This window comes from Kitasatospora sp. NPDC048365, from assembly GCF_043200835.1.
Taxonomy (GTDB): domain Bacteria; phylum Actinomycetota; class Actinomycetes; order Streptomycetales; family Streptomycetaceae; genus Kitasatospora; species Kitasatospora terrestris.
This window is the reverse complement of the sequence record NZ_JBICYJ010000006.1, coordinates 167,214-224,884: the sequence shown is the minus strand read 5'-3', so window position 1 is coordinate 224,884 and position 57,671 is coordinate 167,214. Positions and strand designations below refer to the sequence as shown.

General features: G+C 73.5%; 50 protein-coding genes (2 of these 50 cut by a window edge). 34 read left to right on the top strand and 16 right to left on the bottom strand.

The features are described from left to right. Together ACGFX4_RS08760 and ACGFX4_RS08755 are read right to left on the bottom strand one after the other, a co-directional pair. A protein-coding gene (locus tag ACGFX4_RS08760; protein WP_393071268.1) for an amino acid adenylation domain-containing protein crosses the window boundary here: on the bottom strand, positions 1-1,063 show its 5' portion. Its footprint begins 758 nt before the window's first position; only the first 1,063 of its 1,821 coding nucleotides appear in the window; its start codon is at positions 1,061-1,063; its stop codon lies beyond the left edge, outside the window. 107 nt (positions 1,064-1,170) lie between these two features. Beyond that, on the bottom strand, positions 1,171-2,388 hold the full coding sequence (locus tag ACGFX4_RS08755; protein WP_393071267.1) for an MFS transporter: 1,218 nt from the start codon (positions 2,386-2,388) through the stop codon (positions 1,171-1,173). A gap of 205 nt (positions 2,389-2,593) precedes the next feature. On the opposite strand from ACGFX4_RS08755, the gene ACGFX4_RS08750 reads away from it, so the two are divergent. The 11 genes from ACGFX4_RS08750 (at position 2,594) to ACGFX4_RS08700 (ending at position 18,518) form a co-directional block, all read left to right on the top strand. After that, positions 2,594-3,901 carry a TrpB-like pyridoxal phosphate-dependent enzyme gene (locus tag ACGFX4_RS08750; protein WP_393071266.1) on the top strand — a complete coding sequence of 436 codons (1,308 nt, stop codon included), beginning with the start codon at positions 2,594-2,596 and terminating at the stop codon, positions 3,899-3,901. 176 nt (positions 3,902-4,077) lie between these two features. Next, positions 4,078-5,406, top strand: a complete 1,329-nt coding sequence (locus ACGFX4_RS08745; RefSeq protein ID WP_393071265.1) for an efflux RND transporter periplasmic adaptor subunit — start codon at positions 4,078-4,080, stop codon at positions 5,404-5,406. Next, positions 5,406-6,179 (top strand): ABC transporter ATP-binding protein, encoded by a 774-nt coding sequence (locus ACGFX4_RS08740; RefSeq protein WP_393071264.1) that lies wholly within the window; start codon positions 5,406-5,408, stop codon positions 6,177-6,179. The genes ACGFX4_RS08745 and ACGFX4_RS08740 overlap by 1 nt, the downstream gene beginning before the upstream one ends. After that, positions 6,176-7,381 (top strand): ABC transporter permease, encoded by a 1,206-nt coding sequence (locus ACGFX4_RS08735; protein ID WP_393071263.1) that lies wholly within the window; start codon positions 6,176-6,178, stop codon positions 7,379-7,381. Before ACGFX4_RS08740 ends, ACGFX4_RS08735 begins: the two co-directional genes overlap by 4 nt. Before the next feature lie 20 nt (positions 7,382-7,401). After that, a complete protein-coding gene (locus tag ACGFX4_RS08730; RefSeq protein WP_393071262.1) occupies positions 7,402-7,980 on the top strand; it encodes a hypothetical protein in 579 nt (192 codons plus the stop codon). 81 nt (positions 7,981-8,061) lie between these two features. After that, complete coding sequence (locus tag ACGFX4_RS08725; protein WP_345698262.1) at positions 8,062-8,808, top strand: response regulator transcription factor; 747 nt, start codon at positions 8,062-8,064, stop codon at positions 8,806-8,808. Continuing rightward, the gene (locus ACGFX4_RS08720; RefSeq protein ID WP_393071261.1) at positions 8,808-10,262 is read left to right on the top strand and encodes an ATP-binding protein; all 1,455 of its coding nucleotides are present in this window, start codon (positions 8,808-8,810) and stop codon (positions 10,260-10,262) included. Before ACGFX4_RS08725 ends, ACGFX4_RS08720 begins: the two co-directional genes overlap by 1 nt. A gap of 248 nt (positions 10,263-10,510) precedes the next feature. Continuing rightward, positions 10,511-12,052 (top strand): cytochrome ubiquinol oxidase subunit I, encoded by a 1,542-nt coding sequence (locus ACGFX4_RS08715; RefSeq protein WP_393071260.1) that lies wholly within the window; start codon positions 10,511-10,513, stop codon positions 12,050-12,052. Between the two features lie 9 nt (positions 12,053-12,061). Then, entirely contained in the window at positions 12,062-13,063 is a 1,002-nt protein-coding gene (gene cydB, locus ACGFX4_RS08710; RefSeq protein ID WP_393071259.1) for a cytochrome d ubiquinol oxidase subunit II, read from the top strand. 49 nt (positions 13,064-13,112) lie between these two features. Beyond that, positions 13,113-16,643 (top strand): thiol reductant ABC exporter subunit CydD, encoded by a 3,531-nt coding sequence (gene cydD, locus ACGFX4_RS08705; protein ID WP_393071329.1) that lies wholly within the window; start codon positions 13,113-13,115, stop codon positions 16,641-16,643. Between the two features lie 222 nt (positions 16,644-16,865). After that, positions 16,866-18,518 carry a GAF domain-containing sensor histidine kinase gene (locus ACGFX4_RS08700; RefSeq protein ID WP_393071328.1) on the top strand — a complete coding sequence of 551 codons (1,653 nt, stop codon included), beginning with the start codon at positions 16,866-16,868 and terminating at the stop codon, positions 18,516-18,518. Between the two features lie 77 nt (positions 18,519-18,595). Here ACGFX4_RS08700 and ACGFX4_RS08695 read toward each other — a convergent pair whose 3' ends face one another. Beyond that, a complete protein-coding gene (locus ACGFX4_RS08695; RefSeq protein WP_393071258.1) occupies positions 18,596-19,411 on the bottom strand; it encodes an HAD family hydrolase in 816 nt (271 codons plus the stop codon). Between the two features lie 146 nt (positions 19,412-19,557). Here ACGFX4_RS08695 and ACGFX4_RS08690 point away from each other — a divergent pair, with 146 nt between their 5' ends. From ACGFX4_RS08690 to ACGFX4_RS08675, 4 genes are all read left to right on the top strand, one after another. After that, positions 19,558-20,445: an LLM class flavin-dependent oxidoreductase gene (locus ACGFX4_RS08690; RefSeq protein ID WP_393071257.1), complete on the top strand. Its 888-nt coding sequence runs from the start codon at positions 19,558-19,560 to the stop codon at positions 20,443-20,445. 130 nt (positions 20,446-20,575) lie between these two features. Then, positions 20,576-21,634 carry a ParB-like protein gene (locus tag ACGFX4_RS08685; protein ID WP_393071256.1) on the top strand — a complete coding sequence of 353 codons (1,059 nt, stop codon included), beginning with the start codon at positions 20,576-20,578 and terminating at the stop codon, positions 21,632-21,634. A 180-nt stretch (positions 21,635-21,814) separates the two neighbouring features. Further along, on the top strand, positions 21,815-22,570 hold the full coding sequence (locus ACGFX4_RS08680; protein ID WP_393071255.1) for a DUF6585 family protein: 756 nt from the start codon (positions 21,815-21,817) through the stop codon (positions 22,568-22,570). Positions 22,571-22,605: 35 nt separating this feature from the next. Continuing rightward, a complete protein-coding gene (locus tag ACGFX4_RS08675) occupies positions 22,606-23,694 on the top strand; it encodes a hypothetical protein (protein WP_393071254.1) in 1,089 nt (362 codons plus the stop codon). A 45-nt stretch (positions 23,695-23,739) separates the two neighbouring features. Here ACGFX4_RS08675 and ACGFX4_RS08670 read toward each other — a convergent pair whose 3' ends face one another. After that, positions 23,740-24,840, bottom strand: coding sequence for a hypothetical protein (locus tag ACGFX4_RS08670; RefSeq protein WP_393071253.1), 1,101 nt, complete (start codon positions 24,838-24,840; stop codon positions 23,740-23,742). Between the two features lie 374 nt (positions 24,841-25,214). On the opposite strand from ACGFX4_RS08670, the gene ACGFX4_RS08665 reads away from it, so the two are divergent. The 10 genes from ACGFX4_RS08665 to ACGFX4_RS08620 all read left to right on the top strand — a co-directional run bounded on the left by ACGFX4_RS08665 (position 25,215) and on the right by ACGFX4_RS08620 (position 36,020). Next, positions 25,215-26,645 (top strand): APC family permease, encoded by a 1,431-nt coding sequence (locus ACGFX4_RS08665; protein WP_393071327.1) that lies wholly within the window; start codon positions 25,215-25,217, stop codon positions 26,643-26,645. Between the two features lie 37 nt (positions 26,646-26,682). Further along, positions 26,683-28,371: a flavin monoamine oxidase family protein gene (locus ACGFX4_RS08660; RefSeq protein WP_393071252.1), complete on the top strand. Its 1,689-nt coding sequence runs from the start codon at positions 26,683-26,685 to the stop codon at positions 28,369-28,371. A gap of 238 nt (positions 28,372-28,609) precedes the next feature. Continuing rightward, positions 28,610-29,542 carry a hypothetical protein gene (locus ACGFX4_RS08655; protein ID WP_393071251.1) on the top strand — a complete coding sequence of 311 codons (933 nt, stop codon included), beginning with the start codon at positions 28,610-28,612 and terminating at the stop codon, positions 29,540-29,542. 35 nt (positions 29,543-29,577) lie between these two features. Next, positions 29,578-30,474, top strand: coding sequence for a hypothetical protein (locus tag ACGFX4_RS08650; protein WP_393071250.1), 897 nt, complete (start codon positions 29,578-29,580; stop codon positions 30,472-30,474). Beyond that, positions 30,471-31,391 carry a hypothetical protein gene (locus ACGFX4_RS08645; protein ID WP_393071249.1) on the top strand — a complete coding sequence of 307 codons (921 nt, stop codon included), beginning with the start codon at positions 30,471-30,473 and terminating at the stop codon, positions 31,389-31,391. Before ACGFX4_RS08650 ends, ACGFX4_RS08645 begins: the two co-directional genes overlap by 4 nt. Next, on the top strand, positions 31,388-32,428 hold the full coding sequence (locus ACGFX4_RS08640) for a hypothetical protein (protein WP_393071248.1): 1,041 nt from the start codon (positions 31,388-31,390) through the stop codon (positions 32,426-32,428). Before ACGFX4_RS08645 ends, ACGFX4_RS08640 begins: the two co-directional genes overlap by 4 nt. 122 nt (positions 32,429-32,550) lie before the next feature. Beyond that, entirely contained in the window at positions 32,551-33,489 is a 939-nt protein-coding gene (locus tag ACGFX4_RS08635; RefSeq protein WP_393071247.1) for an ABC transporter ATP-binding protein, read from the top strand. Continuing rightward, the gene (locus tag ACGFX4_RS08630; RefSeq protein WP_393071246.1) at positions 33,473-34,363 is read left to right on the top strand and encodes an ABC transporter permease; all 891 of its coding nucleotides are present in this window, start codon (positions 33,473-33,475) and stop codon (positions 34,361-34,363) included. The genes ACGFX4_RS08635 and ACGFX4_RS08630 overlap by 17 nt, the downstream gene beginning before the upstream one ends. A gap of 9 nt (positions 34,364-34,372) precedes the next feature. Further along, positions 34,373-35,290, top strand: coding sequence for an ABC transporter ATP-binding protein (locus ACGFX4_RS08625; protein ID WP_345698281.1), 918 nt, complete (start codon positions 34,373-34,375; stop codon positions 35,288-35,290). A gap of 13 nt (positions 35,291-35,303) precedes the next feature. Beyond that, complete coding sequence (locus ACGFX4_RS08620) at positions 35,304-36,020, top strand: ABC transporter permease (RefSeq protein ID WP_393071245.1); 717 nt, start codon at positions 35,304-35,306, stop codon at positions 36,018-36,020. A 108-nt stretch (positions 36,021-36,128) separates the two neighbouring features. On the opposite strand, the gene ACGFX4_RS08615 is transcribed toward ACGFX4_RS08620, so the two are convergent. Together ACGFX4_RS08615 and ACGFX4_RS08610 are read right to left on the bottom strand one after the other, a co-directional pair. Then, positions 36,129-37,313 carry a CynX/NimT family MFS transporter gene (locus tag ACGFX4_RS08615; RefSeq protein ID WP_393071244.1) on the bottom strand — a complete coding sequence of 395 codons (1,185 nt, stop codon included), beginning with the start codon at positions 37,311-37,313 and terminating at the stop codon, positions 36,129-36,131. 121 nt (positions 37,314-37,434) lie between these two features. Further along, positions 37,435-38,157, bottom strand: a complete 723-nt coding sequence (locus ACGFX4_RS08610; RefSeq protein WP_393071243.1) for a FadR/GntR family transcriptional regulator — start codon at positions 38,155-38,157, stop codon at positions 37,435-37,437. Positions 38,158-38,323: 166 nt separating this feature from the next. Here ACGFX4_RS08610 and ACGFX4_RS08605 point away from each other — a divergent pair, with 166 nt between their 5' ends. Then, a complete protein-coding gene (locus ACGFX4_RS08605; RefSeq protein ID WP_393071242.1) occupies positions 38,324-39,208 on the top strand; it encodes a sporulation protein in 885 nt (294 codons plus the stop codon). 171 nt (positions 39,209-39,379) lie between these two features. Continuing rightward, on the top strand, positions 39,380-41,191 hold the full coding sequence (locus ACGFX4_RS08600) for an LCP family protein (RefSeq protein WP_393071241.1): 1,812 nt from the start codon (positions 39,380-39,382) through the stop codon (positions 41,189-41,191). 84 nt (positions 41,192-41,275) lie between these two features. On the opposite strand, the gene ACGFX4_RS08595 is transcribed toward ACGFX4_RS08600, so the two are convergent. From ACGFX4_RS08595 to ACGFX4_RS08555, 9 genes are all read right to left on the bottom strand, one after another. Continuing rightward, complete coding sequence (locus ACGFX4_RS08595; protein ID WP_393071240.1) at positions 41,276-42,115, bottom strand: HAD family hydrolase; 840 nt, start codon at positions 42,113-42,115, stop codon at positions 41,276-41,278. 44 nt (positions 42,116-42,159) lie between these two features. Beyond that, the gene (gene serS, locus ACGFX4_RS08590; RefSeq protein WP_393071239.1) at positions 42,160-43,437 is read right to left on the bottom strand and encodes a serine--tRNA ligase; all 1,278 of its coding nucleotides are present in this window, start codon (positions 43,435-43,437) and stop codon (positions 42,160-42,162) included. 643 nt (positions 43,438-44,080) lie between these two features. Continuing rightward, positions 44,081-45,016: a prephenate dehydratase gene (gene pheA / locus ACGFX4_RS08585; protein ID WP_393071238.1), complete on the bottom strand. Its 936-nt coding sequence runs from the start codon at positions 45,014-45,016 to the stop codon at positions 44,081-44,083. Positions 45,017-45,109: 93 nt separating this feature from the next. Continuing rightward, entirely contained in the window at positions 45,110-46,330 is a 1,221-nt protein-coding gene (gene efeB / locus ACGFX4_RS08580) for an iron uptake transporter deferrochelatase/peroxidase subunit (RefSeq protein WP_393071237.1), read from the bottom strand. Between the two features lie 18 nt (positions 46,331-46,348). After that, a complete protein-coding gene (locus ACGFX4_RS08575) occupies positions 46,349-48,376 on the bottom strand; it encodes a copper resistance protein CopC (RefSeq protein ID WP_393071236.1) in 2,028 nt (675 codons plus the stop codon). 29 nt (positions 48,377-48,405) lie between these two features. Beyond that, the gene (locus ACGFX4_RS08570; protein WP_393071235.1) at positions 48,406-48,885 is read right to left on the bottom strand and encodes a copper chaperone PCu(A)C; all 480 of its coding nucleotides are present in this window, start codon (positions 48,883-48,885) and stop codon (positions 48,406-48,408) included. After that, a complete protein-coding gene (locus ACGFX4_RS08565; protein ID WP_393071234.1) occupies positions 48,882-49,553 on the bottom strand; it encodes an SCO family protein in 672 nt (223 codons plus the stop codon). Before ACGFX4_RS08565 ends, ACGFX4_RS08570 begins: the two co-directional genes overlap by 4 nt. A gap of 77 nt (positions 49,554-49,630) precedes the next feature. Beyond that, positions 49,631-50,353 (bottom strand): YcnI family protein, encoded by a 723-nt coding sequence (locus ACGFX4_RS08560; RefSeq protein WP_393071233.1) that lies wholly within the window; start codon positions 50,351-50,353, stop codon positions 49,631-49,633. Positions 50,354-50,489: 136 nt separating this feature from the next. Continuing rightward, positions 50,490-51,308, bottom strand: a complete 819-nt coding sequence (locus ACGFX4_RS08555) for a hypothetical protein (protein WP_393071232.1) — start codon at positions 51,306-51,308, stop codon at positions 50,490-50,492. A gap of 287 nt (positions 51,309-51,595) precedes the next feature. Between ACGFX4_RS08555 and ACGFX4_RS08550 the strand changes: the two genes are divergently transcribed. From ACGFX4_RS08550 to ACGFX4_RS08540, 3 genes are all read left to right on the top strand, one after another. Next, positions 51,596-52,249, top strand: coding sequence for an ATP-binding protein (locus ACGFX4_RS08550; protein WP_393071231.1), 654 nt, complete (start codon positions 51,596-51,598; stop codon positions 52,247-52,249). A gap of 129 nt (positions 52,250-52,378) precedes the next feature. Beyond that, a complete protein-coding gene (locus tag ACGFX4_RS08545) occupies positions 52,379-52,783 on the top strand; it encodes a YciI family protein (RefSeq protein WP_393071230.1) in 405 nt (134 codons plus the stop codon). Then, entirely contained in the window at positions 52,780-54,021 is a 1,242-nt protein-coding gene (locus tag ACGFX4_RS08540) for an RNA polymerase sigma factor (protein WP_393071229.1), read from the top strand. The genes ACGFX4_RS08545 and ACGFX4_RS08540 overlap by 4 nt, the downstream gene beginning before the upstream one ends. Here ACGFX4_RS08540 and ACGFX4_RS08535 read toward each other — a convergent pair whose 3' ends face one another. Continuing rightward, entirely contained in the window at positions 54,022-54,447 is a 426-nt protein-coding gene (locus tag ACGFX4_RS08535) for a hypothetical protein (protein ID WP_393071228.1), read from the bottom strand. A gap of 169 nt (positions 54,448-54,616) precedes the next feature. On the opposite strand from ACGFX4_RS08535, the gene ACGFX4_RS08530 reads away from it, so the two are divergent. From ACGFX4_RS08530 to ACGFX4_RS08515, 4 genes are all read left to right on the top strand, one after another. Continuing rightward, positions 54,617-55,522 (top strand): LysR family transcriptional regulator, encoded by a 906-nt coding sequence (locus ACGFX4_RS08530; protein ID WP_393071227.1) that lies wholly within the window; start codon positions 54,617-54,619, stop codon positions 55,520-55,522. A gap of 92 nt (positions 55,523-55,614) precedes the next feature. After that, positions 55,615-56,670, top strand: coding sequence for an allantoicase (gene alc, locus ACGFX4_RS08525; protein WP_393071226.1), 1,056 nt, complete (start codon positions 55,615-55,617; stop codon positions 56,668-56,670). Positions 56,671-56,815: 145 nt separating this feature from the next. Beyond that, the gene (locus ACGFX4_RS08520; protein WP_393071225.1) at positions 56,816-57,046 is read left to right on the top strand and encodes a hypothetical protein; all 231 of its coding nucleotides are present in this window, start codon (positions 56,816-56,818) and stop codon (positions 57,044-57,046) included. A 25-nt stretch (positions 57,047-57,071) separates the two neighbouring features. Beyond that, positions 57,072-57,671, top strand: partial view of an amidase gene (locus ACGFX4_RS08515; RefSeq protein WP_393071224.1) — the 5' end (the start) only. Its footprint extends 693 nt past the window's final position; only the first 600 of its 1,293 coding nucleotides appear in the window; its start codon is at positions 57,072-57,074; its stop codon lies beyond the right edge, outside the window.

Below are 57,671 nucleotides of genomic sequence, written 5' to 3'. Positions count from 1 at the left end.
CCGGCTCGCCGGGTGCCACCGGCCGGCGCAGGTCGTCGAGGAGGTAGGCCCGGGTGTTGGCGATCGGGCGGCCGATCGCCGTCACCGCGCCGTCCGCGAGGTCCGCGGGGACCCGCCACAGGGTGGAGAGCACCGTCGTCTCGGTCGGGCCGTAGCCGTTGACCAGGTCGGCGAGGCGCGGCCGGAGCCGCTGGGCGAGGGCGGGCGTGAGGGCCTCGCCGCCGGTCATCGCCCGCGTCGACGGGCCGTCGAAGCCGGCGTCCAGCAGGGCCGTCCACTGCGCGGGCACCGCCTGCATCCGGTCGACGCCCTCGGCGGCGAGCAGGCGGACCAGGGCCGCGGCGTCCCGGAGTTCCTCCTCGGTGGGGACGACCAGCCGGGCGCCGGTGGCGAGCGGGACCCAGAGCTCGCCGAGGGAGATGTCGAACGTCCAGGGGGCCAGGGTGGCCCAGCGGCTCTCCGGGGTCGTCCGCAGGGCGTCGGCGAGTTCGAGCACGACGTTGAGCAGGGCGCGGTGGCTGCCCCGGACGCCCTTGGGCTGCCCGGTCGAGCCGGAGGTGTAGAGGAGGTAGGCCGGGCTCCGGTCCGTCACCGGGCCCCGGGGGGCGAGCGGTTCGGCCGTATCGGCCGCCTCCTCGGGGAGCCCGTCGGTGACGGGGACCACCGGCGGGCCGAAGGATCCGAAGCGCGGCGCCGAGGCCCCGTCGGCCAGTACGGCCCCGGCCCCCGCGTCGTCCAGCAGGAAGGCGATCCGGTCGTCCGGGTGCCGTGGGTCGACGGGCAGGACGACGGCGTCGAGCTTCCACACCGCGACCATGGCGACGACGGAGGCCGCGGAGCGGGTGGTGGCGACCGCGACCGTCGTGCCCCGGCCGACCCCCGCGGCGGCGAGCCGGCGGGCGGCGGCGTCGGCGGCCCGGTCGAGCCGGCCGTAGGTGTGCCGCTCCCCCCGGCAGACCAGGGCGATCGCGTCGGGGGCCGCCTGCGCGCGGGCCTCGAAGAGGTCGAGTACCCCGCCGTCCGGCAGGGCGCGCTCGGCTCCCGCCAGGGCGGGAGCGGGCAAGGCCGTGGTGGTGGGTGCCGTTGACACTGGATCCCCCTTGTGCCGGAGTCACGGAACGCGGGAAGCGTAGCGGCGGCGGCCCTTCGCCAGCAATGCATTTCTGCAAGTTACTGCAAAACTTTGCTGGCCAGTGGGGGTGCGGCGACCTGCGGGCGGGCCGGGACGAGGCGCAGCGAGAGCGCCAGGGCCAGCAGGGCGGCGAGCGCGGGCACCCGGTAGCCGCTGCCGGGGGCCAGGTGGTCGACCAGCCAGCCGCCGGCCGCCACCCCCGCCGAGATCCCGACCAGCAGGCCGGTCGTCGTCCAGGTGAAGCCCTCGGTGAGCTTCCCCTCCGGCACCAGTTCGCCGACCATGCCCATCGCGGTGGACATCGTCGGGGCCGTGGTGAAGCCCGCGAGGAACAGCACCGCGGCGACCTGCGGCAGCGTCCGCACGAACACCAGCGGCGTCAGCGACAGGGCCATCGCGGCCAGCGCCCAGCGCAGCCGGGTCAGGGCACGGCCGCGCGGCCGCCACAGGCCGAAGGCGATGCCGGACAGGCACGAGCCGAGCGCGTAGCAGGACAGCACCAGGCTCGCCGCCGTCTTCTGGCCGTGGGCCTGGGCGAAGCCGACGGTGGTGATCTCCATCGTCCCGAAGACGCCGCCGGTCGCGACCAGCACCAGCACCAGGGCCGCGACCCCACCGCTGCGCAGCGCGGACGCCTTGTCGGCGGCGGCCGCCGGGGGCGCGGGCGGCGGCTCGGTGCGGCGCTGGGTGGCGAGGGCGAGGCTGCCGAGCAGCGCGATCGCGTTCGCCGCCGCGTAGGCGGTCAGCGGGGAGAACGCGGTGACCAGGCCCATGACGGCGACCGGCCCCAGGATGAAGCAGATCTCGTCGGCGACGCCCTCGTAGGCGTAGGCGGTGTGCAGGGTGTGCTCGTCGCCCTTGTGCAGGTGGGCCCAGCGGGCGCGGGCCAGCGACCCGGTGTTGGGGCCGACCCCGCTGAGCGCGCAGCCGAGCAGGTACGCCCAGGTCGGCGCGTGCGTGGTGAGGGCGGCCAGGACGGCGCAGCTGCCGAGGGCGGCCAGCACCGCGGCGGGCACGGAGACCCGGGTCTGCCCGTAGCGGTCCACCAGCCGGGCCTGGCGCGGGCCGGTGGCCGCGATGGTGACCAGGACGACCGCGCCGCCGAGTCCGGCGAGGCTGTACGAGCCGTGCAGGGAGGTGACCAGCATGGTCGCCGCGAGGGAGAACATGCCGGCGGGGAAGCGGGCGAACAGGGCGATCAGCGTCAGGGGCAGCGCGCCCGGAGGGGCGAAGAGGGCTCGGTAGCCGCGGAACACGGTTCTCCTGGAACGGAAGGGGTGGGAGGGGGAGGCCCCGGGATGCCGGACGGGCCGCGACGTCGAGTATCGAACCGCTTGTTCGACGCGGTCCAACACCAGTTCTGGCCCCATTGACACGTTTCCGTTGTCAAAGTTCGACCCCGGCGGTCGGGGGAAGGACTCCCGGCGGCCCAGTCGCCCCCTGCCGTGGGAGGAAGCGGAGTTGACCGACACCCTGAAGTACCTGCTGCCCGAGGACCGGATCCCGACCACCTGGTACAACGTGCTGCCGGACCTGCCGCAGCCGGTGCCGCCGATGCTCCACCCGGGGACGAAGGAGCCGGTGACGGCGGAGGACCTGGCGCCGCTGTTCCCGGCCGAGGTGATCGCCCAGGAGTTCGCCACCGAGCGGGAGGTGGACATCCCCGGTGCGGTGATCGACATCTACCGGCAGTGGCGGCCCAGCCCGCTGGTCCGGGCCCGCCGCCTGGAGCGGACGCTGGACACCCCGGCGCGGATCTACTTCAAGTACGAGGGCGTCAACCCGACCGGCTCGCACAAGCTCAACACCGCCGTCCCGCAGGCCTACTACAACCACCGGGCCGGGGTGCGGCGGCTGGTCACCGAGACCGGCGCCGGGCAGTGGGGGAGCGCGCTGGCGCTGGCCTGCGCCTACCTGGAGATGGACTGCGACGTCTTCATGGTCCGGGTCAGCTACGACCAGAAGCCCTACCGGCGGGCGCTGATGCAGACCTTCGGCGCCTCGGTGACGGCCAGCCCGAGCGAGCTGACCGCGGTCGGCCGGGCGGTGCTGGAGCGGGACCCGCAGGCCCCCGGCAGCCTGGGGCTGGCCATCTCGGAGGCGGTCGAGGCGGTCGCGGCCAGCGGCGGCGCCGCCAAGTACGCGCTCGGCTCGGTCCTCAACCACGTGCTGCTGCACCAGACGGTGATCGGCCAGGAGGCCCTGCTCCAGTTCGAACTGGCCGACGACTACCCGGACATCGTGATCGGCGCGGCCGGCGGCGGCTCCAACTTCGGCGGCCTGGCGCTGCCCTTCCTGCGCCGCGGGCTGGCCGGCGGGCGGCAGGTGCGGGCGATCGCGGTGGAGCCCACCGCCTGCCCCACGCTCACCGAGGGCGTCTACGCCTACGACTTCGGCGACAGCTCCGGGATGACCCCGCTGGTGAAGATGCACACCCTCGGGCACGAGTTCGTGCCGCCGGCCATCCACGCCGGCGGGCTGCGCTACCACGGCATGTCGCCGATCGTCAGCCACCTCAAGGAGCTGGGCCTGGTCGAGGCCCGCGCGGTGCCGCAGACCGCCTGCTTCGACGCCGGGGTGACCTTCGCCCGCAGCGAGGGGATCGTCCCGGCGCCGGAGTCCACGCACGCGGTGCGGGCGGCCGTGGACGAGGCGCTCGCGTGCCGGGAGAGCGGCGAGGCGAAGAGCATCGTGTTCTCGCTCTCCGGGCACGGGCACTTCGACATGCAGGCATACCTGGACCACCTCGGCGGACGGCTGACCGACTGAGATCTCGGCGGCAGAACCTGGGAGGTTCCTGACCGTTGGGCCAAGGCGGGGTAGGGATCCGCACCGGATCCCTACCCCGGCAGGCCGAAATGGGCCGTCTGTCCGGATCGCCGGACCCAGCTTTCTCCCAGGTTCCGCCCAGGGGCACGCAAGAGCCCCCGGCGAAGCTGTCCGCCATGAAGGTGCTCCCGCGACGGCGTGGTGCCGTCCTCGTCAACTCCGCGCTCGGTGTCGCCCTGCTGGGCGGCGCCGCGATCGCGTACACCACCCTGGACAGCGGTACGAGTACGGCCGCGAGTGCTACCAGGACGCGGACCGCGACGGTGGCCAAGGGCACGGTCCTGGCCACCGTGTCCGGATCCGGCACGCTCGCCTCGCCGTCCGACACCGCCCAGGACTTCACCACCGGCGGCAAGGTCACCTCGGTCAAGGTGGCGGTCGGTGACGCGGTGAAGAAGGGTCAGGTGCTCGCCACCGTCGACACCACCACCGCCCAGCAGCAGGTCAACGCCGCCCAGTCGGCGCTCAACACCGCCGAGGCCAACCTGGACAAGGCCGAGGCCGGCGAGACCGTCACCACCCAGGTGAGCGGCGGCCAGTCGAGCAGCGGCACCGGCGGCCGCACCGGCGCCACCGCCGCGGCCACCCCGCAGCCCTCCACCACGACCACCACCAAGGTGGACTCCGCCCAGGTCGCCCAGGCCCAGCAGCAGGTGGACACCGCCGAGACCAACCTCGCCAACGCCAAGACCGCGCTGGCCGGCACCACGCTGACCGCCACCGCGGACGGCACGGTCGCCTCGGTCTCCGGCAAGGTCGGCGACACCGTCGGCAGTACCGGCGGATCCAGCACCGGATCGACCACCAAGTCGTCGACCACCAGCTCCTCCTCCTCGGCGCCGTCCGGCTTCATCGTGCTGACCAACCCGAGCGGCATGCAGGTCACCGCCAACTTCTCCGAGCTCGACTCGCTGAAGCTGAAGAAGGGCCAGACGGCCACCGTCACGCTCAACGCGCAGTCCGACACCAAGCTCAACGCCACCGTGCTGTCGGTCAGCTCGCTCCCCTCCAGCAGCAGCAACGGCGCGGTGCAGTACGGCGCGACGCTGCAGATCACCGGTGACACCGCGACGCTGCGCACCGGCCTGTCGGCGACCGTCTCGGTGGTCACCGGCGAGGCGGACAACGCGCTGTCGCTGCCGTCCGCCGCGCTGTCCGGCACCGGCACGACCCGCACCGCGACCGTGGTGCACGAGGACGGCTCCACCGAGCGGATCCAGGTCACCGTCGGTGTCGAGGGCGACTCCACCGTCCAGGTCACCGAGGGCCTCAAGGAGGGTGACAAGGTCGAGCTGACCACCACCACGGCCGGCACCGGCAACGGCTTCCCGTCCGGCAACTTCCCCGGACTGGGCGGCGGTGTCGGCGGCGCGGTCGGCGGCGCCGGCGGTGCGGGCGGCGGGGCGCGCACCGGCGGTGGCACGGGCGCCGGAGGCACCCGCTGATGGCGACCGGCAAGCCCCCGGTGATCCAGCTGCGCCGGGTCACCAAGTCCTACGGCCACGGCGATGCCACGGTCCACGCGCTGCGCGGCCCGTCCGCCGCCGACGGCAGCCCGCTCGGTGTCGCCCTGGACATCGAGGAGGGCGACTACGTGGCGGTGATGGGCAGTTCGGGCTCCGGCAAGTCCACCCTGATGAACATCCTGGGCTGCCTGGACGTCCCCACCGCGGGCCGCTACCTGCTGGACGGCATCGACGTCGGTCACCTGGACGAGGGCCAGCTCTCGCTGGTCCGCAACCGCAAGATCGGCTTCGTCTTCCAGTCCTTCAACCTGGTGCCGCGCACCACCGCGCTCGCCCAGGTCGAACTGCCGCTCGCCTACGCCGGCGTGCGGGCCGCCGAGCGGCGCCGCCGGGCACTGGCCGCGCTCTCCCTGGTGGGCCTCGCCGACCGGGCCGGACACAAGCCCAACGAGCTCTCCGGCGGCCAGCAGCAGCGCGTCGCGGTGGCCCGGGCCCTGGTCACCGCACCGGCGATGCTGCTCGCCGACGAACCCACCGGCAACCTGGACAGCCGCTCCACCGAGGAGGTGCTCGCCATCATCGACGGGCTCAACGCGGCCGGCCGCACCGTCGTGGTGATCACCCACGAGGACGAGGTCGCCGCCCACGCCAAGCGGGTGGTCCGGCTGGTCGACGGCGCGATCACCAGCGACGTCCGGCAGGCGAAGGTCGACGGGCCGCCGCCCGCGCTCTCCGTGGAGGTGGTCGCGTGATCGCCTGGCAGATGCTCCGCTTCGCCTTCGGCGGCCTGGTCGCCAACAAGGTCCGCTCCGCCCTCACCATGCTCGGCGTGCTGATCGGCGTCGCCTCGGTGATCCTGCTGCTCGCGGTCGGCAACGGCTCGTCCGTCGCCGTGAAGGACTCGATCACCTCGCTCGGCACCAACTCGCTGACGGTCTCCTCCACCGCCGCCCGCGGCGCGGCGGCGACCGCGGCGAAGAAGCTCACCGTCGACGACGCCCGCGCGCTGGCGAGCGCCACCGACACACCCGCGATCAAGTCGGTCGCCCCGGTGGTCACCAGCAGCGGCACCGCGCTGTACGGCGACATCTCGTACCAGGTGGGCTCGATCGTCGGCACCTACCCGGCGTACTTCGAGACCGCCAACCAGAAGGTCGCGCACGGCGACTATTTCACCGCCGACGACGTGCTGAACTCGCGCAAGGTCGCGGTGATCGGCTCCACCACCGCCAAGCAGCTCTTCGACACCGAGGACCCGGTCGGCAAGAAGATCACCATCGGCGGCACCCCGTTCACCGTGACCGGCGTGCTGCAGGCCAAGGGCTCCACCGGATTCAACGACCCGGACGACGTGGTGATCGCCCCGCTGCCGACCGTGCAGAACGCCTTCACCGGCTTCGGCTCGGTCAACCAGATCCTGGTGCAGGCCTCCTCCGCGGAGACCACCACCGAGGCGCAGTCCGACATCACCCGGATCCTGATGGGCACCCACGCCCTCAAGGACGCGAGCAAGCTCGACTTCCGGATCTCCAACCAGGCCTCGCTGCTCACCGCCCGCGAGTCCACCACCAAGACCTTCACCGTGCTGCTGGGCGCGGTGGCGGCGATCTCGCTGCTGGTCGGCGGCATCGGCATCACCAACATCATGCTGGTGACCGTCACCGAGCGGACCAAGGAGATCGGCATCCGCAAGGCGCTCGGCGCCCCGCGGGCCGTGATCCTCGGCCAGTTCCTCGCCGAGTCCACCCTGCTGTCGGTGGTCGGCGCCGGACTCGGCGTCCTCGCCGGGCTGGTCGGCTCGCACTTCAAGATCGTCGGGATCCAGCCGGTGGTCATCCCCGAGTCGGTGCTCGGCGCCTTCGCCATCGCCGTGGCCATCGGCCTGTTCTTCGGCAGCTACCCCGCCAACCGGGCCGCCGCGCTGCGCCCGATCGACGCTCTGCGACACGAGTAGACACGAGTAGGAGAAGACCCATGTCAGAAGAGCAGGAGCTGCTCGCCACCGCGCCGGACGCCCGCGACGTCACCGCCGAGCTGGCCTCCCCACCGCGCCGCAAGCTGCCCTGGGTGACCCTCGCCCTGGCCGGCTGCGTGATCGCCACGCTCTCCTTCGCCGGAGGCGTCTGGTACCAGAAGGACAACGGCACCACCACCGCGGCCGGCGGGCAGGGCCAGCGACCGAACTTCGGCCAGGGCGGTTTCCCCGGCGGGTACGGCGGCAACGGCCAGGGCACCCGCGGCGGCCAGAACGGCACCGTCCCGGGCCAGGGCGCCGGCGGCGCGAACGGCGCGGGCTTCACCCGCGGCACGGTGAAGGCCGTGGACGGCACCACCGTCTACCTCACCGACGCCACCGGCAACACCATCAAGATCACCACCGGTGACTCCACCAAGGTCACGCTGAACAAGCAGGGCGCGGTCGCCGACCTCCAGCCCGGCCAGACCGTCACCGTGGTCGGCACCAAGGGCGCCGACGGCGGCTACACCGCCACCCAGCTCACCGAGGGCGCGGCCGGGGGCTTCGGCGGAGCACGTTCCGGCAACGGTGGGTGATTAATACAACCTTCATCGACCTCACGTAGCCTCGCCGAGCTATCGTCCTGGGGGGACAGTCGACCAGGAGGCGGATCACAGGTGTCAGGGACAGCACAGGCGACCAGCGCGTCCGGCGAGGCGTTCCTGCTGGTGGTGGACGACGAGCCGAACATCCGCGAGCTGCTCTCCGCCAGCCTGCGCTTCTCCGGCTTCCGGGTGGCCTCCGCCGCCACCGGCGAGGAGGCGCTCGCGGCCGTCGCCGCCGAGCGCCCCGACCTGGTCGTGCTCGACGTGATGCTGCCCGACCTGGACGGCTTCACCGTCGTCGAGCGGCTGCGCGACCCCGCCCAGTGGCCGCACAGCCCCGAGCACGTCCCGGTGCTCTTCCTCACCGCGAAGGACGGCACCGGCGACAAGGTCCAGGGCCTCGCCGCCGGCGCCGACGACTACGTGACCAAGCCGTTCAGCCTGGAGGAGCTGATCGCCCGGATCCGGGCGATCCTCCGCCGCTCCGGCGGCCCCGCCGAGGACGGCCGGCTCACCGTCGCCGACCTCGTCCTCGACCCGCTCGCCCACGAGGTCACCCGGGCCGGCGTCCCGGTCGCGCTCTCCCCCACCGAGTTCAAGCTGCTGCACTACCTGATGGCCAACGTCGGCCGGGTGGTCTCCAAGGCGCAGATCCTCGACCACGTCTGGGCGTACGACTTCGGCGGCGACCTCTCCATCGTCGAGTCGTACATCTCCTACCTGCGCCGCAAGCTCGACTCCGGCCCGGCCCACGGCCCCAAACTGATCCACACCGTGCGCGGCATCGGCTACGCCCTGCGCCGACCGCCGCAGGGCTGATGGCCGCCCGGCTCTCGCTGCGCGCCCGGCTGCTGGTCCTGGCGCTGCTGCTGGTCACCACCGGGCTCGTGGTCAGCGACACCCTGGTGCTCGGCACGGTCCGCGGCCAGCTGGTCGAGCGGGCCGACCAGCAGCTGCGGCGCACCGCCGACCAGCTCGCCCGGCGGGTGCCCGCCAGGGCCCTGCAGCAGCCCAACCCGCTCAGCCAGCAGCAGCCGGGCCGCCGGGTCGCCCTGCCCAGCCAGTTCGTGGTCCAGTACCTCGGCGCCGACGGCAGCCCGCAGTCCACGATCCGCCAGCCGATGGCCGACACCGATCCGTCCCCGCAGCTGCCCGGGATGAACGCGGCCGCCCTCGCCGAGCGCAAGGGCCACCCCTTCACCGCCCCCGCCGGGCGCGACGGCCACTGGCGGACCCTGGTCATGCCGGTGCAGCGGGCCAACCAGACCGACTTCTCCACCCCCGCCTACGTCCTGGTCGCCATCCCGATGGACGACGTGGACGAGACCATCGGCCGACTCCGCACCACCTTCCTCACCATCGGCGGCGGCGTGCTGGCCGGCATCGCCCTGCTCGGCGCCGTCGCCGTCCGGGCCGGACTGCGCCCGCTGCGCCAGCTGGAGAAGGGCGCCGAGCGGATCGCCTCCGGCGAGCTCTCCCATCGGATGCCGGAGCTCGGCCGCCGCACCGAGGTCGGCCGGCTCTCCGCCGCGCTCAACACCATGCTCAGCCAGATCGAGTCCGCGTTCGCCGCCCGGGCCGCCTCCGAGGCCCGGATGCGGCGCTTCGTCGCCGATGCCTCGCACGAGCTGCGCACCCCGCTGGCCGGCATCCGCGGCTTCGCCGAACTGCACCGGATGGGCGCCCTGGAGGACGTCGACCGGGCGATGGACCGGATCGAGTCCGAGGCGGTCCGGCTGGGCGGCCTGGTCGAGGACCTGCTGATGCTGGCCCGGCTGGACGAGGAGCGCCCGCTCGACCTGGCCCCGATGGACCTGCGCACCCTGGCCGCCGACGCCCTGCACGACCTCACCGCGCTCGACCCCGGCCGTCCGGTCTCGCTCACCGGGCCGGACGGCACCGGCGCACCGCAGCCCGCTCCGGTCCTCGGCGACGAGGCCCGGCTGCGCCAGGTGGTCACCAACCTGGTCGGCAACGCGGTCAAGCACACCCCGGCCGGCACCGCGGTCCGGATCGGGGTCGGCTCCGACTCCGGCGGCTGCCTGCTGGAGGTGGCCGACCAGGGCCCGGGGCTGAACGAGGATCAGGCCGGGCTGGTCTTCGAGCGCTTCTACCGGGTCGACTCCTCGCGCAGCCGCACCGGCGGCGGGGGAGCGGGCCTGGGCCTGGCCATCGCGTCGGCGCTGGTCCGGGCGCACGGCGGGACCATCTCGCTGGACACCGCTCCCGGCCGGGGCGCCGCCTTCCGGGTCGAGCTGCCCCGCCAGCGCTGAGCTGTCAAGCGCCGATCGGTACAGCCGACCTGCCCTGATGTTCCTTGTGACCGGCCGATCCCGCGTCGGATCATCGCCCTGTCCGAAAGTCGTACCCCGCCCGCAGGGCCCGTGTAAGCATCGTGGATACTCTCCTTGTGAAAGTGTTCACTTTCACAAGCGGGCAAGCTTGGCGTAGTTCGGCGCGGTTGAGTGCTAGAAATTCGTTTTGTCCGTTATATGGCAATTTACGGCCGAGAGAGGGCGCAGTGGAGCTAGCAGTCGCTCACGAGACCATCGCGCGATGGCAGTTCGGCATCACCACCGTCTACCACTTCCTCTTCGTCCCGCTGACGATCAGCCTGGCCTCGATCGTGGCCGGTCTGGAGACCGCCTGGGTCCGGACGGGCAAGGAGAAGTACTTCCACGCCACCAGGTTCTGGGGCAAGCTCTTCCTGATCAACATCGCCATGGGCGTGGTCACCGGCATCGTCCAGGAGTTCCAGTTCGGCATGAACTGGTCCGACTACTCGCGCTTCGTCGGTGACGTGTTCGGCGCCCCGCTGGCGATGGAGGCGCTGATCGCCTTCTTCTTCGAGTCGACCTTCATCGGCCTGTGGATCTTCGGCTGGGACCGGCTCCCGAAGAAGCTGCACTGCGCCTGCATCTGGCTGGTCGCCATCGGCACGGTCCTCTCCGGCTACTTCATCCTGGCCGCCAACTCCTGGATGCAGCACCCGGTCGGCTACCGGATCAACGAGGCCACCGGCAAGGCGCAGCTCACCGACATCGGCCGGGTGCTGTTCCAGAACACCACGCTGGTCCAGGTCTTCCACACCCTGACCGCCGCCTTCCTCACCGGCGCCGCCTTCGTGGTCGGCATCGCCTCGTACCACCTGTGGCGGGCCAAGCGCGGCAAGGAGGACGACCGCAAGAAGGTCGCCGCGATGGTCACCTCGCTGCGGGTGGGCCTGGCCATCGCCGCGATCGCCGGCCTCGGCACCGCGCTCAGCGGCGACACCCTGGCCAAGGTGATGTTCGAGCAGCAGCCGATGAAGATGGCCGCCGCCGAGGCGCTCTGGGAGACCCAGGACCCCGCCCCGTTCTCGATCTTCGCGGTCGGCAACGTCAACGAGGGCCACAACTCGGTCGAGCTGGAGATCCCCGGGATACTGTCCTTCCTCGCCAACGGGAACTTCTCCTCCGCGGTGCCCGGCATCAACGACACCGCCGCCGCCGAGGCCGCCGCGTACGGCGGGCAGCCCAGCGACTACATCCCGAGCATCTTCGTCACCTACTGGGGCTTCCGCCTCATGATCGGCTTCGGGATGACCTCCTTCGTGGCCGCCGTGATCGGCCTGTGGACCACCCGGCGGAAGTTCTGGCTCGCCCCCGAGCACCGCACCGGCGAGGACGTCCCGCCCAAGCTGATGCTCACCAAGCACCGCGAGATGAACACCTTCTTCACCAGGTGGAGCTGGCGGATCGGCATCCTCACCATGGGCTTCCCGCTGATCGCCAACAGCTTCGGCTGGATCTTCACCGAGATGGGCCGTCAGCCCTGGGTCGTCTTCGGCCTGATGCGCACCGCCGACGCCGTCTCCCCCAACGTGGGCGTCGGCCTGCAGATCGGCGCGCTGACCACCTTCACCCTGCTGTACGCGATCCTCGCGGTCATCGAGGTCCGCCTGCTGGTCAAGTACGCCAAGCCGGGCCCGGTCACCTCCGAGCAGCCGCCCGCGAAGGACCCGACGCTGCGCGGGCCGTCCTCCGACGAGGACGCCGACAAGCCCCTCGCCTTCGCCTACTGAGGACGGACGATGCACCTCCACGACCTCTGGTTCATCCTGATCGCCGTCCTGTGGATCGGCTACTTCTTCCTCGAGGGCTTCGACTTCGGCATCGGCATCCTGACCCGGACACTGGCCCGGAACACCACCGAGCGGCGCGTCCTGATCAACACCATCGGCCCGGTCTGGGACGGCAACGAGGTGTGGCTGCTGACCGCCGGCGGCGCCACCTTCGCGGCCTTCCCCGACTGGTACGCGACCCTGTTCAGCGGCTTCTACATCCCGCTGCTGGCCATCCTGGTCTGCCTGATCGTGCGCGGCGTGGCCTTCGAGTACCGGGCCAAGCGCGACGACGAGCGCTGGCAGCGCAACTGGGAGACGGCGATCTTCTGGACCTCCCTGCTGCCCGCCTTCCTGTGGGGCGTCGCCTTCGCCAACATCGTCCACGGCGTCGACATCGACCAGGACAAGAACTACGTCGGCACCTTCTGGGACCTGCTCAACCCGTACGCCATCCTCGGCGGCCTCACCACCCTGGTGCTGTTCACCTTCCACGGCGCCCTGTTCGCCGCGCTGAAGACCGTCGGCGACATCCGGGAACGGGCCCGCGCCCAGGCGCTGGTGCTCGGCGCCGTCACCGCCGTCCTGGCCCTGGTCTTCCTGATCTGGACCCAGGCCCACAGCGGCAACGGCTGGTCGCTCGCCGCCACGGTGGTCGCGGTGCTGGCCCTGCTCGGCGCGCTGGCGGCCAACCAGCTGGCCCGGGAGGGCTGGGCGTTCGTGCTCTCCGGCCTGACGGTCGTGGCGGCGGTCGCGATGCTCTTCCTCGCGCTCTTCCCGGACGTCATGCCCTCCACGCTGAACCCGGACTGGTCGCTGACCGTCACCAACGCCGCCTCGTCCGCCTACACCCTCAAGGTGATGTCGATCGTCGCGGCGGTCTTCACCCCGATCGTGCTGCTCTACCAGGGCTGGACGTACTGGGTGTTCCGCAAGCGGATCGGTGTCCAGCACATCCCCTCGGCCCACTGAATCCCACGGGAACTGGAGCGGTGCAGTGATGGAACGCCGGCAGCAGCGGATGCGCCCCGTCGACCCGCGGCTGCTGGCGTACGCCCGCACCACCCGGGCCTTCCTCGCCGGATCGGTCCTGCTCGGCGGGGCCGGCGCGATCCTGGTCGTGCTCCAGGCCGGACTGATCGCCGAACTGGTCGTCCGGTCCTTCCAGCAGGGCGCGCGGGACGTCGGCGGGCTGCTGCTCGCCCTGCTCGCCGTCGCGGCCGGCCGGGCGGCCGTCGCCTGGCTGACCGAACTGACCGCCCACCGCTCGGTGGCGCGGGTGAAGTCCACGCTCCGGCGCCGGCTGCTGGAGCACGCCACCGCCCTCGGGCCGGCCTACCTGCAAGGGCGCCGGACCGGGGAGCTGACCGCCCTCGCCACCCGCGGCGTCGACGCCCTGGACGACTACTTCGCGCGGTACCTGCCGCAGTTGGCCCTCGCCGTCGTCGTCCCCGCGGTGGTGCTCGCCCGGATCCTCGGCGCGGACTGGGAGTCGGCCGCGGTCATCGCCGTCACGCTGCCGCTGATCCCGCTGTTCATGGTGCTCATCGGCCTCGCCACCCAGGCCCGGATGGACCGTCAGTGGACCGGCCTCGCCCGGCTCTCCCACCACTTCCTCGACGTGGTCGAGGGACTGCCCACGCTCAAGGTGTTCGGACGGGCGAAGGCCCAGGCCCGGACCATCGCCCGGATCACCGACGAGTACCGCCGCTCCACCCTGCGGACCCTGCGGATCGCCTTCGTCTCCTCCTTCGCCCTGGAACTGCTGTCCACCCTGTCGGTGGCCCTGGTCGCGGTGTCGATCGGCTTCCGGCTGGTCAACGGCACCCTCGACCTGGAGACCGGCCTGCTGGTCCTGGTCCTCGCCCCCGAGGTGTACCTGCCGATCCGTCAGGTCGGCGCGCTCTACCACTCCAGCGTCGAAGGACTGACCGCGGCGGGCGAGGTGTTCGAGGTCCTGGAGACGCCGGTCCCGGCCGGCGGCACCCGGACCGTACCGCCGCTCGGCACCGCGACGATCGCCCTGGACGGCGTGAGCGTCACCCACCCCGGGCGGGAGCTGCCCGCGCTGCGCGAGGTCTCCTTCGCCCTGCCGGTCGGCGCGACCACGGTCGTCACCGGTCCGAGCGGCGCGGGCAAGTCCACCCTGCTGGCCGTGCTGCTCGGCTTCGTCCGGCCCGAGCGCGGCCGGGTCCTGGTCGACGGACACGACCTCGCCGAGTACGACCCGGACGGCTGGCGGAGCCAGATCGCCTGGGTGCCGCAGCACCCGCACCTGTTCGCCGGGACGGTCGCGGACAACGTCCGGCTCGCCCGGCCCTCGGCCGACGACCACGAGGTGCGGGAGGCCCTGGCCGCCGCCCACGCCCTGGAGTTCGCCGAGCCGCAGACCGTCCTCGGCGAGGACGGCGCCGGGCTGTCCGCCGGACAGCGGCAGCGGATCGCCCTGGCCCGCGCGATCCTCGCCGACCGGCCCGTCCTGCTCCTCGACGAGCCCACCGCCAACCTCGACGGCGCGAGCGAAGCCGCCCTGGTCGCCACCGTCCGCGAGCTCGCCGTCGGCCGGACCGTCCTGCTGATCGCCCACCGCCCGGCCCTCCTCGCCCTCCCGCACCACCGGGTGCACCTGGACGGGCCGCCCGCCGACCGGCCTGCCGGCCCGGGGGCCGCGGTCCCGCCGGTCGGCGCGGTCTCGGCCGCGGGCGGCGCGGCTGCGGCTTCGGGCGGTGCGGCTCCCGGGCCGACGCCCGCAGAACCGGTCGCGGCCACGCGCGTGCGGCTCGCCCCGGCCGTCGCGCTCGGCGCGCTGGCCCTCGGGTGCGCGGTGGCCCTGATGGCGACGTCCGGCTGGCTGATCTCGTACGCCTCGCAGATGCCGCCCGTGCTGTACCTGATGATGGCGGTGACCTCCGTCCGGGCCTTCGGCATCGGCCGCAGCGTCTTCCGCTACGCCGAGCGGCTGGTCTCCCACGACGCCGTGCTCAAGGCGCTCGCCGGAGTCAGGACCGCCGTCTACACCCGGCTCGAACAGCTCGCCCCCGCCGGCCTCCCCGCGTTCCGTCGCGGCGACCTGCTGGCCCGGCTGGTCTCCGACGTCGACGCCGTGCAGGACCACTACCTGCGCTGGCGCCTGCCCGCCGCCGTCGCGGCGCTCGTCTCCCTCGCCGCCTCCGCCGCCACGGCCGCGTTCCTCCCGGCCGCCGGGGTGGTCCTGGCGGCGGGCCTGCTGCTCGCCGGAGCCGTCGTCCCCGCCCTCGCGGTGCGCCTCTCCGGCCGGGCCGAGCGCCGCCGGGCCTCGGCCCGGGGCGAGCTGGCGGTGTCCGTGGTCGACACCTTCACCGGCACCGCCGAGCTGACCGTGGCCGGCGCCCTCCCGGCCCGGCTCGCCGCCGTCCGGGCCGCCGACGCCCGGCTGACCGGGCTGGCCGCCCGCTCGGCGGCCACCGCCGGCCTGGGAGCCGGCCTGACCGCGCTGGTCACCGGCGCGACCGTCACCCTCTCCGCCGCGGTCGGGGTGCAGGCGGTGGCGGCGGGCTCGCTGCCCGGTACCTGCCTGGCCGTGGTCGTCCTCACCCCGCTGGCCGCATTCGAGGCGGTCGCCGGGATGCCGACGGCGGTGCAGTTCCGCGAGCGGGCGCGGGCCGCCCGGGCCCGGCTGGACGAGGTGCTGGCCCGCCCCGTCCCGGTCGCCGAACCCGCCGACCCGGCGCCCGTCCCCGCCGACCCGCTGCCGATCGCCCTGCGCGGGGTGACCGCCCGCTGGCCGGGCGCCGACCGCGACGCGCTGACCGGCGTCGACCTGGACCTCACCGCGGGCCGCCGGATCGCCGTGGTCGGCCCGTCCGGCTCCGGGAAGACCACCCTCGCCCAGGTGCTGCTGCGCTTCCTCGACCAGGCGTCCGGCACGGTGACCCTCGCCGCCGGCCGTCCACAGGCTGTGGACACCCGTTCGGCCGCGGCCGACGAGGTCCGCCGCACCGTCGGCCTGTGCGCCCAGGACGCGCACGTCTTCGACAGCTCCCTGCGCGAGAACCTGCGCCTCGCCCGCCCCGACGCCACCGACGCCGACCTGCGCGGCGCACTCGCCGCCGCCCGGCTGCTCGACTGGGTGGACACCCTGCCCGCCGGGCTGGACACCATGGTCGGCGAGCACGGCGCCCGGATCTCCGGCGGCCAGCGGCAGCGCCTCGCCCTGGCCCGGGCCCTGCTCGCGGACTTCCCGGTGCTGATCCTCGACGAGCCGGCCGAGCACCTCGACCTGCCGACCGCCGACGCGCTCACCGCCGACCTGCTCGCCGCCACCGCGGGCCGCACCACCCTGCTGATCACCCACCGGCTGGCCGGGCTGGACGACACCACCGTCGACGAGGTGCTGGTGCTGGACGCCGGCCGGGTGGCCGAGCGCGGCCCCTGGTCCGTGCTGGCGGGCGACGACCGGAGCCGGCTGGCCGCGATGCTGCGCCGCGAGCGGGAGGCCGACACGGCCGACGCCGCGACGGGCGGGCAGGAGGGCGCGGCGACGGGCGCGGACACGCTGACCGTCGCGGTCTGACTTTCGGACAAAGGGAGGCAAACTAGCCCCATGGAGACCCCGCCCCCGGCCACCTCCCCCGCCGTGCCCTCCGACCCCGCCGCATCCGTTGCATCCGCTGCATCCGCCGCGGACCAGGAACCGGCCGCGCCGCGCGTCCCCGAGATCTCCTCGCTCGGCCTGGACACCCTGGTCACCGAGGTCTCCGAACGCCTGCAGTCGGCCGCCGCCGTCACCGACCGGATGCAGCGGCTGCTGGAGGCGGTCGTCTCGGTCGGCGCCGGACTCGACCTGCACGCCACCCTGCAGCGGATCGCCAGCGGCGCCGCCGAACTGGTCGACGCCCAGTACGCGGCGCTCGGCGTGATCTCCCCCCACGGCACCGGCCTGTCCGACTTCATCCACATCGGCATCGACGACGCGACCGCCGCCGCGATCGGCGAGCTGCCGGCCGGCCGCGGCATCCTCGGCGCGCTGATCGACAACCCCGAGCCGCTGCGCCTGGCCGACCTCTCCGAGGACCCGCGCTCCACCGGGTTCCCCGCCCACCACCCGCCGATGCGGTCCTTCCTGGGCGTGCCGATCCGGGTCCGCGGCGAGGTGTTCGGCAACCTCTACCTGACCGAGAAGCAGGGCGCCGGCGGGTTCACGCCCGAGGACAAGCAGGTGGTGCTCGCGCTGGCGGCCGCCGCCGGCGTGGCGATCGAGAACTCCCGGCTGTACGAGGAGGGCCGGCGCCGCGAGCGGTGGATCGCCGGCGCGGCCGCGGTCACCACCGCGCTGCTCTCCACCGACGAGGCGCAGGTCGCGCTGACGGTGGCCGCCGAACAGGTCCGCGAACTCGCGGACGGCGCGGTCGGCATGATCCTGCTGCCGGCCGGCGAGAGCCAGATGCGGGTCGCGCACGCCTCCGGCGAGGCCGCCGAGTACCTCAACGGCGAACTGCTGCCCGAGGACAGCTTCACCGCCCGGCTGCTGGCCGGCGAACCGATCTACCTGGAGGACATGTCCACCGACCCGACCGTGGTGATCCGGATCGCCCGCGAGTTCGGGCCGTCGATGGCGGTGCCGATGGTGTCCGCCGGACGCGTCCTCGGCGGCCTGTGCGTGTGGCGGCCGCGCGGCACCGCCCCGTTCACCGCCGCGGAGAAGCAGCTCGCCCAGACCTTCGCCTCCCAGGCCGCCCTCGCCCTGCGGCTCGCCGAGTACCAGCGCGACAAGCAGCGCCTGGCCGTCTTCCAGGACCGCGACCGGATCGCCCGCGACCTGCACGACCTGGTCATCCAGCGGCTCTTCGCCACCGGGATGATGCTGGAGAGCGCCGCCCGCCGCTCCGTCGTCCCCGAGGTGCAGACCGGCATCGGCAAGGCGGTGGACGAGCTGGACGCCACCATCCAGGAGGTCCGCACCACCATCTACGCCCTCCAGCACGGCGACACCGACGACGAACCGGACACCCTCCGGACCCGCGTCCTGCGCGAGGGCAGCCAGGCTGCCGCCGCGCTCGGCTTCAAGCCCGCGATCACCTTCACCGGCCCGGTGGAGAGCCTGGTCGGCGAGCAGACCTCCCGCCAACTCCTCGCCGCACTGCGGGAGATGCTCTCCAACACGGCCAGGCACGCGCGGGCCTCCCGGGTCGCCGTCGACGTCGACGCCACCGTCCACCTCGGCGACCGCGGGCGGCCGCTCTCCGGCGACCCCGAGGCGCCGGTCCGGTCCGGCAGGCCCGGCGTCCTGCTCACCGTCACCGACGACGGCGTGGGCATCCCGGACGGCGGCCGGCGCAGCGGACTGCGCAACCTCACCCGCCGCGCCGAGGCGCTCGGCGGCGACGCCTGGCACGAGACCGGCCCGAACGGCAAGGGCACCCGGGTCCGCTGGACCGCCCGGCTCTGACCGCCCGGCTCCGACTGCCCGGCTCCGACTGCCCGGCTCCGACCGCCCGGCTCCGACCCGCCCCGCGCCGCAGGGGCCTACGCCAGCAGGGTCTCGATCACCGCGGCCACGCCGTCGTGCTCGTTGCTCACCGTGTGCCGGGCCACCGCCGCCAGCACCTGCGGGTGCGCGTTGGCGACCGCGTACGAGTCGCCCGCCCAGGCCAGCATCTCCAGGTCGTTCGGCATGTCCCCGAACGCCACCACCTCGGACCGGTCGATGCCCTGCTCGCGGCACCACCGGGCCAGCGTGCTCGCCTTGGTCACCCCCGGCGCGCTGATCTCCAGCAGCGCCACCGGGCTGGACCGGGTGATCTCGGCGTGCTGCCCGGCCACCGCCCGCGCCCGGGCCAGGAACTCGTCCGGCTCCAGCTCCGGGTGCTTCGCCAGCAGCTTGAACATGCCCTCCACGGTGCCGTCCGCCAGCAGCCGCTCGGCCGGCGCCACCGGGTGCTCCTTGTCGGACTCCCACATCACCAGGGTGTACTCCGGCTCCCGGGCGAACCCGGCCGGGTACTCGAACGCGAACGCGGTGCCCGGCAGTTCGGCCTTCAGCGCGGCCACCACCGCCAGCGCGTCCGCGGTCCGCAGCGGGAAGCTCTCCAGCAGCTCCCCGCGCCGCACGTCCACCACCGCGCCGCCGTTCGAGCAGATCGCCACCCCGTGGCCGCCGATGTGCCCGGTCACCTGCTTCATCCAGCGCGGCGGCCGGCCCGTCACGAACACCACCTGGACACCCGCCGCCTCCGCCGCCGCCAGCGCGGCGGCGGTCCGCTCGGAGACGGTCCCGCCCGAGCAGAGCAGGGTGCCGTCGAGGTCGGTGGCGATCAGGCGGGGGCGCGGGGAGGTGGTCACCCGACCATCTTCGCGCACCCCGCCCGAACGGCGTAGCTCCCCGGCGCCACCGGCCCACGGCCGGCCTCGGCGCCGCCGGCAGCAGTACAACGGCCCGCACCGAGCTTCGGGGCCGCCCCCGGCCGCGGCGGCGTAGGGTCGGGGCCATGCGTCTGAGTACGGTGATCCTCCCCATCCACCGGTGGAGCGAGGGGCAGAAGATCTGGCGGCGGGCCGAGGACCTCGGGTTCCATGCCGCGTACACCTATGACCACCTGTCGTGGCGGAGCTTCCGGGACGAGCCGTGGTTCGGCTCGGTCCCGACGCTGACGGCGGCGGCGACGGCGACCGAGCGGCTGCGCCTGGGCACGCTGGTCACCTCGCCGAACTTCCGGCACCCGGTGACGCTGGCGAAGGAGCTGATCACGCTGGACGACGTGTCCGGCGGGCGGCTGACGCTGGGGATCGGGGCCGGCGGGGTCGGGTTCGACGCGACGGCGATGGGGCAGGAGGCCTGGTCGCCGAAGGAGCGGGCGGACCGCTTCGCGGAGTTCCTGCCGCTGCTGGACGAGCTGCTGACCACCGACGCGACGACGCGCGAGGGCACGTACTACTCGGCGGTGGAGGCGCGGAACATCCCGGGCTGCGTGCAGACGCCCCGGGTGCCGTTCTACGTGGCGGCGACCGGTCCGCGCGGGCTGCGGCTGGCGGCGGAGCACGGGCAGGGCTGGGTGACGTACGGCGACCCGCGCGGCCCGGGCGACGTCCCGGTGGAGCAGGCGCCCGCCGTGATCGCGAAGCAGCTGGCGAAGCTGACGGAGGCCTGCGAGGCGCGCGGCCGGGACGTCGGCGAGCTGGCGAAGGTGCTGCTGCAGGGGTCGACGGCGGAGCGGCCGCTGCAGTCGCTGGACGCCTTCGTGGACTGGGCCGGGCAGTACCGGGAGATCGGCATCACCGAGCTGGTGATCCACTGGCCGGTGCCGGACTCGATCTTCGAGAACGACCTCGCGGTCTTCGAACGGATCGCCACCGAGGGCCTGGCCCAGCTGGGTTGAGTGGAACCCTACAAAAAGCGAGCGGAAGCGATTTCGCGCGTTCGCCGGGGATTCACGCGCGGGACGGCGGGTGTTGGCCGGTCGCTGGGAGTGTCGCGGGCACAATTCCGCACTTCCCGCGAGGAGCGTTATGCGTTTCAGACTTCCGTCCGCCCGGATCGCGGCGGTCGGAGCCGCGCTGGCCGTCGCTGCCGGATCGGCGCCGGCCGCGTTCGCGGCGCCGGGTGCGCCGGGCACCCGGCCGTCGTTCTGCGGTCACGACAACCGGCACACGCCGTTCGCGCAGTACCTGTGCGCGCAGGAGGGCGACCTGCTGGACGTCCGGATCGGGGACGTGCACCCGACCCAGCCGGCGCTGGGCTACGACGAGGTGTACTACAAGCTCGGCCGGTACACCCTCGGCAAGGACGCGATCAACAAGAAGTTCAGTGACTGGTGCGAGGCGGACGGCCGGATCGAGGCCGTGGCGGCGGCACCCGGCGCGCGCCTGGACGACCCGTCCTCGTTCACCTGCGCGCTGCCGGTGGGCGGGGAGACCGCGGCGAGCATCGAGCCGATGAAGACGGTCGTGATCGGCCCCGGCGGGGAGCCGTTCCTGACGGACGGCCACCACACCCTGACCTCGTTCTTCGAGACCCCGGACGGCGGCGCCGACCTGCACGTCCGGCTGCGGGTGCAGGCCAACTTCAGCAACCTGACCCGGCAGGCGTTCTGGGACCAGATGCAGGCCCACAAGTGGGTGTACCTGAGCGACCCCGAGGGCAACCCGGTCAGGATCAACAAGCTGCCGACCGGCGTCGGCCTGGCCAACTTCGAGAACGACAAGTACCGCGGCCTGCTCTACTTCGGCCGCGACATCGGCTACGCGCAGAACGGCCTGCCGTTCCAGGAGTTCTACTGGGGCAGCTGGGTGCGCGACACCGCGCCGGTGGCCGACTGGGACACCACCGACCAGGCCGGCTACCTGGCGGCGGTGCGGACCGTGACCGAGGCGATGACCGCGCTGCCCAAGGACACCGTGGTGGACAGCGGGTTCACCGCCGGCCAGCTCGGCGCGCTGAGCCAGTGGAACGCGGGCAAGGCCGCCAACAAGGGCGAGTTCGACAAGCTGAGCAAGCCGTACTCCGACGCGAAGCCGGGCAAGCTGGCGTACGCGCTGGAGTACAAGCGGGTGCACGGCCTGGGCTGACCGCACAGGGGGAAGCAGGGGAAGCAGGGGGAGCAGGGGGACGGAGGGGACCGGCGCGGGGCGCCGGTCCCCTCCGGCGTACCCGGCCCCTCGGCAGGCCGGTGCTACTGCCGTATGATCCGCTCGCCCCCGATCGATCCCGCCGGGCGAACGCGGGATCCCGCACCACGAGGAAGAGCCATGGCCGCACCCACCGTCCCGGTCACCCAGGAACCACTGCCGGAGGCCGTACAGGCGCTGGCCGCCGCCGAGCGGCTCGGCGCGCTGCGCGAGACCTTCCTGCCCAAGCGCCACGGCGCCGGCCGGGTCACCGCGATGCTGTTCTTCACCCTGCTCGGCCTCGCCTGCTTCGTCCTGCCCGGACTCTTCTTCATCTGGGTGCTGTGGCAGACACCGAACTTCAACCCCAAGCAGGCGGCCCGACGCCTCCACCTCTTCGACCACGGCCTCGTCGTGGTCGACCACACCGGCCCGGTCGGGGCGCTGCGCTGGGACTCGATGGCCGCGCTCCAGCAGATCACCGAGCGCTACGCCAACGGCATCCACGTCGGCACCAACTACGTCTACACGCTGTACACGCAGAACGGCGCCACCATCAAGGTCACCGACCTGTTCGCCAACCCCGAGCGCTGGGGCCTGATCATCCAGCACGCCATCACCAACGCCCAGCTGCCGGGCGTGCTGGAGATGCTGGGACGCGGCGAGACGGTCCGCTTCGGCGACATCGCGGTGACCACCGGCGGCGTCGCCACGCCCAAGCGCGGTGCGGTCGGGTGGGCCGAGATCCAGCGCTTCGAGGTGAAGGACGGCATGGTGTTCCTCTCCCGGGCGGGCAAGCTCCTGCCCTGGTCGAGCACCCCGGTCGGGAAGATCCCGAACTTCTTCCTCTTCCTCGCGACCGTCGAGCGGCTGCGCCGGCAGCAGTCCGCGGTCTGACACCGAACACACGGAAACACCAGGGGGGACGCACCATGAGCGAGCACCAGTACCAGTACTTCCATCCCGGGCCGCCGCCCGCCCCGCAGCCGGGCGTGGTCCCGCTGCGGCCGCTCGGCTTCGGCGACGTGCTCACCGGCGTGATGAACACCGTCCGCCGCTACTTCGCGCAGCTCTACGTGCCGGTGCTCGCCGCGACGGCGGGCGTGCTGCTGGTGCTCGCGGTCTACGCGGTGGTGGCGTACGGGCTGCTGATCGACCTGTACCGGCAGGTGGTCGCCGACAAGTGGTACGAGCCGACCGACGGCCAGCTGGTCACCCTGGTCACGGTCGCCGTCTCCGGCTGGCTGCTGCTGGTGCTCTGCCTCGGCGCGCTGAGCGTGGTGGCCGCCGCGACCGGCACGGTGGTCACCCGGCACGCGGTCATCGGCAAGCCGGTGAGCACCCGCGCGGTGTGGGCCGAGTCGCGCCGCCACCTGGGACGGATCACCGCCGAGTACCTGCTGCTGGGCGGCGGCGCCCTCCTCGGGACGGCCGTGCTGATGGTGCTGTGGGTGGCCGTGTCGGCCGTGCTGGGCAGCGCGGTGGTCGGCGTCCTCTTCGGGCTGCTCGCGGTGGCCTGCTGGGTGGGGCTGTTCTACGCGCAGGTGCGGCTGACCCTGCTGGTGCCGGTCCTGGTGATGGAGGAGAGCCGCCCGCTGGCCGCCTTCCCGCGGGCCTGGCGGCTCAACGAGGGCGCCTGGCTGCGCAGCTTCGGTATCCCGTACGTGGTGAACCTGATCGCCTCGATGGGCGGACAGCTGGTGGCCACGCCGTTCGTGCTGGTGGGCGTGCTGATCGCGCTGCCGTTCGGCGCGGACCCGCAGCCGCCGTCGCCCGGGGTGCTGGTCGCGGCCGTGCTGCTGTTCCTGGTCGGCGTGCTGCTGAGCACCGCGGTGACGCTGCCGCTGCTGCCGGTCTGCCACGCGCTGCTGTACGTGGACCGGCGGATCCGCCGGGAGCGGCTGGACATCGCGCTCGGCGAGGCGGCGGGCCTGTGGACCACGCAGCAGCCGCCGGCGCAGCCCGCGGAGCAGCCGGCGGAGCCCGCCGCGGAGGGCGGGGGCGTCGACCCGGCGGAGTAGCGGGCCCCGGGTCGGGCGGGGCCGCAGGTCCGTGCCGGGCCCGGGTCAGCCCTGGCGCAGCGCCGGCATCGGGACGGGGATCGCGTACGCGGTGGCCCCGGCCCCGACGCCGCCCGCGCAGCCGTTCGGCGGCTGGGTGGTGACGCCGCGCGTGGAGGGCCGTTCGGCGGCCCAGAACATGTAGCCGAGCAGGCCGCTGGTGGTGCCCGCGCCGTTGGGCGCGGCGCTCTGCAGCCAGCCGCCGGTGGCCTTCTGCACGGAGTTGGCGAAGTCGTTGCACTCCGGGCGGACCTTGGAGCCCTCGGCGATGTACAGGCCGCCGGTGAACTTCGCCGGGGCGAGCGGCAGGACCGGCGGGCTGTACGTCGGCTTGCCGTCCAGGTGCTCCTGCCAGTTGTCGGTGGCGCCCGTGGCCGACGGCTGCCGGGCCGGCACCATCGCGTTGGCGTAGTCGAGCACCGGGGTGTCGGTGCGCAGCCAGTTGGCGGTGGCGTACCGGTTGATGTCGATCAGCCAGCGGTCGCCGGCCGCGGTGTCGATGGTCAGCCGGGCCGCCGGGTCGGCGCCGGTGGCGTCGTACGGGTGGACGGCGCGGTAGGCGTCGACGAAGGCCTGCAGTCCGGCCAGGTTCGGGTTGGTGTTCTGCTCGTAGTCGATCTCGATGCCCACACCCAGCCGGGTGGCCAGCGCGGCGGCCCGCTGCCCGAACAGGGTCGGGTTCTGGGCGAGCGCCTGGTCCCAGGCGTCGGTGTAGGTGATGCCGCCGATGGAGAGCATCACCCGCACGCCGTGGCTCTTGAACCAGTCGACGACGGCCTGGTTGATGCCGCGCGGGACGCCGTCCACGGTGGTGGCGTCGTTGGTGCCGTTGAGCAGCTTCAGCGGGTGGACGAAGCTGAGGATCGCCAGGTTGACGGACGGGCGGCCGTCGCCGCGGTCGATCAGCCAGTGGTTCTTGGCGTCGAACTCGGCCATGTCGCGGACGGTGCCCCAGATGCAGGCGTCGTCACCGCAGTGCCAGGCGCCGTAGATCTGGATCGGGGAGCCGGCGGCGGCCGCGGCCGGCGGGACGGTGGGTGCCAGTGCCGCACCCAGCAGGGCGGCGGTGGCCGCGATCGGGCGGAGCCGGTGGAACGGAACGCGCATCAGCGAACGCCTCCAGTCGGACGGACGGGCCCCCGGGCGGATCACAGCATGAGGTTTGGACCAGCCGGGGTCAACGGATCGGACACAGCCCGTACTGCATTGCGGCCGATCGGCATTGACATGCCGTCAATCCGGAAACAGCCCCCGCTACACCTTGCACATCCCCGGCGGGGAGTGACGCCCACCACACTGGGCCCTCCCGGCGTGCCCCAACGTCGCCGGAGCCCTTTCCGCCCCCCGAGTGCCCCCGGTACCGCCGGTTTCACCCCGAGGAGTCGCCCGTGCCCGCCGTCGAGCAGTCCCCAGCGGTCCAGGACCCGCCGCCCGTCCAGCGCCTCAAGGCCGGTTCCGTCGGACTGGTCGGGGTGATCTTCATGGCGCTGGCCACCGCCGCGCCGATCACCGCGATGACCGGCAACCTGCCGGTGATCGTCGGCGCCGGCAACGGCGTCCACGCACCGGCCGGCTTCCTGTTCGTGACCCTGGTCCTGACCGTCTTCACCGTCGGCTACGTCGCGATGGCCCGGCACATCACCACCGCCGGCGCCTTCTACGGCTTCGTCTCGCACGGCCTCGGCCGGATCGCCGGCATGGCCTCCGGCCTGCTCGCCGTCCTCGCCTACGTGGTCTTCGAGGCCTCGATCGTCGGCATCTTCGCCTACTTCGGGCAGCAGGCCGTGGAGTCGCAGTTCGGCGTGGACCTGCCCTGGCAGGTCTTCGCCCTGGCGATGCTGGCGATCACCGCGGTGCTCTCCTACTTCGACCTGGAGGTCGCCTCCAAGGTGCTCGGCGTCTTCCTGGTCGGCGAAGTGCTGATGCTGATCCTGCTCGGCGGCTCGATCCTGCTGCACGGCGGCGGCCCCGGCGGCCTGCAGCTGTCCTCGCTCAACCCGACCGGCGCGTTCGCCGGGGTGAACGCCGGCGTCGGCCTGTTCTTCTGCTTCTGGTCCTGGATCGGCTTCGAGTCCACCGCGATGTACGGCGAGGAGTCCCGCAACCCCAAGCGGATCATCCCCCGCGCCACCCTGCTCGCCGTGGTCGGCCTCGGCGTGCTCTACACCTTCGTCTCCTGGATGGTGCTGGCCGGCAACGGCGGCGCCAAGTCGGTGGAGATCGTGGGCGGTTCCAGCCCGCTCGACCTGTTCCTGGCCCCCGCCCAGCAGTACCTCGGGCACTGGGCGGTGACCGCCTTCCAGTGGCTGATGGTCACCAGCGCCTTCGCCTGCGGCATGGCCTTCCACCAGTGCGCCGCCCGCTACCTGTACGCGATCGGCCGCGAGGGCATCCTGCTCCCCGCACTCGGCCGCACCCACGCCAAGCACGGCTCCCCGTACGTCGCCTCCTTCACGCAGACCGGCATCGCGCTCGCGATCATCGTCGGCTTCTGGGTGACCGGCCAGGACCCGTACGTCAGCCTCTACACGCTGACCGCGATCCTCGGCACGCTCGCCCTGCTGGTGGTGCAGACGCTCTGCTCCTTCGCGGTGGTCGCCTACTTCCGCAAGAACCACCCCGAGTCCCGGCACTGGTTCCGCACCCTGACCGCGCCGCTGCTCGGCGGCCTGGGCATGCTCGCCGCGATCGTCCTGCTGGTGGTCAACCTCGACACCGCGGCCGGCGCCGCCTCGAAGATCCTCTTCTTCAAGCTGATCCCGTGGATCGTCGCGGCGGTCTTCCTCGGCGGCATCGCGCTGGCCCTGTACATGCGCGCCCGGCACCCGCAGAAGTACGAGGTGATGGGCCGCCTGGTGGTCGAGAACACCCAGGAGCGCTCGGACGAGGAGCCGGTTCCCGCCCAGGTCTGACCCTTTCTCCCCCCACACCCAGAGAGGTTGACCCCCCATGGCACGCACCCCCCACGCCGGCCGGATCGAGCACCTGCTGGCCGACCAGGCCGCCGCCGAACGCCTGCGGATGCCCGTCGACGAGTACCGGGGCCTGCGCGACGAGGCCCGCGCCGAGCCGGACGGCGTCTCCCGCCGCGCGCTGCTCGGCCGGGCCGCCGCCCTCGGCCTCGCCGTGACCGCCGGCACCGCCTCGGTCGCCCCGCGGGCCCGCGCCGCGACCACCGACCGGCCGATCACCGGCGGTGCCCGGATCGCGATCATCGGCGCCGGTATCTCCGGCCTGAACGCCGCTCTCACCCTCGCCGACAAGGGCGTCGCCGCCACCGTCTACGAGGCCAACCCCACCCGGATCGGCGGCCGGATGTACTCCGGCGGCGGCGTCAGCAGCCCCGGCCTGTGGAACCAGGGCCAGGTCTCCGAGTGGGGCGGCGAGCTGGTCGACACCGGCCACCACGAGATCAAGCAGCTCTGCCAGCGCTTCGGCCTCGGCCTGGTGGACGTCACCTCCACCCTGCCGGCCGGCGCCGAGGGCATCTTCCACGTCAACGGGCACTACTACCCGAAGACCCAGGTCGACATCGACTTCAAGCAGGTCTGGCAGTCGGTCAAGAGCGACATCCAGGCCGGTGGTTCCGGCCCCACCTGGAACAACCACAACGCCGCGTCGGTCGCGCTCGACACGATGACCATCCGGGACTGGATCAACTCCCGCGTCCCCGGCGGCTACGACAGCGACCTCGGCCGCCTCCTCGACGTCGCGTACGCCGTGGAGTACGGCGCCGACACCACCGAGCAGTCCTCGTACGCGATGCTGCTGATGGTGTCCTGGCAGTCCAGCCCCGGCAACTTCTCCATCTGGGGCGGCTCCGACGAGCGGTACCACATCGTCGGCGGCAACGACCAGGTCCCGCGAGCCGTCGCCGCCGCCCTGCCGGCCGGCACCGTCCAGCTCGGCCACACCCTCCAGGCGGTGGTCCGCAACGCCGACGGCAGCCAGACCCTCACCTTCGCGCTGGACGGCGGCGGCACGAAGACCGTGGTGGCCGACCACACGATCCTCACCGTGCCGCTGCCCATCCTCCAGCAGCGGATCGACCTGACCCGGGCCGGCCTGGACCCGATGATGCGCGGCGTGCTCGCCAACATGCGGATGGGCGCCTGCACCAAGCTCAACATGCAGTTCAACAGCCGCCCCTGGTACGGCACCAGCCCGTGGACCGGCCAGTCCAACGGCGAGTGCTTCGCCGACCTGCCCTTCCAGCAGGCCTGGGACGTCACCCGCGGCCAGGCCGGCAGCAACGGCATCGCCGTGCAGTACGGCGGCGGCAGCCTCGCCCGCGGCCTCACCCCGCCGTCGGCCTTCACCACCGCCTCGACCCCGTACACCCGCAACCTGGTGGACGACTACCTCAGCCAGATCGACAGCGTCTGGCCCGGCACCAAAGCCGCCTGGAACGGCCGGGCCACCCTCTCCGCCTGGCACCTCAACCCGTACTCGTACGGCGCCTACTCGTACTGGCCGACCGGATACCTGACCACGTACGCGGGCTACGAGGGAACCGCCCAGGGAAACCTGCACTTCGCGGGCGAACACACCTCGTACGACTTCCAGGGGTACATGAACGGCGGCGCCGTCGAGGGCGCCCGCGCGGCCGGGGAGGTGCTCGCCGCGCTCGGGGCCTGACGGCCCGCAGGACGCCGGGGCGGTCCGCATGGCGGGCCGCCCCGTTGCGGTTCGGTCACGATGCGTCGGATTGGCGCGAATTGCGCTGATTGGCGGCCGAAATCGTGTTGTTGGGCATGCGGACGAACTCTCATAATGCGCAGACCGCACGGTGATCGAGACCCGTCGCGCTGCCGGGGGGAACGGCGGTCGGGCACTCGCGCGCGGCCCGTCGATCGTCACTCTGGGGGGAAGACCCTTGTCCGTACCCGACCCCGCAACACCGGCCGTGCCCGAGCCGGAGACCGCGGCCGTCGAGCCCGCTGCCGCCCCGGCCGCCGAGCCCCTTGCCGAGCCCGTGGCCGCGCTGCCCGTGGAGTCAGCCACCGCCGAGTCCGCCGGTGAGCCGGTCGTCGCGTTCGGCGCCGAGCCGGTGGCCGCGACGCAGCGCAAGCTGTCCCGGACCGCCACCGTGGCGCTCGGCGTGGCCGGCCTGCTCGCGGTGACCGCCGCCAGCGCCACCGTCACCGTGGCCGTCGGCAAGCCGGACCGCGCCCCCCGGACCACCGCCGCCGCGCCCGCCGCGAGCGCCTCCGCGTCCGCCTCCGCCTCGGCGAGCGCCAGCCCCTCGCCCTCGCCGACGCCCACCCCCTCGCCGACCGTCGCGCCCCGCCCGGCCAGCACCCTCAAGGGCACCGTCTCCGGCGGCAAGCACAGCGGCGACCTGCGGTACTTCCTCCTCCCGGTGCCCGACCAGGCCGACCCGTACGGCTCGCCGGACGGCACCGACATGACGATGGACGACATCGCGAAGCACTACTCCAAGGACACCGACATCAAGGGGATCCTGGACTCCTGGGGCTTCGACTCGGCTGCCACCCGCACCTACCGCACCCGCGACGGCAAGGTCGAGGTCACCGTCGAGCTGAAGAAGTTCGGCCGCGCCGACCGGGCCCGCGGCTTCGCCGAGAACTCCTCCTTCAAGGGCGACTCCTTCGACGTGGACGGCGTCTCCGGCGCCAAGGGCTACGTCTTCAAGCCCGAGCAGCAGGCCTACACCGGCGAGCTGGTCGGCATCGGCTACCAGGGCGACATCTGCTTCGAGGTCACCGTCGAGGTGAAGGGCGACCCGGACAAGGCGCTGCTCAACGACGTCATGCGCCGCCAGTACGAACGCCTCGCCAACGGCTGACGCCCTCCCACGACCACCCTTCCCAGGAGCCTTCCTTGAGCACCGAGACCGTGGGACCGGACGTCCCCGAGCCGGTCGTTCCGCCCCAGCCGGACACCGCCCCCGCCGTACCGGCGCAGGCCCCCGAGCCCGCCGCCGAAACCCTGCCCGCCGCCGAACCCGCCACCGGTGACGAGATCCTCGCCGTCGAGGGCACCGCTGTCGAGGGTGCCCCCGCCGAGGACGAGCCGAAGCCCGCCCGCCGGCTGAGCACCGGCCGGCTGCTGCTGGCCGCCGCGCTGCTCGGCCCCGTGGTCGGCGCCGGTGTCGGCTACGCCGTCCAGGCGTCCCGCCCCGCCACCCCGCTGCCCGAGCTGGCCGCTGTCAAGCTCGCCTACCCCGCCGACCGGGTCGACCCCAAGGCGCTCGCCGCCGCCGCGCCCCAGCCGCTGAACATCGACGGCGACCTGCGCGACCTGCTGCTCAAGCGCCCGGACGGCACCGAGGAGTGGGGCTCGGCGGGTGCACGCGGCGGCTGGCTGGACGCCGCCGATTACGCCGAGTCCTTCGGCGACAGCCGTGCCACGTTCACCCGCCTGCTGGACAACGGCTTCCGCCGCGCGGCGACGGTCGGTTGGAAGTCGGGCGGTACCGAGTACCGGATCCGGCTGATCCAGTACCGCTCGGACAGCGCCTCCTCCGCGACCAGTTGGAACGACTACGGCTCCACGACGGACGCCGAGGTCGGCAAGATCCCCGGCAACCCGCAGAGCCGGCTGGTCATCGGCAACAAGCCGAACCACTACGCGCAGAGCACCGAGGAGTACTACCGCGGCGAGGCCACTGCCCGGAAGGGCGACCTGATCATGGAGATCACGGTCTTCGCACCGAGCCGGGTCGACCGCGCCCAGCTCGAGGACATCGCCAAGCGCCAGTGGGAGCGGATCGCATGAGCACCGTCGAACCGACCGACCTGACCCCCGCCGCCGAGCCTTCCGACGAGCTGTCCCTCACCAAGCAGCCGGCCGCCGAGCAGCCCGTCGCCGAGCAGCCGGCCACCGAGCAGTCGGCCGCCGAGCAGCCCGCGGCGGACCTGCCGACGGCGGACGCGCCGCCCGCCGAGGGCGTCGCCCCCGCCGCGCGGCCGAAGCGACTGCTGCTGCGTGCCTCCGGCGCCGTGCTCGCCGCCGTCCTGCTCGGCGTCGGCATCGGCGAGGTGATCCTCAACGTCGCCTACGACGACCGGCCGGTCCAGGCCGCCGCGCCTGCGGCACCGTCCGCCTCGCCGTCGGCGGCGTTCGGCGCCAAGTCGAACGGCAACCACTTCGGCAGCCTGCGCGACCTGCTGCTGCCGATCCCGTCCGGCTTCGACCCGGGCCCGGACAACGGCGCCTTCGGCAACGACAACGAGTACGGGCCGGAGCAGCTGGACAAGCGCTTCCGGGCGTACCTGGACGAGGTGCCGGACAAGTACAAGGACCGGGCGAAGGCCGCCTGGGAGTCGCTGCACTTCAAGGCCAGCGGCGTGCGCACCTTCCAGTCGCACAAGAACGACCTGGAGATCGACCTGACGCTCGACCAGTTCAACCAGCAGGCGATCTCGCAGGAGACCGAGCTGTACGGCGCGATGGTCGACGACACCGGCCTGTTCCGGCAGGGGCCGGGCGTGGCCGGTCACCCGGCGGCGCGCTGCGTGCTGCCGCCGCTGGACGCGGGCGACCAGCTCGACTTCATGCACTGCGTCTCCGCCGAGGGCGACCTGATGGTGACGCTGGACGCGTCCGGTGTCGCCCCCTTGGACCAGAACAAGGTCGTCGACCTGTTCCGTCAGCAGCTGGACCGTCTGGCCCGCCCGGGAGCCTCCGTATGAGTAACAACGACCTCACCCCCGCCCAGCCGGAGCCCGCCGAGAACCCGGCCGAGAACCCGGCCGAGAGCTCGGCCGAGACCCCGGCCCCGCAGGCGCCGCAGCCGGACGCCTGGGCCCCGCCGTCCGCCCCAACGGCCGACCTGCCCGCCGGTGACCCCGGCAACGTCTGGGCGGTGCCCGGCGTGCCGCAGGACCGGCCGCGCCGGGACCGGTCCGCGGTGCTGCGCCTGGTCGCGGCCGCCGCCGTCCTGGTGGTGACCGCGACGGCGACCGCCGTGGCCGTCACCCTCCCGGACCGCACCGACGTGCCGGGCCTGGCCACCCCCAACGACGGCCGGTACACCTTCCCGCAGCTCGCGCTGCCGCCGCTGCCCACCGACGGCAAGCTGCCGATCGACGTGAAGGGCCGTCACCAGGCCGATCTGCGCGGCCTGCTGCTGCCCGCGCCGAAGGAGGCGCTGCCGCAGCCCGCCGCGTCCGCGAGCGCCCCGGCCTCCGCCTCCCCGAGCGCATCGGTTTCCGCATCGGCCTCCGCGTCGGCGAGCGCCTCGGCGTCCGGGTCCCCGAGCCCGGCGGCGAGCCTGCCGCCGGTGGTCGGCCACTGGGTGCCGTGCGACGCGGAGGGAGTGCTCGGCCGCAACGCCGCCGAGGTCAACGCCCGGCTGACCGAGAACGCCTGCCGGGCGGTCGCCGCCCAGGGCTGGACCACCAAGGACGGCACCCGCACCGAGATCCGCCTGCTGCGCTTCGGCTCGCCGGCGGAGGCGACCGACCTGTACGGCCTGCTCTCCGGCATGTCCGGGACGAAGCACATCGAGTCCTCCCGGATGGACGTGGCCACCGACTTCCCGGTCGGCTCGGGCTCGGCCTTCGCCCGCGACTCGGACGCCAAGGCCCCCGGCGACGTTCCCACCGGCCGGGTCGCCTACCTGCAGAGCGGCGACGTCGTCGCCGTCCTGGAACTGACCAACCCGAAGGGCGTCCCCTCGCAGGCGTTCCGCCAGCTGATCGCCCTGCAGAGCAGCATGCTCGGCTGAGAACGGCCCAGGGCCGGGCCCGACCCCTAGGGGACGGGCCCGGCACGTCATCCTGAGGACTGATCAACGGATCGGCATCCCAGCGCATACCGCGCCGCAGGGCACGACGCTACGTTGGGCACGTGTCCACAGTCATCAAGACGGACGGCCTCACCAAGAGGTTCCCCAGGGTCACCGCGCTCGACCGGCTCACCGTGGAGGTGCAGCCCGGCGTGGTCGGTCTGGTGGGGGCGAACGGCGCGGGCAAGTCCACACTCATCAAGATCCTCCTGGGCCTCTCCCCGGCCACCGAGGGCACCGGTCAGGTGCTCGGCCTCGACATCGCCACCGAGGGCCCAGCCATCCGCGAGCGGGTCGGGTACATGCCCGAGCACGACTGCCTGCCGCCCGACGTGTCCGCCACCGAGTTCGTCGTCCACATGGCCCGGATGTCCGGCCTGCCGGCCGCTGCGGCCCGCGAGCGGACCGCCGACACGCTGCGCCACGTCGGCCTCTACGAGGAGCGCTACCGCCCGATGGGCGGCTACTCCACCGGCATGAAGCAGCGCGTCAAGCTCGCCCAGGCGCTGGTCCACGACCCGCAGTTGGTGCTGCTCGACGAGCCCACCAACGGCCTCGACCCGGTCGGCCGCGACGAGATGCTGGCGCTGATCCGCCGCGTCCACAGCGACTTCGGGATCTCCGTCCTGGTCACCACCCACCTGCTGGGCGAACTCGAGCGGACCTGCGACCACCTCGTCGTCATCGACGGCGGCCGGCTGCTGCGCTCCTCCTCCACCGCCTCCTTCACCGAGGCCACCCAGCTGCTCGCCGTCGAGGTCACCGACGCGGCGGACACCGTCCTCACCTCGCTGACCGACCTCGGCGTGAGCGTCCGCGCCGACGGCCCGCGGCTGCTGCTGGTCGAGATCGCCGGCGACGACACCTACGACACCGTCCGCGACACCGTCGCCGACCTCGGACTCGGCCTGGTCCGTCTGGAACAGCGCCGTCACAAGGTCGCCGAGATCTTCGCCGACGCCGCCCAGAACGGAGGTGGCCCGGATGGCGACGCCGCCTGAGCCCCAGACCGGTGTCATCCACGACATCGGCTACCGCTCCTACGCCGGCCCCCGGCTCGGCCGCTCCTACGCCACCCGCTCGCTCTTCACCCAGAGCCTGCGCGCCGCGTACGGCCTCGGCCGCTCCGGCAAGTCCAAGGTGCTGCCGATGCTGCTGCTGGGCGCCATGGTGCTGCCCGCCGCGGTGATGATCGCCGTCGCCGTGATGACCGGCCTCACCAAGTACCCGGTGGACTACCCCGTCTACCTGACCAGCTTCGGGCTGTTCCCGCAGATCTTCATCGCCTCGCAGGCCCCCGTCCTGATGTCCCGCGACCTGCGCCACCACATCGTGCCGCTGTACTTCTCCCGGCCGATCACCCGCGGCGACTACGTCCGCGCCAAGACCACCGCGATGGTCTGCGCCGTGCTGCTGATGATGGTGCTGCCGCTGCTGGTGATGTGGCTCGGCGCCCTGCTGACCGACCTGCCGATCGGCGAGAACACCACGCACCTGCTCTACGGCCTGACCGCCGCCGTGCTCTACTCCGTGCTCTACTCGGCGCTCGCCCTGCTGATCGCCGCCGCCACCCCGCGCCGCGGCTTCGGCGTCGCCGCCATCATGGGCATGCTGGTCATCTCCAACGTGATCGCCAACATCGTCCTCGGCCTGAACGGCGCCTACCGCCCCGAGCCCGTCGAGTCCGCGATGTGGGGCGCCGTGCTCTCCCCGGTGACCCTGGTCTCCGGCCTGGTCAACCAGCTCTTCAGCCTCACCGGCGACGGGATGATCCACGCCCCCGGCGGCCTCGGCGTCGCGGTCTTCGCCGCCGAGATCGTCGCCCTCGCGGCCGGCTCGTACGCGCTGCTGCTGCGCCGCTACCGGAACGTCTGAGAGGCAGCCATGGCCGTCATCACCATCGACAAGGTCTCCCGCTGGTTCGGCAACGTGGTCGCCGTCAACGACGTCTCCATGCGGATCGGCCCCGGCATCACCGGCCTGCTCGGCCCCAACGGCGCGGGCAAGTCCACCCTCATCCACATGATGAGCGGCTTCCTCGCGCCCTCGGCCGGCGCCGTCACCCTCGACGGCGCCCCGATCTGGCGCAACCAGGAGGTCTACCGGCAGATCGGACTCGTCCCCGAGCGCGAGTCCATGTACGACTACCTCACCGGCTGGGAGTTCGTCCTCGCCAACGCCGAACTCCACGGCCTCACCGACCCCGCCGCCGCCGCGAAGCGCGCCATCGGCCTGGTCGAGATGGAGTACGCCCAGGACCGGCAGACCGGCACCTACTCCAAGGGCATGAAGCAGCGCGTCAAGATGGCCTCCGCGCTGGTCCACGACCCCGCCGTGCTCCTCCTCGACGAGCCCTTCAACGGCATGGACCCCCGCCAGCGGCTCCAACTCATGGAACTGCTCCGCCGCTTCGGCGCCGACGGCCGCACCGTGCTGTTCTCCTCCCACATCCTCGAAGAGGTCGAACAGCTCGCCCGGCACATCGAGGTCGTCGTCGCCGGCCGGCACGCCGCCTCCGGCGACTTCCGCGAGATCCGCCGCCTGATGACCGACCGGCCGCACCGCTACCTGGTCCGCTCCAGCGACGACCGCCGGCTGGCCGCCGCGCTGATCGCCGACCCGTCCACCGCCGGGATCGAACTCGACTGGCACGAGCGGGCCCTGCGGATCCAGGCGATCAACTTCAACGGCTTCACCACGCTGCTGCCCAAGGTCGCCCGCGACGCCGGCATCCGCCTCTACACCGTCTCCCCGGCGGACGAGTCCCTGGAGAGCGTCTTCTCCTACCTCGTCTCGTCCTGAAGGGCTGGAAACCGTGAACACCACCGTCGCCCGGCTCACCGTCCGGGGCCTGTTCGGACGCCGCCGCGCGCTGCTCCTGCTGCTCGTCCCCGCCCTGCTCCTGGTCATCGCCGTCGTCGCCCGCAACTCCGACAGCGACAAGCACGACCTGATCCAGAGCGTCGTCGGCCAGCTCGGCCTCGGCACCCTGGTGCCCATCCTCGGCCTGATCGTCGGCACCGGCGTGATCGCCAACGAGATCGACGACGGCTCCATCGTCTACCTGCTCGCCAAGCCGCTGCCCCGCTGGAAGATCGTCACCAGCAAGCTCGCCGTGGCGATCGGCACCACCTGGCTCTTCGCCGCGGTCCCGGTCCTCGTCGCCGGCCTGATCATCTACGGCAACCAGGACAACCTGGCCGTCGGCTACACCCTCGGCGCGCTCGCCTCCGGTGCCGCCTACAGCGCCTTCTTCCTGCTGCTCGGCGTCGTCACCCGGCACGCCGTGGTGGCCGGTCTCGCCTACGCGCTGGTCTGGGAGAGCCTCGTCGGCACCTACGTGAAGGGCGCCAAGACCCTCTCCATCCAGCAGTGGGGCCTGTCGATCGCCGAGGCCACCGCCACCGAGGGCGCGCTCACCGCCCCGGTCGCCCTCGGCGTCGCCCTCGCCCTGCTGACCGCCGTCACCTCGATCGCCACCATCCTGGCGGCGACCAGGCTGGCCGGCCTCACCCTGGCGAGCGAGGAGTAACCCCCCTAGCCCCGAGCTCCGAGCCCCGAGCCCCGACCGGGGCTCGGGGCTCCGTCGGTCGGCGGCCCCGCCGCAGGGCGGGACCGGCCCCCGCGGACCCGCAGCCGCTCAGCGCGCGTCGAGCACCATGTCCCGTCCCGCGCCCCAGCCCGCCGCCGCCGCGATCCCGGTCAGCCCGAGCATCACCACCAGCACCAGCCCCCACCCGCCGGAGGCCTGGTGCAGCGCACCGGCCCCGACCGGCCCGGCCGCCGCCACCAGGTAGCCCACCGCCTGGCTCATCCCGCCCAGCTGCGCGGCCCCCGCCGCACTGCCGGTGCGCAGCACGATGAACGCCAGCGCCAGCCCCAGCGACCCGCCCTGGGCCAGCCCCAGCACCCCGGCCGCGACCCAGGCGCCGCCCACCGGTGCGAGCAGCAGCACCGCGATCCCCGCCGCGTTCAGCAGCGCCATCGCGACCGCGAGCCCCCGCTGCCGGGTCATCCGCCCGGCCGCCAGCGGCACCAGGAACGCGCCCGCCACCTGCACCAGGTTGCTGAACGCGAACACCAGCCCGGCCCGGCCCCGGTCCATCCCGTGGTCCGCGAGGATCGTCGGCATCCACGCCACCAACGTGTACACCAGCAGCGAGGAGATGCCCATGAACAGGCTGATCCGCCAGGCCAGGCCGTTGCGCCAGATCCCCTCGACCGCCCGGCCGGCCGGCGCCGCCGACACCGTCGTCGTCGCCCGCTCCTGACGGGACCTCAGCACCTGCGGCAGCCACGCCACCGCGGCGACCACCGCCAGCACCGACCACGAGCCCAGCGAGGCCTGCCAGCCGCCGCCCAGCACGTGCTCCAGCGGCACCGACAGGCCCGCCGCCAGCGTCGCCCCGACCAGCATCGTGGTCGAGTACACCCCGGTCATCGCCGCCGCCCGGCCCGGGAACTCGCGCTTCACCAGACCCGGCATCGACACGTTCAGCACCGCGATGGCCACCCCGATCACCACGCACCCGGCGTACAGCGCCGCCACCGAGGGCAGCACCCGCAGCAGCACGCCCGCGCCGAGCACCAGCACCGCACCCAGCACCACCCGCTCGGTCCCGAACCGCCGGGCGAGGCGGGGCGTCAGCGGCGCGCCGACGCCCTGGAACAGCACCGGCACGGTGGTGATCAGCCCGCTGGCCGTCGCCGACAGGCCGAAGGTCCGCTGGATCTCGCCGACCATCGGCGACACCGCGGCCAGGCAGGCCCGCATGTTCAGGGCGACCAGCACGATGCCGGCCAGCAGCAGGGCCGGATGGGCCAATCTCGTTCGGGCACTGACCTTCAGCTCGTGGACAGGCTGAACAGCACGGACGACCGACATGACGCGAAGAACTCTCTCTACCCGAGAACGAAAAGGGGGAAGGACGGGGCGGTGCCCGCCGTCACTTCCGCGCCGCGATCGCGGCCAGCAGCTGCTCCACCGCCGCCGTCGGCTCCGCCAGCAGCTCCCGGCAGGCAGCCTCGGCCCGCTCCGGATCGCCGCTCTCCACCGCGTCCACCAGTGCGGTGTGCGTCCGGAGGTCGACCTCGGGCATCTCGTGGTCGCCGAACGCGGCCCGCATCGACTCCCGCACCGAGGCCCCGAAGTACCGGTACACCTCGGTCAGCGCCGGATTGTGCGCCGCCTCGACCAGCGCCGTGTGGAACTCCAGGTCGTGCTCGACCGTCGCCTCGCGACCCGCCCGCTCCGGGCTGGCCGCCATCACCTCGACCTCGCGGGCCAGTGCACCCCGCATCCGGGCGATGTCCTCGGCGGTGTGCCGGACCGCGGCCAGCCGCGCGGCCTCCGCCTCCAGCGCCGCCCGGACCTCCAGCACGTCCCGGACGTCCGAGCGCTGCACGCCGCGCAGCACCGCCGCCGGATCACTGGTCGACCGGACGAACGTCCCCTCGCCCTGGCGCGAGACCAGCATCCCCGCGTGCACCAGCACCCGGATCGCCTCCCGCACCGTGTTGCGCCCCACCTGCAGCCGCTCGGCCAGCTCGTGCTCGGTCGGGATCCGCGATCCCACCGGCCACGCCCCGGCCACCAGCTGCTCCCGCAGCTGCTCGATCGCCACGTCCACCAGCGAGCGCCGCCCCGCGGCCTGCAGCCCTTCACCCACGGCGGACACCCCTCTCAACCCCGAACGACGATCGACAGCAGTCATCCTACAACCGCTTGCCCGGTCATCCTACAACTGGCGCGCCCGGAACCGGCCCGCCACCACCCGCGTTCTTCTCCTCAGCTCGACCACTCACCACATCCCACCTCCCCCGGAGCCAGACCCCATGGTGTTCAAGAAGCTGCTCGGTGCGCTCGGTGTCGGCGGACCGTCCGTCGACACGGTCCTCGCGAACCCCGTCGCCCAGCCGGGCGGCACCCTCCAGGGCCAGGTCAACCTGGTCGGCGGGACGCAGGACGTCCAGATCACCGGCATCACGCTGACCCTGGTCGCCCGGGTCGAGCACGAGCACTCCGAGGGCGAGTCGGTCAGCAACACCGCCTTCGCCAAGTTCGGGGTGAGCGCGCCGCTGAAGCTCACCGCGGGGGAGAACCGGTCGATCCCGTTCGCCGTGCAGCTGCCGTACGAGACGCCGGTCACCACGGTCGGCGGCTGGCAGCTGCCCGGCATGGCGATCGGCGTGCGGACCGAGGTGGAGATCGCCGGCGCCCTGGACAAGGGCGACGCCGACCCGCTCGGCATCGCGCCGCTGCCGGTGCAGCAGCGGGTGATCGACGCCTTCGGCGCGCTGGGCTTCCGGCTGCGCTCGGCGGACCTGGAGTCCGGGCGGATCCACGGCAGCGTGCAGAGCCTGCCGTTCTACCAGGAGATCGAGTTCGCCGCGGCGCCGCAGTACGCGCACCTGTGCCAGGCCGTCGAACTGACCTTCGTCACCACCCCGCAGCAGGTCGAGGTGGTCCTGGAGTTCGACCGCCGCCGCGGCAGCGACGTGATCAACCGCTACCACCTGGACCACTCCGCCGCCGAGCAGGACCTCACCGGCACCGTCGACGGCTGGCTCCAGCAGGCCGCCGCCGGCGGCCACCACGGCCACGGCGGGCACGGCGGCGGGCACGGCGCCGGCTGGGGCGCGGTCGCCGCCGGCGCGGCCGTCGGCGTGGTCGGCGGCTTCGTCCTCGACGAGGTCGTCGAAGAGTTCTTCGAGGACTGACGGGCGGGGCGGCAGAAAGGCCCCCGGCAGCACCGGGGGAAGGTACGATCGCCAACCCGCCCGGTGACGCCGAAGTGATGCCTTTATATGCTCCGCTGAAGTTGAAGCGTCCGCGCCGCACACGGTGCGCTGTCGAGGCTGTGTGGTGCGGCCGCAGTGAAGGGTGTTCGTATGGCAGGCCAGAGGGCGGGGGCGTCCGACTCGGACGCGGGCTGGTGGCGGGACGACTCCTCTCAGCAGGGGGACGGGGGCGGCGGCTACCTCGACGACGCCCCGCGCCGTGACGACGCCTACCGCAGCACCGAGCCCGCCGTCCCCCGCCGACGTTCCCAGCAGCACGACGACCTGCCGCGCACCGGCGGCCGCGCCGAGGCCCGCCGCGCCCAGCAGGGCCGCGGCGGGAACGGCGGCCCCGGCGGTCCGGGCGGCCGCGGAGCCCGCGCCGCCGACCAGCCGGCCGGCCGCGCCGCCAACCGGGCTGCCGGCCGCCGCAACCGCAAGCGCAGCCGCAAGAAGATCGTCACCTGGGTCGCCGTCACCTCGGTCGGCCTGGTGGTCGCCGCCGGCGGCGCCATCTACCTCAAGCTCAACGGCAACATCGACTCCTTCGGCGACGAGGGCGTCTCCAAGGACCGCCCCGCCGCCGCGTCCGCCGACGCCCAGGGCCGAGTCCCCGTCAACATCCTGCTGATCGGCTCCGACAGCCGCGCCGGTGCCAACAAGGACCTCGGCGGCGGCGAGGACGGCGGCGCCCGCTCCGACACCACGATCCTGCTGCACGTCTACGCCGACCACAAACACGCCGTCGGCGTCTCCTTCCCCCGCGACGCCCTGGTCGACGTCCCGCCCTGCCTGCTGCCCACCGGCAAGTGGACCAAGGCCCAGACCGGCGTCATGTTCAACAGCGCCTTCTCCGTCGGCAACACCGACAAGGGCAACCCCGCCTGCACCCAGAACACCGTCGAGAAGCTCACCGGCATCCGCGTCGACCACACCATGGTGGTCAACTTCGAGGGATTCGCCTCGATGACCAGCGCCGTCGGCGGCGTCCCGGTCTGCCTGCCGAACGACATCCACGAGGGCGACCTCAACCCCAACCTCGGCAAGAAGGGCAAGCTGCTCTACCCCAAGGGCCTGCAGAAGGTCCAGGGCCAGGCCGCGCTCGACTACGTCCGCCTGCGCCACGGCATCGGCGACGGCTCCGACGTCGGCCGGATGCGCCGTCAGCAGGCTTTCATGTCCTCCCTCATCAAGGAGGTCAAGGGCAAGGGCATGGACCCCACCACCCTGCTCCCGCTCGCCGATGCCGCCACCAAGTCACTGACCGTCGACTCCGGGCTCAACTCCGCCGACAAGCTGATCGGCTTCGCGATGAGCCTGAAGAACCTCGACCTGCACGACGTCAAGTTCCTCACCCCGCCGTGGCGTTTCGAGAAGGAGCGCATCGCGCTCGTCCACCCCGACGTCGACCAGCTGTGGGCCGCTCTCAAGGCCGACCGCACCCTCGACGGCCAGGACGCCAGCGGCGGCTCCGCCAGCCCCTCCCCGGCCGCCCCGGAGAGCCCCGCCGCCCCCACCACCCCGGCAGCGCCCGCCACCACCGTGAAGGCCGCCAACGTCCGGGTCGGCGTCTACAACGGCACCACCACACCCGGGCTGACCACCAAGGCGGCGGCCACCCTCAAGGGCGCCGGCTTCACCGTCACCACCACCGCCAACGCCAGCTCGCAGACCCACGCCACCACCGTCGTCCAGTACGGCCCCGGCGAGAAGGCGAATGCGCAGGCCGTCGCCGCGATGTTCCCCGGCGCGACCCTGGAGAGCACCACCAAGGCGGGCGTCGCCCTGGTCCTCGGCAAGGACTACGCGGCCGGCAACGGCGCAGCGGCACCCTCCACCCCGGCGGGCCCGCTGCCCAGCTCCGTCGCCAAGGAGACCCGCTCCGCGGACGACGACCCCTGCTCCAACGTCTCCTTCGGCTGACCGGCACCACGCGAACGGCTGAGCCCCTCTGACGGACGGACCGTCAGAGGGGCTCAGCCGTAACACGTCGGAGCACGCCGGGGGTCAGCCGTACAGGCGCTCCAGCACGACGGCCACGCCGTCCTCGTCGTTGCCCAGCGCCAGCTCGTCGGCGACGGCCTTGAGTTCCTCGTGCGCGTTGCCCATCGCCACGCCGTACCCGGCCCAGCCGAACATCGGCACGTCGTTCGGCATGTCCCCGAACGCGATCGTCCCCGCCGCCGTCGCACCGAGCCGCCGCGCGGCCAGCGACAGGCCGGTCGCCTTGGTCAGCCCGAGCGGCAGTACCTCCACCACGCCCGCGCCCGCCACGGTGATCCCCACCAGCTGCCCGGCGACCGCCCGCGCGGCCTCGGCCAGCTCGTCGTCCGAGTACCGGGGGTGCTGGAGGAACAGCTTCGCGATCGGCGCGGCGAGCAGCTCGGAGCTCTCCACCGGCACGACCGGCAGGTCGGTGCCGATCTGCAGCGCGTACCCGGGCCCGGCGAGCACCTCGCCCTCCAGCCCGTCCTGGCTGGCGGCGACGGCCAGCGGGCCGACCTCCGCCTCGATCTTGGCCAGGGCCACCGCGGCGAGCTGCCGGTCCAGGGTCACGGAGGTGAGCAGCCGGTGCGCCCCGGCGTCGTACACCTGGGCGCCCTGGCCGCAGACGGCGATGCCGGTGTAGCCGATCTCGTCGAGGACCGGCCGGGTCCACCGGGCGGAGCGGCCGGTGACGATGATGTGCTGCGCGCCGCGCCCGGCCACCAGGGCGAGCGCGGCGCGGGTGCGCTCGGAGACGGTCTCCGCCGGGTTCAGCAGCGTGCCGTCGAGGTCGGTGGCGACCAGCCGGAAGGGCAGGTCGCCACCGGGGGGGACGTCGGTCGGGTGGGCGTTGGTGCTCATGGGCCGTGCGTCTCCCGGGTGTTGCTGGGGTGGTGCGTGGTGCCTTACTTGGCGGCCGGTTCGAGGACCGTGCGCCCGCCGAGGTACGGCCGCAGGGCCTCGGGCACGACCACCGAGCCGTCGGCCTGCTGGTGGTTCTCCAGCAGGGCGACGATCACGCGCGGCACGGCGACCAGGGTGCCGTTCAGGGTGGCGAGCGGGCGGACCTTGCCGTCCTCGCGCATCCGGATGGAGAGCCGGCGAGACTGGTACTCGGTGGTGTTCGAGGTGGAGGTGACCTCGCGGTACTTGCCCTGGGTCGGGATCCACGCCTCGATGTCGAACTTCCGCGCGGCCGAGGCGCCGAGGTCGCCGGAGGCGACGTCGATCACCCGGTACGGCAGCTCCAGGGCGTTCAGGAAGTCCTTCTCCCACTGGAGCAGGCGGCGGTGCTCGGCCTCGGCCTCCTCCGGCGTGGTGAAGACGAACATCTCCACCTTCTCGAACTGGTGGACCCGGATGATGCCGCGGGTGTCCTTGCCGTAGGTGCCGGCCTCGCGGCGGAAGCAGGACGAGTAGCCGGCGTAGCGCAGCGGCAGCTTGTCCGCGTCGAGGATCTCGTCCATGTGGTACGCGGCCAGCGGTACCTCGCTGGTGCCGACCAGGTACCGGTCGTCGTTCTCGAGGAAGTAGACGTTCTCCGCGGCCTGGCCGAGGAAGCCGGTGCCGTCCATGGCGGCCGGGCGGACCAGCGCCGGGGTGATCATCGGGATGAAGCCGGCGGCGGTGGCCTGCGAGATCGCCATGTTGACCAGGGCGAGCTCCAGCAGCGCGCCGGGACCGGTCAGGTAGTACGAGCGGGCGCCGGCCACCTTCGCGCCGCGCTCGGTGTCGATCGCGCCGAGGATCTGGCCGAGCTCGACGTGGTCGCGGGGCTCGAAGCCCTCGGCGGCGAAGTCGCGCGGGGTGCCGATCTCCTCGAGGGTGACGAAGTCCTCCTCGCCGCCGACCGGGGCGGCCGGGTCGATCAGGTTGGCCAGCGAGCGGAGCAGGCGCTCCGCCTCGTCCTTGGCCTCGCCCTGCTCGGCGTCGGCGGCCTTGACGGCGGCGGCCAGCTCCTTGGTGCGCTCCAGCAGGGCGGACTTCTCCTCGCCCTTGGCCTGGGCGACCTGCTTCCCGAGCACCCTCTGCTCGTTGCGCAGTTCGTCGAAGCGACTGCCCGAGGACCGGCGGCGCTCGTCGGCGGAGAGGAGGGCGTCGACCAGGTCGACGTCCTCACCACGGGCACGCTGCGAGGCGCGCACTCGGTCGGGGTCCTCACGAAGCAGGCGAAGGTCAATCACGGGCCCAAGCCTACCGGGGGAGGGGCCCGCCGAAGGAACCCGTTTGTCGCGGCGGTGGCGCGGTCCTTTCGCCACGGTCTGTCCGAAATATGCCATGCTGCGCCCCGGCGGCCGGTCGACACCTCCCAGGCCCTGGGGATAACCGCCCTCATCCTGTGGATAACCCTGGTGGACAACCCGGTGCGGACGGTGTTTTCCACAGGTTCGGGGCCCGCCCTGTGGATCGTGGGAAACGGGCGGCCCCGGTGGTGATCCACCGAGGAATTGAGGTTTCAAACCTCGATAAGCCTTCCCGAGTGAGGTAATTAGCTCACTCGGCCGGGTGATTTGTCGGCCCAGGGGTGACTCTGGTCCGATTAGTCACTCCTGTGCCGCTAGCCGATGATCCGACCGGACTCGCCAGTGGCTATACCGTTTTGTCGACTCTTCCCCAGCCCTGTGGATAACTCGCCGCCCGAGCCGCCTGTGGACGGAGTGGACCGCTTGTGGATGACGCGACCGGAGCCCCTCCGGCCGTGCCCACGGGCCTTCCGCCGGGAAGGTGATCTTCCGGCGTGTCGAATATGAACAGGAAATGATCGGCCCATTGCCATTCCGGAAGGAATCGCTCAGCCTCGGGTCGGGGCCCGGCCGAAGTGCCAGGTCAGAGCTCGCCGCGGCCGTCCAGGCAGCGGGACAGCCAGTCCGACGCCCGGGCGAAGGCCTCGTCCGAGGTCCCCGGCCGCACCGGGGTCGAGGCGCCCTTGTCCGCCCGGGGATAGGAACCGAGGAAACGCACCTGCGGGCAGATCCGCTTCAGCCCCATCAGCGCCTCGCTCACCCGGCGCTCGCTCAGGTGGCCCTCGCAGTCGATCAGGAAGCAGTAGCTGCCCATGCCCTCGCCGGTCGGCCGGGACTCGATCCGCATCAGGTTGATCCCGCGCACCGCGAACTCCTGCAGCAGCTCCAGCAGCGCGCCCGGGTGGTCGTCCGGCAGCCAGACCACCATCGAGGTCTTGTCCGAGCCGGTCGCCGAGGAGACCCGTCCGGGCCGGCCGACCAGGATGAAGCGGGTGGTCGGGGCGGCGGCGTCGCGGATGTCGTCCGCCAGCACCTCCAGCCCGTACAGCGGGGCGGCGAACGCGCCCGCCAGCGCCGCGTCGTAGCGGCCGTCCTGGACCAGCCGGGCGCCCTCCGCGTTGGACGAGGCCGCCTCCCACTGCGCGTCCGGCAGGTTGGCGGCCAGCCAGCGGCGCAGCTGGGCCTGGGCGACCGGGTGGCCGGTGACCGTCTTGATGTCGGCGAGCCCGGTGCCCGGGCGGACCAGCAGCGCGAAGGTGATCGGCAGCAGCACCTCGCGGTAGATCATCAGCGGTGTGCCGTTGACCAGTTCGTCACTGGTCGCGGTGACCGCGCCCTCCACGGAGTTCTCCACCGCGACGAACGCGCCGGCGGCCTCCCCGTTGCGGACCGCGTCCAGCGCCACCGGCACCGACGCCACCGGCACCAGCTCCCGCGTCCCCGCCTCCGGCAGGGTGCGCAGCGCCACCTCGGTGAAGGTGCCCGCGGGCCCGAGATAGGTGTACCGGGTCGCCGACATGACCGCCTCCGTAACGCTGGTGGTACCGAAACCGCCACTCTAGTCTCGCGCGTCCGCCCGGGTTCCCCCGTTCCACCCACTGGGCCCGGGCCTTCAGCCCTCCAGCAGCTGCTGTCCGACGTACCCGCCCTCGGGGGCGCCCGGGGGCACCGCGTACAGGCCGCTCGCCTCGTGCCGGAGGAACCGGGACAGGCCGTCGCCGCGGGCCAGCCGCCGCTGCACGGGGACGAATCCGCGTGCCGGGTCCGCCTGGAACGCGACGAACAGCAGGCCCGCGTCGGGGGAGCCGTCGGCGAGCAGCCCGTCCTGGTAGGAGAAGCCGCGGCGCAGCATCGCGGCGCCGCCGTTGGAGGCGGGCGCGGCGACCCGGACGTGCGCGTCGGGGGCGATCGCGAGGGTGCCGTCCGGTCCGGTCGCCGTCAGGTCGACCGGGGTGGTCTCGCCGGCGCCGGGGCCGCCGGACAGCGGTGCGCCGTCCGTCTTGCGTCGTCCGATCACCCGTTCCTGACGGTCGGTCGGCTGGTTCTCCCAGTCGTCGAGCAGCATCCGGATCCGCCGCACCACCGCGTAGCTGCCGCCGGCCAGCCACGCCGGGCCGGTGGCGAACACCTTCGCGGCGAAGTCCGGGTCGTCCGGCTTCGGGTTGTTGGTGCCGTCGACCTGCCCCATCAGGTTGCGGCCGGTCGTCGGCCGGGCGGTGGCGCCCGGGGTCCGGCCGAAGCCGGCCATCTGCCAGCGCGGCACCGCCAGGCCGGCGGCCTGCCGCTGCAGCACCCGCAGCGCGTGGAAGGCCACCAGCGCGTCGTCCGCGCCGATCTGCAGCCACAGGTCGCCGTCGCCGCGGGCCGGGTCCAGTGCGTCGCCGGGGAAGGCGGGCAGCGGCACCAGCGCCTCGGGCCGCCGGTCGGCGAGGCCCGCCTTGTCGAACAGCGCGGCGCCGAAGCCGAAGGTGACGGTCAGCGAGCAGGGGCCGGCGTCCAGCGCGATCTGGTTCTCGTGCCCGTCGGCCGGCTCGCCGCGGGTCAGCCGGGCGGCGGTCGCGGACCAGATCCGCAGCAGCGTCCGCAACTGCTCCCGTCCGGCGGCCGGTGCCAGGTCGAAGGCGGCGAGGTGCACCCGTGCCTGGGCCGGCTCGACGATCCCGGCCTGCCGCGGCCCGTGGAACGGCACCGCGGCGGCGCCCGTGCCCGGTGCGGCGGCCGGGCCCGGCGAGGCCGCCGCCCGTCCGCCGACCGCGCCGCCGATCGCGCCGACCGCCAGCCCGGCCCCGGCGCCGCCCAGCAGCGCCCGGCGCGAGAACCCCTGCGCACCCATCTGCGTCACCTCTCCGCCTCAGCCGCCGAGCTTGAGCTGCTGAACGGCCGTCACCTGGTCGATGTCGGAGGACCGGACGGTCACCGACACCACCCAGTTGCCCGCCAGCGGCAGCTGCGCGGTGCCCGACCAGCGGCCGATGCCCTCGGACTTGAGGGCGACGGGCAGCGGGCCGAGGTCCCGGTCGGGCAGGGTGAACGCCAGCTCGATCTCCGGCACCTCGGTGGGCTGCCCGGTGGAGTCGTCCAGCTTCAGCCCGACCGCGTTCGGCCCGACCGCGGCCGGGTTGATCGACACGGTCGCGGTGCCCTTGGCGTTGGGGGTCCGTCCGCCGGTGTCGTACGGGATCTTCAGCTCGACGGTCCTCCCCGGCACGGTGGACACCCCGGGGGCGGGCGTCTGCGCGGTGGCGGCGGACGCGGCCTGCGCGACCCGCCCGGGCGGGGAGTTGGTGAGCATCGTGGTGACCACCAGGACGGCGACGGCGACCGCGGCCTCGACCATGACGGTCCGCCGCAGGCCGGCCCGGGCGCCGTCCGGTCGGGTGCCGGCGCTCGCGCGGGCCGCCTGCTGGCGGGCGAGCTGCGCGGCGCGGTCCGGGTCGACGGCCGCCGCGGGGCCGGCCGGCTTCGCGGGCGCGGCCGGCTCGGCGGCGGGCGCCGCGGCGTCGACGGTCTCCGGCGCCGCCGCGCGGAGCTTCGCGGTCCAGGAGCGGGAGATCCACGCCACGCCGACCATCGCCGCGACGCAGCCGACCTTCACGAGCAGCAGGCGTCCGTACTCGGTGTCGACCAGCGCGCTCCACGAGCCGAGGCCGCGCCAGGACTGGTAGACGCCGGTCACCGTGAGCGCGGTGACCGCGCCCAGTGCGAGCCGGGAGAACCGCTCGACCCCGCTCGCCGGCAGGCCGTTGCGCAGCCCGACCAGGACCGCCACCAGCCCGCCGAGCCAGAGCGCCATCGCGAGCAGGTGGACGGCGGCCATCGGCAGGGCGAGCGGGACCTGGATGCCGACGGAGGAGTGGTCCGCGCCGACCCAGGTCGCGCTCAGCGCCACGGCGAGGGCGAGTCCGGTGATGCCGAGGCCGAGCCGGGCGTCCCACTGCGGCCGGTCGGCGGCGCGCCGCTCCAGCCGCCGCAGCTCCGCCTCCTCGGCGGTGTCCTCGTCCACCGGGCCGCCGACCGCCGCGTCCTCGGTCTCCGGGCCGTCGGCCGCCGTGGCCCCGGTCTCCGGGCCGTCGGCCGCCGCGGCCTTCCGGGTGTCGGCCAACTGCCCGACCAGCAGCGACAGGAAGACGCCGGCCGCGGCGAGCAGCAGCAGCCGGGCGGCGAGCGCGGTGCCGATCCGCTCGTCGAGCGTGGTGCGCACCAGCGACAGGTCGAGGGCCTGCGCGAGGCCGCTGCCCCGCTCGTACGGTCCGCGCAGCAGCAGGACGCCGACGGTGGAGACGAGCAGGGCGATCCAGCCGCCCATGAGCAGCCGCTGCACCGCCGGGACGGCGATCCCGCGCGGCCACACGATCAGCACGAACGCGGCGACGCCGACCAGCAGCGCGAAGGCGGCGTAGGCGACGGTCCGGCCGAGGCCGTAGGCGAAGGAGACCGCGGTGTCGGCCTTGCCGCCCTGGACAGCGGTGGCGGAGACGGAGGTGTCCGAGGGGGCGCCGATGGAGAAGGTGAAGGCGCCGCCGATGGGGTGGGAGTCCTCGGAGACGGCCCGCCAGGCGACCGTGTAGGTGCCGCCCGCGAGGCCGCTCCTGAGGGTGACCCGGGCGGTGTCGGCCTTGCCGTCGGCGTGCTTGGGGTCGCCGTTGTCGACGGGCTTCCCGGCCGGGTCGAGGACCCGGACGGAGTCGGCGGCGAGCGAGACGCCCTCGCTGAAGACCAGCGTGACGGCGGCCGGGGCGCTGGGCACCACGGAGTCCCGCGCGGGGTCGGTGGACACCAGGTTGGCGTGCGCGGCGGCCGTCCCGGCCCCGCCGAGCAGCAGCGCCAGTACGGTGCCGAGCACCGCGAGCAGCGCGGCCGCCCTCCCGCGTACCGTCATTGCGGTCACCCTCTCCTCCATCTCGGCCGTCAGCTTCCCGGACGGTACGTCAGCGGCTTGACCGGGACCTTGACGGCGATGGTGCCGCTCTTGGCGAAGGTCAGGTCTAGTTCCAGTTCGTCGCCGAGGGCGGGCTGCCTGGTCCACCCCATGATCATCAGGTGGGTGCCGCCGCGGGCGAGGTCCAGGGTGCCGTGCGCGGGCACCGGCAGGCTCTGCACCTCCTCCATGGACCCCGTGGTGGAGCGGTGCATGGTGACCGATCCGGCGCCGGGGCTGGTGACCTTGAGCAGCCGGTCCTCGCCCTCGCCCTCGTTGCGGACGGTCAGGTAGCCGGCGCCCATCCCGCCGGGCGTCGCCGGCAGCGGGATGTAGGGGTCGGCGACGGTCAGCTTCGCCGCCGCGTCCGAGGAGGGCGCCGGTCCGGACTCCGACCCGCAGCCGACCAGTATCACCGCGGCGGTCAGCGCGACCGCGGTGCCCGCGCCGATCAGCGCGGCCCGCCTCACGCCGGCACCCCCTTGGCGAGCAGCGCCACGTCGTGCGCGAAGGTCTCCATGGTGGTCCCGCTCATGTACAGCAGGTGCGCCTTGTCGTCGGACGGCAGGAAGCCGAGCACCTGGGCGCCGTGGGTGGAGGTGACGGTGCCGTTGGCGTTGACGATCGGGTCCTCGACCAGGATGCCGAGCGGCTTGGCGGCCTCCTTGACCTTGGCGAGGTCGCCGGTGAGGCCGATGAAGTCGGTGCCCATCGAGTCGAGCCAGGTGCGCAGCACCTTCGGGGTGTCGCGCTCGGGGTCGGTGGAGACGAAGACGACGTCGATCTTCTTGCGGTCCTCGGCCGGGAGCTTGGACATCGCGACGCCGATGTCGCCCATGGTGGTCGGGCAGACGTCGGGGCAGCTGGTGTAGCCGAAGAACAGCAGGGTGGCCTTGCCGGCGGTCTGCTTGCGCAGGTCGTACGGCCGGTCGGAGGTGTCGGTGAGCACCAGGTCGGGCTTGTCGAAGTGCTTCTTCAGCACGGAGGCCTGGTACGGGGAGCCGCTGCTCTCCTTGCTGACCTTGGCGGGCGAGTCGCCGCTGCCGGAGCCGCCGGAGGAGGAGCAGGCGGTGAGGGCGAGCGCGGCGGACAGCGCGAGGGCGGCGGTGCCGAGCAGCCGGCGGTGGGTGGAAGCCATGGGGACGGTGATCCTTCGTGCGGGGCGAGGGCGGGCTGCCGGGCCGCGTCCGCGGGGGACGCGGCCCGGCAGTTGGGTCAGGCGTTCTTGCGGCGCAGGCCGGCGACGCCGAGCGCGGCGCCGATCACGCCGACCACGATGCCGACCACACCGAGGGTGCGGGCGGTGGCGTCGTCGGACGCGGCGGCGGCCTGCCCGGTGGAGGCCTGGGGCTTGGTCGCGGCGGCGTCGCCGGAGTGGTGGTCGCCGGCCGCGGCGGCCTTGTCGAGGGCGAGGACCGGCGCCGGCTTGGCCGGCTCGGGCTGGCCGTCCTTGGCCTCCTCGATCCAGCGGGCGACGTCGCCGTTGTCGTACGTCTGGAGGGCCTTGAAGGTCAGCTTGTCGGTGTCGGTCGGCAGCGCGCCGAGCGAGACCCGGAACTCCTGGAACTGGCCGGGCCCGATCTTCGTCCCGGCGTCGGCGGTCCAGGTGATCTTCGAGACGGCCTCGGTGATCTCCTTGCCGTGCGCGTTCAGCGGCTTGTCGAGCTTGGACTTCTCCAGGGTGGCGGTCCAGCCGGGCAGCGGCTGGGTGCGCACCGAGGCCATCGGGTGGTCCATCGGCAGGTTGACCTCGAGCTTCACGGTCGAGGCGGTGTCGCTCTCGTTCGGCACCCGGAAGGCGACGGCGGTGTAGCCGCCCTGGGTGGCGTTGCCGGGCTGGACGGTGACGTGCGCGGCGGCGGGCAGGGCGGCGGCGAGCACGGCGCCGGCGGCGAGCAGGCCGGCGGAGGCCAGGCGGACGGCGGGAAGGGCACGCATCAGGGGTTCTCCGGAGGAGGACGGCGGGGCCGCACGCACGGCGGCCCGCGGGAACGGGCTGTGGGTGGCCGTCCCGCGCGAGGGCGGGCGACGGCATCGCGAGGGCGCGCCCGAACCCCGTCGTACCGGGCCCGGGTCAGCGCGCGAACGCCGCCGGCGGTCCTCGCCGGACCGGGCTGCACAGCAGCGCGGCGGCCGCCGGCAGCCGCCAGTCCTCGGCCCGGGTACGCCGCCGGGCGGGCGTACGGCCCTCGGCGAGCGGCCCGAGCAGCAGGGCGGCGGCCAGCGCCAGCACGGTGCGCAGCGGGCCCGCCACCTGGCGGGCGGTGTGCGCGGTGAGCCGGACCAGCCGCCACAGCGCGGCCTCGCCGCGGCGCAGCCACCAGCCGGCCACCAGGGCGGCGGCGAGGTGACCGAGCAGCATGCCGGGGGTCATTCCGAGCAGCCCGGAGGCGTGCGTCCCGGCGGCCGTCGCGGTGAACGCCTGCGGGTCCAGGCCCGCGGCGCTGACCACCTGCTCGGCGGTGGTGCCGGGCGGCACGGGGGTCGGGCCGTTGCCGACCCGGTCGTCGCAGAGCAGCCGGCCGGCGGCCTGGGTCAGCGCGTCCGGGTGGTGCATTCCGGTCATCGCCGCACCGCTGGTCATGCCGCCGGACAGGCCGTGGAAGAGGCAGTGCAGGCCGAGCTGGCCGAGGCCGAGCGCCGCGGCGATCACCGGCAGGCCGCGCTCGCGGCCGCCGAGCAGCGCGGCGAGCACGCCGACCGCCAGGAAGCCCGTGACCAGCGCCCGCGGCGCCACCTCGCCGCCGCCGACCAGCGCGTGGCCGACCGCCGCGATCAAGGTGCACACCAGGGCGAACGGCACCGCGCGCAGCACCCGCAGATCCCAGGCGGCGACCGTCACCCCGGCGGGTGCGGCGGCGCCCCGGCGGGCTGCGGCGGTGAGGTCAGTCATGGCCGGGCCATCATCTCACCGCCTACACCGCCGCCCGGGGCAGGGGCCGGAATGCGCCGCCGCCCGGTCGCGGCACGGCCGGAAACCGCTCCCCGGCCGGTGGTGCGCCGGTTCGCGCGTTGATCCGAACGGGCCCGGCGCGCGCGGCGCTGCGCGCGCCGCTCGGCACACTCATCCGCACCAGTCCATCCGCCGAACGGGCGGCGTTCGGCGCTACGGACGGTTCACCGCGCAATCACTCGGAGATACCTAGTTGTATGTGGAGCCGCAGCCAGGAGGGACCTCCCGTGGACATCTGGTGGACTCTGCACCTCAAGCGCGACCCGGCCAGCGTGCCGCTCGCCCGCCGCATCCTGCTCGGCGCCATGGAGACGGCCGGAGTGGACCGGCAGATCGCCTTCGACCTCGGGGTCGCGCTGACCGAGGCGTGCGCCAACGCCGTCGAGCACGCCGTCACCGACCGCCCCGACGAGGGCTTCCAGGTGACCGCCTCGCTGGCCGGCGACCGGCTGCGGATCGAGGTGGTGGACTCCGGCCCCGGCCTGCCGCCGATCGCCGCGCCGGTGCCGTCCGCCGAGCCCGCACCGCGCCGCACCGTCCCGGCCCCGCCGGGCCGCCCCACCGCCGCCCGATGTCGCACCCGCCGCGGCCGCGCCTCGCTGCCGGCCCGGGTGCTCTCCCCGCACCGGCCGCGCCAGGCCGACCGGCCCGCCCCGTACGACACCCACGTCGTCCCGGCGGGCCGGCCGCTGCCCGCCGCCGTGCGCGCCCCCGACGCCGGAGCGGTGCCCGACCTGGCCGCCGAGTCCGGCCGGGGCCTGTTCCTGATCCACGCGCTGGCCGACCACGTCCAGCTGCGCAACCACCCGCTGCGCGGCGCGATCGTCAGCTTCGACAAGATCCTCAAGTGGCAGGACGACGCCCTGCTCCGGGCCTCCTGACCGGTCCTTCCGACCGCGCCGGAAAAAACTTCGGAGATTCCCGCCGCGACATGTCGAGAACGCCGCCCTGGCTTCTACCTGTCCGTGAGAGCGTCCTCCGGGGGCGCCGTCACCAGAAGGAGCGGGACCATGAAGTACATGCTGCTGATGCAGTTCAGCCAGGCCGGCGCCGACTTCCCGTCGATCACCGACTGGACGCCGGAGGAGATCCGGGCGCACATCGGGTTCATGCACGAGACCAACGCCAAGCTGGCCGCCGCCGGCGAGCTGGTCGACGCGCAGGGCCTGGCGATGCCGGACACCGCGCGGATCGTCCGCTCCGGCCCGGCGGGGGAGCCGCTGGTCACCGAGGGGCCGTTCGCCGAGACCAAGGAGTTCCTGGCCGGCTGGTGGATCGTCGACGTGGAGAGCGCGGAGCGCGCGGTGGCCGTCGCCGCCGGCTGCTCGGCCGCCCCCGGCCCCGGCGGGGCGCCGCTGAACATGCCGATCGAGGTCCGCGAAGTGATGTCCGCGCCGCCCACCGAGGAGGCGTGAGCCCGACCGCCCACGACGACCTGCTGCGCACCCTGGCGCCGCAGGTCGTCGGTCTGCTCACCCGCCGCTGGGGGGACTTCGACGCGGCGGAGGACGCGGTGCAGGAGGCACTGATCGCCGCCTTCGCGCAGTGGCCCGAGCAGGGCGTGCCGGACAACCCGCGCGGCTGGCTGATCCAGGTGGCGAGCCGCCGGATGACCGAGCAGGTCCGGGGCGAGCAGGCCCGGCGCCGCCGGGAGGACCGGGTGGTCCGGGAGGACGACCGCCGCACCGCGCCGCCCGCCGACGCCGAGGACCCGGCCGCCCGGGACGACACCCTCACCCTGCTGTTCCTGTGCTGCCACCCCGCGCTGACCCGGGCCTCGGCGGTCGCGCTGACGCTGCGTTCGGTCGGCGGTCTGACCACCGGTGAGATCGCCCGGGCCTTCCTGGTGCCGGAGACCACCATGGGCCAGCGGATCAGCCGCGCCAAGCAGCGGATCACCTCCTCGGGCCTGCCGTTCGCGCTGCCCGAGCCCGCGGAGCGCGCGGCCCGGCTGACCGAGGTGCTGGACGTGCTCTACCTGGTCTTCAACGAGGGGTACGCCACCGGCGCGGGCCCCGAGCTGCAGCGGGTCGAGCTCGCCCGGGAGGCGATCCGGCTGGCCCGGGAGCTGCACCGGCTGCTGCCGGAGGACAGCGAGGTGGCCGGGCTGCTGGCGCTGATGCTGCTGACCGACGCCCGCAGCGCCGCCCGGACCGGCCCGGACGGCGAACTGGTGCCGCTCGCCGAGCAGGACCGCGGCCGCTGGGACGCCGCACGGATCGCCGAGGGGATCGCGCTGGTCACCGCGGCGCTGCCGCGCGGACCGGTCGGCCCGTACCAGGTGCAGGCCGCGATCGCGGCGGTCCACGACGAGGCGCCGAGCGCCGAGGAGACCGACTGGCCGCAGATCCTCGCCCTGTACGGCGTGCTGGGCCGGCTCTCGGCCGGCCCGCTGGTCGCGCTCAACCGCACGGTGGCGCTCGCCATGGTGCACGGCCCGGACGCCGGCCTGGAAGCGCTGGACGCGCTGGCCGAGGACCCGCGGCTGGCCGGCGGGCACCGGCTCGCCGCCGTCCGCGCCCACCTGCTGGAGCGGGCCGGACAGCGCGAGGCCGCCGCCGTCCAGTACCGGACGGCGGCGGCCCGTACCGCCAGCCTGCCGGAGCGCCACTACCTCGCCCTGCGGGCGGCGCGGCTCACCGGCGGCGGGTGATCACTTCTTGTTGTCGCCCAGGCAGAGGGTGTAGGACTCGCGGCCCGTCACGACGTACGAGGCGACCACGTTCTCGACGTTGTCGCACCCGTTCTTGTCGTCGTAGGAGATCCGCTTCAGCACCTTGAACTCGGCGTCGGCCGCGCCGCAGTCCACGACCTTGACGCTCGGCTTGGCATCGGTGCCCGAGTTGTGCACGCAGTTGCCGGCCTCGGCGATCGCCGGGTCGTCGGTCAGCCAGTTGTACACGGCCGTGCCGAGCACGACGGCCACGGCGACCGCGACGATGCCCACGAAGCGCAGGAGGAGCTTGCCGACCTTGCCCTTCGTCTTCGCCGGGGCGGTCGCCTCGACGGGGATCTCCGGGTACGGGGAAGCGGCCTGGTCCTCGGCGGGGGCGGGGGACTGGCTCGGGGGAGTGGTCACGTGTTTCCTCGGTCAGCTGCTCGAATCGGCTGCCGAAGACTAGAGGGGCCATTTACCTTACAGAAAGCTTATGTGGGTGAATTTTGCCTGAAGTTGGCTGAAAATCGTTGCCTAGCAGGGCAAATCGGGCGCCCGAGGACACCGAATCCCCGCACCGTACGCTGGCTCGATGACAGACTGGGATCTGCGCAGGCTACGGGTGCTCCAGGCGCTCGACGAGTGCGGCACGGTCACCGCCGCCGCCGGGCGGCTGCACCTCACCCCCTCCGCGGTCTCCCAGCAACTGGCCGCCCTCGGCAAGCAGTTGGGCGCGCCCATGGTCGAGCCGGACGGCCGCCGGGTCCGCCTGACCAGCGCCGCCCGCCTGCTGCTCGGCCACGCCGAACGGGTCTTCGGCCAGCTGGAGCAGGCCGAGGCCGACCTCGCCGGGTACCTGCACGGCGCCGCCGGAGAGGTCCGGATCGGCGCCTTCGCCACCGCGATCGGCGCCCTGGTCGTCCCCGCCGTCCGCCGGCTGGCCCTCGACGCCCCGGCCCTGCGGATCACCGTCACCGAGACCGAGGCCGCCGAGGCCTACCGGCTGCTCGCCGCCGGGGAGGTCGACCTCGCGGTCTCGCTCGCCGTCCAACTCCCGGCCCGCGACCCGCGGTTCGTCCAGCGGAAACTGCTCAGCGACCCGCTGGACGTCGCCCTGCCCGCCGGACACCCGCAGGCCGCCGCCCCCGGCCTGCGACTCGCCGACCTCGCCGCCGAACCCTGGATCTACGGCGCGAGCGGCCCCTGGCGCGACATCACCCTCGCCGCCTGCGCGGACGCCGGCTTCACCCCCGACCGCGCCCACACCGCCGCCGACTGGGACGCCGTCCTCGCCCTGGTCGAAGCAGGCCTCGGCGTCGCCCTGCTCCCCCGGCTCGCCGCCGCCCGCCACCGCACCGGCGCCACGATCCGCGCCCTGCCCGCCGACCTGCCCACCCGTCAGGTCGTCGCCGCCGTCCGCGCCGGCACCGAGACCGCCCCGCCGCTGCACCGCGTGCTGACCGCGCTGCGCCGCGCCGCAACCGTTCAGCCGGACTGAACGAAACGGTCAGAAGCTTTCGATGGACCTGCACGGTCCTGCGGCGGCACGGTGGAGACACCCCGACACCACCCCGCCGACGAGAGGCCGCCATGACCGACCCCGCCGCACTCGATGCCACCCCCTACCAGGGCGGCGACCCGTACGCCGACTACCGCGGCGGCGACTTCGCCTTCACCGCGCTGCCCGACCTCGCCGACCGCCGCCTCGGCGGCGCCGTCCTCACCGCCGACGACGAGTTCTTCGCCGACCGGGAGAACCTGCTGCGCCCCGAACGCCCCGAGTTCCGCCCGCACACCTTCGGCAACAAGGGCCAGGTGATGGACGGATGGGAGACCCGCCGGCGCCGCGGCCGCTCCCCCGCCCACCCCCACCCCGCCGCCGACGACCACGACGGGGCGGTGATCCGGCTCGGCGTCCCCGGCACCGTGCACGGCCTGCTCGTCGACACCGCCCACTTCCGCGGCAACCACCCGCTCGCCGTCACCGTCGAGGCCGCCGACCTGCCCGGCACTCCCGGCCCCGCCGAACTCGCCGCCGCCGACTGGCGCGAGATCCTCCCCCGCACCCCCGTCCGCGGCCACGCCGCCAACGGCTTCCCCGTCACCGACCCCCACCGCGCCACCCACCTGCGGATCCGCCAGTACCCCGACGGCGGGATCGCCCGCCTGCGCGTCCACGGCGACCCCCGCCCCGACCGCGCCTGGCTCGACGCCCTCGGCACCTTCGACCTCGCCGCCCTGGAGAACGGCGGCACCGTCGAGGACGCCTCCGACCGCTTCTTCTCCCCGCCCGTCCAGATGCTCCTGCCCGGCCGCTCGCGGGTGATGGGCGAGGGCTGGGAGACCCGCCGCCGCCGCGACCGCGGCCACGACTGGGCCCGGATCCGCCTGGCCGGCCGCGGACTGGTCCGCGCCGTCGAGATCGACACCACCAACTACCTCGGCAACGCCGCCGGCTGGGCCGCCCTGCACGCCCGCGACGGCGCCGACGGCGAGTGGTACGAACTCCTCCCGCCCACCGCCCTGCACCCCGACACCACCCACCGGATCCCGATCACCGACCCGCGCCCCGCCACCCACGTCCGCCTCGACGTCCTCCCCGACGGTGGGATCGCCCGCCTGCGCCTGCACGGCACCCCGGCCTGAGCCCGAGCTGCGCGGATCCCCCGCGGACGGCCTTCCCGAGCGCCTCGTGGGTCGCCTCGTGGGTCGCCTCGTGGGTCGCCTCGGGGATCGCCCGTCCCGCCCGTACGAATTGCCGCCCCCGCAGGCCCGGCGGACCATGGTGATCATGATGCATCAGATGCGGGCCGAGTACGGCCCGGCCGGCAGCTCCGGCCCCGTCGCCAACTGGCACATCGTCCGCAACGACGACCTGGTCGCCATGTGCGGACGCGAACTCGACGCCGGCACCCCCCTCCAGGACGCCGCCCACTGGACCGCCGACCCCGACCGCAACTGCCACACCTGCGGGGCGCTCTACCTCCGCGAGAGCCCGTACCTCCCCGACGAGCACGCCTGAGCAGGCCGCACCCCGGCCCGCCGCCATGGAACCGCTGATCCGGCCCGTCCCGCTGCTCCGCGAGGCCGCCGACCTGCGCGCCGGCCACCCGGACCCGGCCGCGCACGTCGAGGAGCTGTGCACCCGGATCGACCGGATCGACCCCGCCGTCCGGGCCTTCGTCCCCGAACCCGGACGGTACGACCGGCTCGCCGAGCAGGCCCGGCGGCTCGCCGCCCGGCACCCCGACCCCGACGGTCGCCCGCCGCTCTTCGCGGTCGCCGTCGGGGTCAAGGACGTCCTGCACGTCGACGGGCTGCCCACCCACGCCGGGTCCGCACTGCCCCCCGGCGTCCTCGCCGGGCCCGAGGCCGTCGCCGTCACCCGGCTGCGCGCCGCCGGGGCGCTGATCGCGGGCAAGACGGCGACCGCCGAGTTCGCGGTCACCGCCCCCGGCCCCACCCGCAACCCGCACCGGCCCGCCCACACCCCGGGCGGCTCCAGCAGCGGCTCCGCCGCCGCCGTCGCCACCGGCCTGGTCCCGCTCGCCCTCGGCACCCAGACCCTCGGCTCGGTGATCCGGCCCGCCGCGTACTGCGGCGTGGTCGGCTTCCGCCCCACGTCCGGGCGGATCCCGCTCGACGGT

Coding starts and splice junctions, on each gene's coding strand:
- pheA (WP_393071238.1), bottom strand. CDS start 45,016: ATGTCGGCGACCCGGTACACCTATCTCGGGCCCGCGGGCACCTTCACC.
- ACGFX4_RS08660 (WP_393071252.1), top strand. CDS start 26,683: ATGGCACGCACCCCCCACGCCGGCCGGATCGAGCACCTGCTGGCCGAC.
- ACGFX4_RS08520 (WP_393071225.1), top strand. CDS start 56,816: ATGATGCATCAGATGCGGGCCGAGTACGGCCCGGCCGGCAGCTCCGGC.
- ACGFX4_RS08645 (WP_393071249.1), top strand. CDS start 30,471: ATGAGCACCGTCGAACCGACCGACCTGACCCCCGCCGCCGAGCCTTCC.
- cydB (WP_393071259.1), top strand. CDS start 12,062: ATGCACCTCCACGACCTCTGGTTCATCCTGATCGCCGTCCTGTGGATC.
- ACGFX4_RS08530 (WP_393071227.1), top strand. CDS start 54,617: ATGACAGACTGGGATCTGCGCAGGCTACGGGTGCTCCAGGCGCTCGAC.
- efeB (WP_393071237.1), bottom strand. CDS start 46,330: ATGGGTGCGCAGGGGTTCTCGCGCCGGGCGCTGCTGGGCGGCGCCGGG.
- ACGFX4_RS08625 (WP_345698281.1), top strand. CDS start 34,373: ATGGCCGTCATCACCATCGACAAGGTCTCCCGCTGGTTCGGCAACGTG.
- ACGFX4_RS08740 (WP_393071264.1), top strand. CDS start 5,406: ATGGCGACCGGCAAGCCCCCGGTGATCCAGCTGCGCCGGGTCACCAAG.
- ACGFX4_RS08545 (WP_393071230.1), top strand. CDS start 52,379: ATGAAGTACATGCTGCTGATGCAGTTCAGCCAGGCCGGCGCCGACTTC.
- ACGFX4_RS08605 (WP_393071242.1), top strand. CDS start 38,324: ATGGTGTTCAAGAAGCTGCTCGGTGCGCTCGGTGTCGGCGGACCGTCC.
- ACGFX4_RS08745 (WP_393071265.1), top strand. CDS start 4,078: ATGAAGGTGCTCCCGCGACGGCGTGGTGCCGTCCTCGTCAACTCCGCG.
- ACGFX4_RS08575 (WP_393071236.1), bottom strand. CDS start 48,376: ATGACGGTACGCGGGAGGGCGGCCGCGCTGCTCGCGGTGCTCGGCACC.
- ACGFX4_RS08595 (WP_393071240.1), bottom strand. CDS start 42,115: ATGAGCACCAACGCCCACCCGACCGACGTCCCCCCCGGTGGCGACCTG.
- ACGFX4_RS08600 (WP_393071241.1), top strand. CDS start 39,380: ATGGCAGGCCAGAGGGCGGGGGCGTCCGACTCGGACGCGGGCTGGTGG.
- alc (WP_393071226.1), top strand. CDS start 55,615: ATGACCGACCCCGCCGCACTCGATGCCACCCCCTACCAGGGCGGCGAC.
- ACGFX4_RS08730 (WP_393071262.1), top strand. CDS start 7,402: ATGTCAGAAGAGCAGGAGCTGCTCGCCACCGCGCCGGACGCCCGCGAC.
- ACGFX4_RS08720 (WP_393071261.1), top strand. CDS start 8,808: ATGGCCGCCCGGCTCTCGCTGCGCGCCCGGCTGCTGGTCCTGGCGCTG.
- ACGFX4_RS08640 (WP_393071248.1), top strand. CDS start 31,388: ATGAGTAACAACGACCTCACCCCCGCCCAGCCGGAGCCCGCCGAGAAC.
- ACGFX4_RS08665 (WP_393071327.1), top strand. CDS start 25,215: ATGGCGCTGGCCACCGCCGCGCCGATCACCGCGATGACCGGCAACCTG.
- ACGFX4_RS08675 (WP_393071254.1), top strand. CDS start 22,606: ATGAGCGAGCACCAGTACCAGTACTTCCATCCCGGGCCGCCGCCCGCC.
- ACGFX4_RS08555 (WP_393071232.1), bottom strand. CDS start 51,308: ATGACTGACCTCACCGCCGCAGCCCGCCGGGGCGCCGCCGCACCCGCC.
- ACGFX4_RS08670 (WP_393071253.1), bottom strand. CDS start 24,840: ATGCGCGTTCCGTTCCACCGGCTCCGCCCGATCGCGGCCACCGCCGCC.
- ACGFX4_RS08680 (WP_393071255.1), top strand. CDS start 21,815: ATGGCCGCACCCACCGTCCCGGTCACCCAGGAACCACTGCCGGAGGCC.
- cydD (WP_393071329.1), top strand. CDS start 13,113: ATGCGCCCCGTCGACCCGCGGCTGCTGGCGTACGCCCGCACCACCCGG.
- ACGFX4_RS08565 (WP_393071234.1), bottom strand. CDS start 49,553: ATGGCTTCCACCCACCGCCGGCTGCTCGGCACCGCCGCCCTCGCGCTG.
- ACGFX4_RS08700 (WP_393071328.1), top strand. CDS start 16,866: ATGCAGCGGCTGCTGGAGGCGGTCGTCTCGGTCGGCGCCGGACTCGAC.
- ACGFX4_RS08685 (WP_393071256.1), top strand. CDS start 20,576: ATGCGTTTCAGACTTCCGTCCGCCCGGATCGCGGCGGTCGGAGCCGCG.
- ACGFX4_RS08690 (WP_393071257.1), top strand. CDS start 19,558: ATGCGTCTGAGTACGGTGATCCTCCCCATCCACCGGTGGAGCGAGGGG.
- ACGFX4_RS08560 (WP_393071233.1), bottom strand. CDS start 50,353: ATGCGTGCCCTTCCCGCCGTCCGCCTGGCCTCCGCCGGCCTGCTCGCC.
- ACGFX4_RS08630 (WP_393071246.1), top strand. CDS start 33,473: ATGGCGACGCCGCCTGAGCCCCAGACCGGTGTCATCCACGACATCGGC.